52 protein-coding genes and 1 pseudogene (1 of these 53 running past the window's edge) are annotated in these 55,878 nt (G+C 65.9%); 23 read left to right on the top strand and 30 right to left on the bottom strand.

The features are described from left to right. The first annotated feature begins 160 nt into the window (after positions 1–160). On the top strand, positions 161–2,263 hold the full coding sequence (locus tag ACQG3P_RS05975; RefSeq protein WP_426804492.1) for a glycosyl hydrolase family 18 protein: 2,103 nt from the start codon (positions 161–163) through the stop codon (positions 2,261–2,263). Between the two features lie 266 nt (positions 2,264–2,529). Continuing rightward, positions 2,530–3,849: a hypothetical protein gene (locus ACQG3P_RS05970; protein WP_426804491.1), complete on the top strand. Its 1,320-nt coding sequence runs from the start codon at positions 2,530–2,532 to the stop codon at positions 3,847–3,849. Positions 3,850–3,890: 41 nt separating this feature from the next. Here the strand turns inward: ACQG3P_RS05970 and ACQG3P_RS05965 are convergent, their stop codons facing one another. Beyond that, the gene (locus tag ACQG3P_RS05965) at positions 3,891–4,667 is read right to left on the bottom strand and encodes a DsbC family protein (RefSeq protein WP_336443547.1); all 777 of its coding nucleotides are present in this window, start codon (positions 4,665–4,667) and stop codon (positions 3,891–3,893) included. Positions 4,668–4,834: 167 nt separating this feature from the next. Between ACQG3P_RS05965 and ACQG3P_RS05960 the strand changes: the two genes are divergently transcribed. Beyond that, on the top strand, positions 4,835–5,635 hold the full coding sequence (locus tag ACQG3P_RS05960) for a hypothetical protein (protein WP_426804490.1): 801 nt from the start codon (positions 4,835–4,837) through the stop codon (positions 5,633–5,635). A gap of 21 nt (positions 5,636–5,656) precedes the next feature. On the opposite strand, the gene xerD is transcribed toward ACQG3P_RS05960, so the two are convergent. Continuing rightward, a complete protein-coding gene (xerD, locus tag ACQG3P_RS05955; RefSeq protein WP_217538813.1) occupies positions 5,657–6,631 on the bottom strand; it encodes a site-specific tyrosine recombinase XerD in 975 nt (324 codons plus the stop codon). Between the two features lie 70 nt (positions 6,632–6,701). On the opposite strand from xerD, the gene ACQG3P_RS05950 reads away from it, so the two are divergent. Next, positions 6,702–7,175, top strand: coding sequence for an RDD family protein (locus ACQG3P_RS05950; RefSeq protein WP_426804489.1), 474 nt, complete (start codon positions 6,702–6,704; stop codon positions 7,173–7,175). 78 nt (positions 7,176–7,253) lie between these two features. Here the strand turns inward: ACQG3P_RS05950 and lptG are convergent, their stop codons facing one another. Together lptG and lptF are read right to left on the bottom strand one after the other, a co-directional pair. Continuing rightward, complete coding sequence (gene lptG, locus ACQG3P_RS05945; protein WP_217538816.1) at positions 7,254–8,360, bottom strand: LPS export ABC transporter permease LptG; 1,107 nt, start codon at positions 8,358–8,360, stop codon at positions 7,254–7,256. Beyond that, positions 8,357–9,436 carry an LPS export ABC transporter permease LptF gene (gene lptF, locus ACQG3P_RS05940; RefSeq protein WP_093536157.1) on the bottom strand — a complete coding sequence of 360 codons (1,080 nt, stop codon included), beginning with the start codon at positions 9,434–9,436 and terminating at the stop codon, positions 8,357–8,359. The genes lptG and lptF overlap by 4 nt, the downstream gene beginning before the upstream one ends. Positions 9,437–9,540: 104 nt before the next feature. Here lptF and ACQG3P_RS05935 point away from each other — a divergent pair, with 104 nt between their 5' ends. The 3 genes from ACQG3P_RS05935 (at position 9,541) to ACQG3P_RS05925 (ending at position 14,342) form a co-directional block, all read left to right on the top strand. Then, positions 9,541–11,031 (top strand): leucyl aminopeptidase, encoded by a 1,491-nt coding sequence (locus tag ACQG3P_RS05935; RefSeq protein ID WP_426804488.1) that lies wholly within the window; start codon positions 9,541–9,543, stop codon positions 11,029–11,031. Continuing rightward, positions 11,018–11,443 carry a DNA polymerase III subunit chi gene (locus ACQG3P_RS05930; RefSeq protein WP_184124672.1) on the top strand — a complete coding sequence of 142 codons (426 nt, stop codon included), beginning with the start codon at positions 11,018–11,020 and terminating at the stop codon, positions 11,441–11,443. Before ACQG3P_RS05935 ends, ACQG3P_RS05930 begins: the two co-directional genes overlap by 14 nt. Positions 11,444–11,516: 73 nt before the next feature. Then, positions 11,517–14,342, top strand: a complete 2,826-nt coding sequence (locus ACQG3P_RS05925) for a valine--tRNA ligase (RefSeq protein WP_426804487.1) — start codon at positions 11,517–11,519, stop codon at positions 14,340–14,342. A 69-nt stretch (positions 14,343–14,411) separates the two neighbouring features. Here the strand turns inward: ACQG3P_RS05925 and rimI are convergent, their stop codons facing one another. From rimI to pssA, 3 genes are read right to left on the bottom strand one after another with little or no spacing between them, the layout of a single operon-like run. Then, positions 14,412–14,909, bottom strand: a complete 498-nt coding sequence (gene rimI / locus ACQG3P_RS05920; protein WP_093536218.1) for a ribosomal protein S18-alanine N-acetyltransferase — start codon at positions 14,907–14,909, stop codon at positions 14,412–14,414. After that, positions 14,906–15,340 carry a DNA polymerase III subunit psi gene (locus ACQG3P_RS05915; protein WP_217538828.1) on the bottom strand — a complete coding sequence of 145 codons (435 nt, stop codon included), beginning with the start codon at positions 15,338–15,340 and terminating at the stop codon, positions 14,906–14,908. Before ACQG3P_RS05915 ends, rimI begins: the two co-directional genes overlap by 4 nt. Before the next feature lie 56 nt (positions 15,341–15,396). Further along, positions 15,397–16,176, bottom strand: a complete 780-nt coding sequence (pssA, locus tag ACQG3P_RS05910) for a CDP-diacylglycerol--serine O-phosphatidyltransferase (protein ID WP_068849124.1) — start codon at positions 16,174–16,176, stop codon at positions 15,397–15,399. A gap of 102 nt (positions 16,177–16,278) precedes the next feature. Between pssA and ACQG3P_RS05905 the strand changes: the two genes are divergently transcribed. The 3 genes and pseudogenes from ACQG3P_RS05905 to ACQG3P_RS05895 form a co-directional block, all read left to right on the top strand. Then, complete coding sequence (locus ACQG3P_RS05905) at positions 16,279–16,659, top strand: DUF4124 domain-containing protein (RefSeq protein WP_426804486.1); 381 nt, start codon at positions 16,279–16,281, stop codon at positions 16,657–16,659. A 121-nt stretch (positions 16,660–16,780) separates the two neighbouring features. Continuing rightward, complete coding sequence (locus ACQG3P_RS05900; protein WP_426804485.1) at positions 16,781–18,472, top strand: proline--tRNA ligase; 1,692 nt, start codon at positions 16,781–16,783, stop codon at positions 18,470–18,472. 154 nt (positions 18,473–18,626) lie between these two features. Next, a pseudogene (locus ACQG3P_RS05895) lies at positions 18,627–18,998 on the top strand (H-NS family nucleoid-associated regulatory protein); the annotation flags it as partial. 100 nt (positions 18,999–19,098) lie between these two features. Here ACQG3P_RS05895 and ACQG3P_RS05890 read toward each other — a convergent pair. Further along, positions 19,099–20,358, bottom strand: a complete 1,260-nt coding sequence (locus ACQG3P_RS05890) for a threonine/serine ThrE exporter family protein (RefSeq protein ID WP_426804484.1) — start codon at positions 20,356–20,358, stop codon at positions 19,099–19,101. Between the two features lie 81 nt (positions 20,359–20,439). On the opposite strand from ACQG3P_RS05890, the gene ACQG3P_RS05885 reads away from it, so the two are divergent. From ACQG3P_RS05885 to ACQG3P_RS05870, 4 genes are read left to right on the top strand one after another with little or no spacing between them, the layout of a single operon-like run. Then, positions 20,440–21,552, top strand: a complete 1,113-nt coding sequence (locus tag ACQG3P_RS05885; RefSeq protein WP_068849114.1) for an ABC transporter permease — start codon at positions 20,440–20,442, stop codon at positions 21,550–21,552. Beyond that, entirely contained in the window at positions 21,552–22,382 is an 831-nt protein-coding gene (locus ACQG3P_RS05880) for an ABC transporter ATP-binding protein (RefSeq protein WP_426804483.1), read from the top strand. Before ACQG3P_RS05885 ends, ACQG3P_RS05880 begins: the two co-directional genes overlap by 1 nt. Positions 22,383–22,385: 3 nt before the next feature. Further along, positions 22,386–23,312: an MlaD family protein gene (locus tag ACQG3P_RS05875; protein ID WP_426804482.1), complete on the top strand. Its 927-nt coding sequence runs from the start codon at positions 22,386–22,388 to the stop codon at positions 23,310–23,312. Beyond that, the gene (locus ACQG3P_RS05870; protein ID WP_426804481.1) at positions 23,309–23,986 is read left to right on the top strand and encodes an ABC-type transport auxiliary lipoprotein family protein; all 678 of its coding nucleotides are present in this window, start codon (positions 23,309–23,311) and stop codon (positions 23,984–23,986) included. Before ACQG3P_RS05875 ends, ACQG3P_RS05870 begins: the two co-directional genes overlap by 4 nt. On the opposite strand, the gene ACQG3P_RS05865 is transcribed toward ACQG3P_RS05870, so the two are convergent. Beyond that, positions 23,964–24,554 carry an alpha-ketoglutarate-dependent dioxygenase AlkB family protein gene (locus ACQG3P_RS05865; protein ID WP_426804480.1) on the bottom strand — a complete coding sequence of 197 codons (591 nt, stop codon included), beginning with the start codon at positions 24,552–24,554 and terminating at the stop codon, positions 23,964–23,966. The genes ACQG3P_RS05870 and ACQG3P_RS05865 overlap by 23 nt on opposite strands. Before the next feature lie 222 nt (positions 24,555–24,776). Here ACQG3P_RS05865 and ACQG3P_RS05860 point away from each other — a divergent pair, with 222 nt between their 5' ends. Next, on the top strand, positions 24,777–25,742 hold the full coding sequence (locus ACQG3P_RS05860) for a UDP-glucuronic acid decarboxylase family protein (RefSeq protein ID WP_426804479.1): 966 nt from the start codon (positions 24,777–24,779) through the stop codon (positions 25,740–25,742). 237 nt (positions 25,743–25,979) lie between these two features. Here the strand turns inward: ACQG3P_RS05860 and ACQG3P_RS05855 are convergent, their stop codons facing one another. Genes ACQG3P_RS05855 through ACQG3P_RS05835 form a run of 5 tightly spaced genes read right to left on the bottom strand, consistent with a single transcriptional unit; the run spans position 25,980 to position 29,509 of the window. Further along, a complete protein-coding gene (locus ACQG3P_RS05855; protein ID WP_426804478.1) occupies positions 25,980–26,576 on the bottom strand; it encodes a hypothetical protein in 597 nt (198 codons plus the stop codon). Further along, on the bottom strand, positions 26,573–26,965 hold the full coding sequence (locus ACQG3P_RS05850; RefSeq protein WP_217538826.1) for a GtrA family protein: 393 nt from the start codon (positions 26,963–26,965) through the stop codon (positions 26,573–26,575). Before ACQG3P_RS05850 ends, ACQG3P_RS05855 begins: the two co-directional genes overlap by 4 nt. After that, complete coding sequence (locus tag ACQG3P_RS05845) at positions 26,949–27,911, bottom strand: glycosyltransferase (RefSeq protein WP_426804477.1); 963 nt, start codon at positions 27,909–27,911, stop codon at positions 26,949–26,951. The genes ACQG3P_RS05850 and ACQG3P_RS05845 overlap by 17 nt, the downstream gene beginning before the upstream one ends. After that, positions 27,904–29,118: a hypothetical protein gene (locus ACQG3P_RS05840; protein ID WP_426804476.1), complete on the bottom strand. Its 1,215-nt coding sequence runs from the start codon at positions 29,116–29,118 to the stop codon at positions 27,904–27,906. The genes ACQG3P_RS05845 and ACQG3P_RS05840 overlap by 8 nt, the downstream gene beginning before the upstream one ends. Beyond that, a complete protein-coding gene (locus ACQG3P_RS05835; protein WP_426804475.1) occupies positions 29,096–29,509 on the bottom strand; it encodes a hypothetical protein in 414 nt (137 codons plus the stop codon). The genes ACQG3P_RS05840 and ACQG3P_RS05835 overlap by 23 nt, the downstream gene beginning before the upstream one ends. Before the next feature lie 664 nt (positions 29,510–30,173). Here ACQG3P_RS05835 and ACQG3P_RS05830 point away from each other — a divergent pair. Both ACQG3P_RS05830 and ACQG3P_RS05825 read left to right on the top strand, forming a co-directional pair. Next, positions 30,174–30,482: a SymE family type I addiction module toxin gene (locus ACQG3P_RS05830; RefSeq protein WP_426804474.1), complete on the top strand. Its 309-nt coding sequence runs from the start codon at positions 30,174–30,176 to the stop codon at positions 30,480–30,482. A 131-nt stretch (positions 30,483–30,613) separates the two neighbouring features. Beyond that, positions 30,614–32,599, top strand: coding sequence for a glycoside hydrolase family 99-like domain-containing protein (locus tag ACQG3P_RS05825; protein ID WP_426804473.1), 1,986 nt, complete (start codon positions 30,614–30,616; stop codon positions 32,597–32,599). 38 nt (positions 32,600–32,637) lie between these two features. On the opposite strand, the gene ACQG3P_RS05820 is transcribed toward ACQG3P_RS05825, so the two are convergent. Together ACQG3P_RS05820 and ACQG3P_RS05815 are read right to left on the bottom strand one after the other, a co-directional pair. Continuing rightward, positions 32,638–33,264 carry a CoA transferase subunit B gene (locus ACQG3P_RS05820; RefSeq protein ID WP_426804472.1) on the bottom strand — a complete coding sequence of 209 codons (627 nt, stop codon included), beginning with the start codon at positions 33,262–33,264 and terminating at the stop codon, positions 32,638–32,640. Between the two features lies 1 nt (position 33,265). Beyond that, positions 33,266–34,000, bottom strand: a complete 735-nt coding sequence (locus ACQG3P_RS05815; RefSeq protein ID WP_184124638.1) for a CoA transferase subunit A — start codon at positions 33,998–34,000, stop codon at positions 33,266–33,268. 124 nt (positions 34,001–34,124) lie between these two features. Here ACQG3P_RS05815 and ACQG3P_RS05810 point away from each other — a divergent pair, with 124 nt between their 5' ends. Together ACQG3P_RS05810 and ACQG3P_RS05805 are read left to right on the top strand one after the other, a co-directional pair. Beyond that, positions 34,125–35,474: a phosphomannomutase gene (locus tag ACQG3P_RS05810; RefSeq protein ID WP_426804471.1), complete on the top strand. Its 1,350-nt coding sequence runs from the start codon at positions 34,125–34,127 to the stop codon at positions 35,472–35,474. A gap of 11 nt (positions 35,475–35,485) precedes the next feature. Then, the gene (locus tag ACQG3P_RS05805; RefSeq protein WP_426804470.1) at positions 35,486–36,889 is read left to right on the top strand and encodes a mannose-1-phosphate guanylyltransferase/mannose-6-phosphate isomerase; all 1,404 of its coding nucleotides are present in this window, start codon (positions 35,486–35,488) and stop codon (positions 36,887–36,889) included. A gap of 83 nt (positions 36,890–36,972) precedes the next feature. Here the strand turns inward: ACQG3P_RS05805 and rfbD are convergent, their stop codons facing one another. The 4 genes from rfbD to rfbB are packed head-to-tail and all read right to left on the bottom strand — an operon-like array spanning position 36,973 to position 40,384. Beyond that, a complete protein-coding gene (gene rfbD / locus ACQG3P_RS05800) occupies positions 36,973–37,875 on the bottom strand; it encodes a dTDP-4-dehydrorhamnose reductase (protein WP_426804469.1) in 903 nt (300 codons plus the stop codon). Beyond that, positions 37,872–38,429, bottom strand: coding sequence for a dTDP-4-dehydrorhamnose 3,5-epimerase (gene rfbC / locus ACQG3P_RS05795; RefSeq protein ID WP_426804468.1), 558 nt, complete (start codon positions 38,427–38,429; stop codon positions 37,872–37,874). The genes rfbD and rfbC overlap by 4 nt, the downstream gene beginning before the upstream one ends. Next, complete coding sequence (gene rfbA, locus ACQG3P_RS05790) at positions 38,426–39,313, bottom strand: glucose-1-phosphate thymidylyltransferase RfbA (protein WP_426804467.1); 888 nt, start codon at positions 39,311–39,313, stop codon at positions 38,426–38,428. The genes rfbC and rfbA overlap by 4 nt, the downstream gene beginning before the upstream one ends. Positions 39,314–39,328: 15 nt before the next feature. Further along, positions 39,329–40,384, bottom strand: a complete 1,056-nt coding sequence (rfbB, locus tag ACQG3P_RS05785) for a dTDP-glucose 4,6-dehydratase (protein WP_426804466.1) — start codon at positions 40,382–40,384, stop codon at positions 39,329–39,331. 287 nt (positions 40,385–40,671) lie between these two features. Between rfbB and ACQG3P_RS05780 the strand changes: the two genes are divergently transcribed. After that, positions 40,672–41,418 carry an electron transfer flavoprotein subunit beta/FixA family protein gene (locus tag ACQG3P_RS05780; RefSeq protein ID WP_184124615.1) on the top strand — a complete coding sequence of 249 codons (747 nt, stop codon included), beginning with the start codon at positions 40,672–40,674 and terminating at the stop codon, positions 41,416–41,418. Beyond that, positions 41,418–42,356: an electron transfer flavoprotein subunit alpha/FixB family protein gene (locus ACQG3P_RS05775; protein WP_426804465.1), complete on the top strand. Its 939-nt coding sequence runs from the start codon at positions 41,418–41,420 to the stop codon at positions 42,354–42,356. Before ACQG3P_RS05780 ends, ACQG3P_RS05775 begins: the two co-directional genes overlap by 1 nt. A gap of 66 nt (positions 42,357–42,422) precedes the next feature. On the opposite strand, the gene ACQG3P_RS05770 is transcribed toward ACQG3P_RS05775, so the two are convergent. The 3 genes from ACQG3P_RS05770 to ACQG3P_RS05760 are packed head-to-tail and all read right to left on the bottom strand — an operon-like array spanning position 42,423 to position 46,929. After that, complete coding sequence (locus ACQG3P_RS05770; RefSeq protein ID WP_426804464.1) at positions 42,423–43,934, bottom strand: glucosyltransferase domain-containing protein; 1,512 nt, start codon at positions 43,932–43,934, stop codon at positions 42,423–42,425. Between the two features lie 43 nt (positions 43,935–43,977). After that, positions 43,978–45,501, bottom strand: a complete 1,524-nt coding sequence (locus ACQG3P_RS05765; protein ID WP_426804463.1) for a glucosyltransferase domain-containing protein — start codon at positions 45,499–45,501, stop codon at positions 43,978–43,980. Between the two features lie 36 nt (positions 45,502–45,537). Beyond that, entirely contained in the window at positions 45,538–46,929 is a 1,392-nt protein-coding gene (locus ACQG3P_RS05760) for a hypothetical protein (protein ID WP_426804462.1), read from the bottom strand. A gap of 153 nt (positions 46,930–47,082) precedes the next feature. On the opposite strand from ACQG3P_RS05760, the gene ACQG3P_RS05755 reads away from it, so the two are divergent. Both ACQG3P_RS05755 and ACQG3P_RS05750 read left to right on the top strand, forming a co-directional pair. Then, positions 47,083–48,057, top strand: coding sequence for a glycosyltransferase family 2 protein (locus tag ACQG3P_RS05755; protein ID WP_426804461.1), 975 nt, complete (start codon positions 47,083–47,085; stop codon positions 48,055–48,057). Next, positions 48,054–48,458: a GtrA family protein gene (locus ACQG3P_RS05750; RefSeq protein ID WP_426804460.1), complete on the top strand. Its 405-nt coding sequence runs from the start codon at positions 48,054–48,056 to the stop codon at positions 48,456–48,458. Before ACQG3P_RS05755 ends, ACQG3P_RS05750 begins: the two co-directional genes overlap by 4 nt. 19 nt (positions 48,459–48,477) lie before the next feature. Here ACQG3P_RS05750 and galE read toward each other — a convergent pair whose 3' ends face one another. From galE to ACQG3P_RS05715, 7 genes are all read right to left on the bottom strand, one after another. Next, entirely contained in the window at positions 48,478–49,512 is a 1,035-nt protein-coding gene (gene galE / locus ACQG3P_RS05745) for a UDP-glucose 4-epimerase GalE (RefSeq protein WP_426804459.1), read from the bottom strand. 19 nt (positions 49,513–49,531) lie between these two features. Continuing rightward, entirely contained in the window at positions 49,532–50,980 is a 1,449-nt protein-coding gene (locus tag ACQG3P_RS05740; RefSeq protein WP_426804458.1) for a glycosyltransferase, read from the bottom strand. Then, on the bottom strand, positions 50,973–51,728 hold the full coding sequence (locus tag ACQG3P_RS05735; protein WP_426804457.1) for a glycosyltransferase family A protein: 756 nt from the start codon (positions 51,726–51,728) through the stop codon (positions 50,973–50,975). The genes ACQG3P_RS05740 and ACQG3P_RS05735 overlap by 8 nt, the downstream gene beginning before the upstream one ends. Positions 51,729–51,948: 220 nt before the next feature. Continuing rightward, on the bottom strand, positions 51,949–52,659 hold the full coding sequence (locus ACQG3P_RS05730) for a hypothetical protein (RefSeq protein WP_426804456.1): 711 nt from the start codon (positions 52,657–52,659) through the stop codon (positions 51,949–51,951). Continuing rightward, positions 52,656–54,101 carry a glycosyltransferase gene (locus ACQG3P_RS05725; RefSeq protein WP_426804455.1) on the bottom strand — a complete coding sequence of 482 codons (1,446 nt, stop codon included), beginning with the start codon at positions 54,099–54,101 and terminating at the stop codon, positions 52,656–52,658. Before ACQG3P_RS05725 ends, ACQG3P_RS05730 begins: the two co-directional genes overlap by 4 nt. Further along, positions 54,098–54,829, bottom strand: a complete 732-nt coding sequence (locus ACQG3P_RS05720) for a glycosyltransferase (protein WP_426804454.1) — start codon at positions 54,827–54,829, stop codon at positions 54,098–54,100. The genes ACQG3P_RS05725 and ACQG3P_RS05720 overlap by 4 nt, the downstream gene beginning before the upstream one ends. A 5-nt stretch (positions 54,830–54,834) precedes the next feature. Next, a protein-coding gene (locus tag ACQG3P_RS05715; RefSeq protein WP_426804453.1) for a hypothetical protein crosses the window boundary here: on the bottom strand, positions 54,835–55,878 show its 3' end. The gene runs 1,281 nt beyond the window's last position; 1,044 of the gene's 2,325 nt are visible here — the last part of the coding sequence; its start codon lies beyond the right edge, outside the window; the stop codon is at positions 54,835–54,837.

Below are 55,878 nucleotides of genomic sequence, written 5' to 3'. Positions count from 1 at the left end.
AACAAACCATGACAACGTTGCCACCACCTGCCCCGCCTGGTGCCCGGCAGGCCCGCGTCCGCCCCCTCTGCTGTTGCCGGCCTCTCTCACCGGCCCCGGACCTGCTGCAACGCTGGCGACACCCTGCCGCCCAGCGCCCACCACCTGATCGGAGTACGACATGGCTGACCCGATTGCGCGCAGTACGGTGACATCGTTATCTCCCCGCCGCCCCGCCCGGCCCCGCCACTGGCTGCTGGCCCTCGCCTTGGGTTCGGCGGCCCTGAGCCCCGGCCTCGCCCTGGCCGCCAGTTGTACCGGCGTGCCGGAGTGGAACGGCAACGCGATCTACCTGGCCGGCAGCACCCTGCAGAAGGGCGGCGTGCTGTACCGGGCCAACCAGGACATCTGGAACGCCCCGCCCGACCACCCGGCCGGCGCGCCGTACTACACCAACCTGGGCGCCTGCGACAGCGGCGGCAGCAACCAGGCCCCCAGCGTCAGCCTGACCTCGCCGGCCAACGGCGCCAGCTTCAGCGCCGGCAGCACCATCACCGTCAGCGCCAACGCCAGTGACGCCGACGGCAGCGTGAGCAAGGTCGAATTCTTCCGTGGCGGCACCTCGCTCGGCATCGACACCAGCGCGCCCTACAGCGTGAGCTGGACCAACGCGGCGGCCGGCACCCATACCTTCAAGGCCGTGGCAACCGACAACAACAACGCCGTGACCTCGTCGGCCACGGTCAGCGTGACCGTCAACGCCGCCAGCAACGACACCACCCCGCCCAGCGTGCCGGGCGGCCTGTCGTCGCCGTCCAAGACCGCCACCACCGTCAACCTGGCCTGGAGCGCGGCCACAGACAACAGTGGCGGCAGCGGCGTGGCCGGCTATGACGTGTACCGCAACGGCACCCTGGTCGGCTCGCCCAACGCCACCCAGTACACCGATGGCGGCCTCACCGCCAGCACCGCCTACACCTACGCCGTGCGGGCCCGAGACAACACCGGCAACGCCTCGGCCCGCAGTGCCACCATCAGCGTGACCACCAGTGCAGGGGGCGGCAGTGGCGGCAACAAGCGCGTCATCGGCTACTTCACCCAGTGGGGCATCTACGGGCGCAACTACCGGGTCAAGAACATCGACACCAGCGGTTCGGCCAGCAAGCTGACCCACATCAACTACGCCTTCGGCAACGTGCGCAACAACCGCTGCGAAGTGGGCGTCACCCAGGCCTCCGACCCGAACACCGGGGTGGGCGGCGATGCGTTCGCCGATTACACCAAGGCATTCCAGGCCGGTGAGAGCGTCAGCGGCAGCGCCGATACCTGGGACCAGCCGCTGCGCGGCAACTGGAACCAGCTCAAGCAGCTCAAGGCCAAGCACCCGAACGTGAAGGTGCTGATCTCGCTCGGTGGCTGGACCTGGTCGCGCGGCTTCTCCAGCGCGGCGCAGCCGGCCAACCGCCAGGCGTTCGTGGCCTCGTGCATCGACGCCTACATCAAGGGCAACCTGCCGGTGACCGACGGTGCCGGTGGCGTGGGCGCGGCGGCAGGCGTGTTCGACGGCATCGACATCGACTGGGAATACCCGGTGGCGTGCGGCATCGCCTGCGGGACACCGGCCGACAATGCCAACTTCACCGCGCTGATGGCCGAATTCCGCCGCCAGCTCGATGCGGTGCGCCCGGGCCTGCTGCTCACGGTGGCGGTCGGTGCGGGCATCGACAAGATCCGCGTGACTGATCCGGCGGCGTATCACCCGTACCTGGATTTCATCAACGTGATGACGTACGACTTCCACGGCGCGTTCGATCCGAAGACCGGGCACCATTCGGCGCTGTTCGATTCGCCGGCCGATCCGTCCACCGGTGATGTGAAGCTGTACAACAGCAACGATGCGATGGAAGCCTTCCTCGCCCGCGGGGTGCCGGCCAGCAAGCTCAACCTGGGCATCGGCTTCTACGGCCGCGGCTGGACCAACGTGCCCAACGTCAACAACGGGCTGTACCAGACCGGCTCGGCCGCACCGGGTACCTACGAGGCGGGCATCGAAGACTGGAAGGTATTGAAGAACCTCAACCATCCGGTCTTCACCGATGCCACCGCGCGGGCCACCTGGAGCTACAACGGCACCACGTTCTGGAGCTTCGACACCCCGGCGATGGTGACCGAGAAGATGGGCTACGTGAAAACCCAAGGACTGGGCGGTGCGTTCTTCTGGGAGTTCAGCGGCGATGATACCCAAGGCACGCTGGTGAACACGATCAGCAATGGGTTGAAGTAAGGGGGATCGTGCCCGGGGCCCTCCCACCCCGGGCACGATGTTTCACTGTGATGGCGCGAACGTCTCCAAATGAGCGGTTTCTGCAAGCTGCAATTTTTTGCAGCAACCAGAATGGTGCACTTTCCGCATGCCGCCATCCAGGGCAGGCCACTTCCGACTGAAATCGACGTGCGTGGGACCTCACGCACGCGCTTGAGCATTTTCTGAAAGCAGTAGAGGGCCGCCTTTCAATAATGGCGGTCCTTTCTTTATGGTGCCTTGCATCCATGCGGACCCCTACCACCCTGCTGCGCATTGGCGCTGCCCTCGGCATCCAGAACGCGAAAAACACCCTCGACACACGGCGTGGACTCAAGACACCGATCCTCACCAAGATCTCCAACAGCAACAAGGAGTGGAAGGAAACGTGTCAGCAGCGCGGCTTCCGCACTGTTGCTTCAATGCCCCCGCAATTGATGTCTGTCCGGGTAACACCGTTGCGTACCACCACGGATTATCGACCCGGCGCGGGGATGGCGCAGATCGAGAAGCTGCTGTGTATCCCCCCTCCGGAAACGGACGTGCTCGGCGGCGATGAAGCACCACCCGCCGTCGTCACGCAGCGGAGCACACCGCCGCAGGCGTCGCTGCAGAAAAGCGCGCTCCCGGACAACCGTAGCTGGTTGCACCCTGGAAGCAGCGACGGATCGGCCCAGACCGCCACGTGGCAGAAGCCGACGCCCGCTAACGTGGACGCCACGCTGAAGTCAGTCGAGAAACGAATGGCTCCTGACGTACCGCGGTTACCGGTCCGGGCCAGCGAGCTGCATCCCAACGCGTTGATGAACCAGCATGATTTCCTCGATCCGCGTCAGGACAGGTTGGCCATCGATCTTTACGGCGAAGAGGGCGCGGCCGACTACGGCCTGGCAGCGTTCGATATTGCGTACACAGCGATCAACAGCGGCTTGTTTGAACGTCCGGAAGATCTGCCGATTGCGCCTGCATCGGTGGACGCCGCGCATCCGTCGGATCCGCTGGGGACTGGCTGGCACACTGACAGTTATTCCAATGCCGCGGACATCGCACCGATCGGACAGCGATATCCGGACGCGACAGGTCGATTTGCAGACGAAGACCGCGAGATCAAAGCTTTCGACGCAATGTTGAACAGCTACAGCGAAGAGAAGGCCACGGCTGACGGCGACATATCGCCGCCACCGCCTCCCCCCATGCCGGCGCCTGAAACGAGCAGCACCACCGTGTCGCCCTTGTCGCCGTCATCGCCGCTTAGCCACGCCAAGGCGCTGTTCATCGCCCCGACGAAGGAAGACGTGATGGCGGAACTACGTCAAGCACTTTCGCAACGCCAGGCGCGCCAGGCGAGCGTGGAAAGCACCGTCTCTAGCGCCGCCAGCCCTTCCCCTTCTAGCGCCACCAGCCCTTCCCCGTTGCGGGTCGCTGCAGGCTTGGTCAAGGGCTTCGAGCTGATGACGGACACGCACAAGGAATCGCTGTCCGGCTACAGCTCCGATTCCGGTCTCGGCAGCCATCTGCTTGATGCGGGCGCGGACTCCGACCACGGCTGGAGCGATTCCGAAGCATGACGATGCGGTCCGCCCCGGGGTGATCCCGGGGCGGCGTGGGCTCAGTTGGCCTGGCGCTCCAGCGCCTTGAGCAGCTGTGCCGGCGGCACGTAGCCGCCCAGCTGGGTCCCGTCGGCGGCGAACACCGCCGGGGTGCCGCTGACGCCCACCTGCTGGCCCAGGTTGTACTGCATGGCCACCGGGCTGGTGCAGTTCTTCGGCGTGACCGGCTGGCCCTGCTTGGCGCTGGTCAGCGCCTTGCGGCGGTCGCTCGCGCACCAGACCGAGATCATGTCGGTGAAGTCCTTGCTGCCCGGGCCCATGCGTGGGAACGCCACGTACTCCACGGTGATACCCATGCGGTTCAGCTCGGGAAGATCCTGGTGCAGCTTGCGGCAGTACCCGCACTCGATGTCGGTGAACACGGTGAGCGTGTGCTTGGGATTGGCCGCAGCGAACACGATGCGGTCACCGCGCGGCACCTTGTCCAGCAGCTGCTTGCGGTAGGCCAGCAGGCCGGCGCTGCTGGCCGGGGCGCGGTTCTGGATGTCGTACGGCTGGGACTGCATCAGGTAGCGGCCGTCGTCGGACACGTACAGCACCTGCCCGCCCACCAGCACCTCGCGGAAGCCCGGGAACGGGGCCGCGCCGATGTAGTCGGGCTTGAACTTCGGGTCCAGACCGGCCAGCGCGCTGCGCACGGTCTGGTCGGCGTTGGCATTGGCCGGCGCGGCGCTGCTGGCCGGCTGGGCGCCCGGCTTGGCGGCCGGCGGCGCCGGCTGGGCGCAGGCGGTCAGGCTGAGCGCACCGCACAGCGCCACGGTAAGGACTCGAAGCATCTGCAGTTCCACGGTAAAAGGTGCCCGATTCTCGCACAGCCGCTCCCGCGGCGACGTCACGGCGGGCGCCTTCGGCCCGCCTGCGGGTGCGGCGAGGGAATCGTGAAAGCGCTCGCCCATCAGTGCGTGCACGCTCGCTGCCCCTTCGTCCGCCCTGCTCCTTTCCCGTGCATTCCCTTTCATCGATCACGCTTTCGTTCAAGGCCCATGTCCTGCGCCGCACCTCCGCCCGCGTGGCGCTGGCGGCCGGCTCCCACGACGGCGGGCGATTCCATCGCGCCATGAACAGCATCCAGAACAGCGAAGACCGGCTGTCCGGGCGATTCTGGAGCGGCGCGCTCAGCGCGCCGAAGCTGGTGGACCGCGCCGCCCAGCTGGCCCGGCTGCGCGAGCAGCTCATCCCCTCCCACCACGTCGCCGACCGGGTCGAGCGGCTGGAGCAGGTGCTGAACCGGTGTGGCGACCGTCGGCCGCGCTGGGTGTCCAATACCGCCCCCCGCGCGCAGGCCATGCAGGCGCTGGTCGCGCCCGATGCGGTGCTCGGTCGCGCGCGCGCTGCACTGGCCGCGCTGTTCTGGCAGGGTGAGCTGACCACGCTCGCCGACTTCCAGGCCGCCTATCAGCGTGCCAACCCACCGGACAGCAATGACCCGGACCGTGCGGCAGAGCTGCACCGGGCCGCCATGGAACAGTTGTACGCGCAGGCGCCGGCGGTGGAACACGGCGGTCAGAAGGCGCTGCTGTTTTCTTTCGGGGCCCTCGTGGCACCCCAGCACCGTCCTTCGGTTGTGTCGCTGTCGCCCAGCCGCGCTTCACGCAACGACGCGGTGAACCGGTGGCGGAACACCGCGATGCTGGCCGATGCGTCGGCGGGTTCGGACAGCGACGAGGTGTCCGACGACGGCAGCTGCAGCACCGCCTCCACCGCCTGGGTGGCGATCGGCGAGCCCCGGGAAAGCTACGCCTGAACGGCACAGCGCCGTGCGCCACTACCCTCTGGGATGGTGGCGCGCGTGCAGCTTCTGCAGGTGCTCGCGTGCCACCAGCGTGTAGATCTGGGTGGTGGACAGCGAGCTGTGGCCGAGCAGCATCTGCAGCGCGCGCAGGTCGGCGCCGCGGTTGAGCAGGTGGGTGGCGAAGCTGTGGCGTAGCCCGTGCGGGCTGATCCGCACCGGGTCGATCCCCGCAAGCGCGGCGTACTTCTTTACCAGGGACCAGAACTGCTGGCGGCTCAGCGGCTGCAGCGACGGTTCCAGGAACAACGGCACCTCGCCGTCGCGCGCGGGCACGGTGCGCGTGCCGACCAGCTGCGGCCGCGCTTCGCGCAGGTAGCGCTCCAGCCAGTGCTGGGATTCCTCGCCCAGCGGCACCAGCCGTTCCTTGCTGCCCTTGCCGGTCACCCGCAGCACGCCCTGGCGCAGGTTCACCGCGTTGGCCGGCAGCTCCACCAGCTCGCTTACGCGCAGGCCGGCGGCGTACATCAGCTCGAGCATGGCGCGGTCGCGCAGGCCCAGTGGCTGTTCCACCTCGGGTGCGGCGAGCAGCGCGTCGATCTGGCTCTCGGCCAGCGCCTTGGGCAGCAATCGTGGCAACCGGGGCGGATCAAGCAGGGCGCTGGGGTCTTCGCTGCGCTGCCCGCGCCGCACTGCATCGGCGAAGAACGCGCGCAGCGCCGACAGCAGCCGCGCGTTGCTGCGCGGCGACCAGCCGTGGCGCGCGCGCCAGGCCAGGTAGTCGAACAGGCCGGCGCGGTCGATCCCGGCCAGCCCGTTGCCGGCGCCGTCGCGCCAGCGCGCCAGCCCTTCGAGGTCGCGCCGGTAGCTGTCCAGGCTGGCCCGGGCCAGGCCCTGCTCGGCCCAGACCGCGTCGAGGAAACGCTGGATGTGCGCGTTGTCGTCAGCGCGCAGTTCGGGCAGGTGCTGCACCAGCTGGCGGCGCGCGGCGGGGGTGGCGGTGTCGGACATGCCCACAGGATACGGAGACGGGACCGCGCCGGCCATCCACAGCGGACGCCGGCGCGGGTATGCTCGGCGCATGAGCGCACCTACCGCTGTGGCCACGGATACCGCCCGCCCTGCATCGCTGCTGGTGTGGCGGCTGCTGTCGCTGCTGTACGACTTCTTCCCGGCGCTGGCGCTGTGGATGCTGGTCGGCGCGCTGTTCACCGCCGGCTACGCGGCCGGCCACGCCGCGCGCGACAACATCGCGCCGTTCAGTGCGCTGCAGTGGCTGCTGTGGGGGTGTTGCTGGGTCGTGACCGGCGTATATGCGGTCGAAAGCTGGCGGCGCGGTGGCCAGACGTTGGGCATGCGGCCGTGGCGGTTGCAGGTCGTGGGCGCCGATGGCACCTCGCCCACGCGGCGCCAGCTGTGGCTGCGGTATGCGGTGGGCACGCTGTCGGTGCTGCTGGGGGGCCTGGGGCTGTGGTGGGCATTGATCGACCGCCAGCGCCTGACGTGGCATGACCGGGCGAGTGGTACACGACTGGTGCGATTGCCAACGCGGTAGGTACCGACCGTTGGTCGGTACGGATAATGCCGCAACGACCAACGGTCGTTGCCTACCTTCGGGCTGACCCGGCCCGGGTCAGCCGGATTTTCGGCGGAACAGCATGCCCGATACCACCAGCATCACGATCGGCGGCAGTGCGTAGGCGATGCGGTAATCGAACTTCAGCGCGCCGGCCATGCGCCCGAAGAACAGCTGCAGCAGCCAGAAGCCCAGCGCGAACAGGATGCCCAGGAACAGGCGCTTGCCCATGCCGCCGCTGCGCAGCGAACCGAACGCGAAGGGGACGGCGGCCAGGCACAGCGCCAGCACGTTGAGCGGGTAGAACCAGCGGCTCCAGTAGATGTCCTCGTAATCGCGCGCGTCCAGCCCGTTGCGCTTGCGGTACTCGATGCTGGTGCGCAGGTCGCGCGCGGCCAGGTTGCGCGGTTTGGAGAAACCGGCGGCCAGCGCGCCCGCATCCAGCTTGGAATCCCACTTTTCGCTGTCCACGGTGGTACGGGTGGCCGAACGCTCGCCGAAGGTATCGCGGCGCACCTTGTTCAAGGTCCAGCCGTCGGCCGTGTGCTCGACCGTGCCGGCATGGGTCACCGACGCAATGTTTCCGTCCGGTGCGATCTGGTAAAGGCGCACGTCGCTGAGCACCAGCCGCGTGCCGCCACCGGGCAGCAGCTGCTCCTCGCCACTGGTCGCGGTAAGGAAGGTATCGCCTTCACGTACCCAGATGCCCGCGTACCGCGACGCAGAAAGGTTCTGCCCCGACTTCGCACTGGCCCGGATGGTGTCGGAACGGTTCTGCGCCCACGGTGCCAGCGTCTCGCCGTTCACCACCATCACCGCCGTCATCAGCGACAACGCGATCGCCACCGAGGCACTGAGCCGCTTGCGCGACAGCCCCAGCGCGCGCAGCGCGGTGAGCTCGGACGTGGCGGCCATCTGGCCCAGCCCCATCAGCGCACCGATCACCGCTGCGGTCGGGAAGAACGTGTAGGCCCGGCGCGGCACGGTGTACAGCACCGAGGCCGCCGCATGGCCGAGCGTATAGCCGCCCTTGCCCACGTCCTTGAACTCGCCGGAGAACGCCATCACCACGTCCAGGCCGACCAGCACGGCCCAGGTCAACAGCACCGTGCCGAACACCGCCCGGCCCAGGTAGAAATCAAACCGCATCGGGTGGAGCTTCATGCGGTCCTCCGCGGGCGCGAGAGCTTGCCGTCGCGCAGGTACATCCAGATGGCCAGCGCCAGCAACGGCAGGCTCAACCACCACAACCCCACTGTCGCCGGCACCTTGCCGTCCGCGATCCAACGGGTACCAATGAACATCAGGTTCATGCCGACCATGTAGGCAAGGAAGGCGAACATCATCCTGCCGTAGCGCTGCTGGCGCGGCGAACTGCGCGCCAGCGGCAGGGTCATCAACGCAAACGCCAGGGCGATCAGCGGAGGGGTGATGCGCGAGTGCAGCTGCGCCTGGGCTTCCGGCCGGGGGTCGCCGAACAACCGGCCGGTCGGCAGCAGCTCGGGGTCGTTTTCGTCGCGGGTGATGGCGCCATCGGGCAGCGCAACGTCGTTGCGGACGAAGGTCATCAGCCGGTAATCCAGCGCGCCGTTGGCCGGGCCCTCGATCTGGTGGCCGTCATTGAGCTGCAGGTAGCGCTGGCGGTCGCCCTCGAAGAACATCTTGCCGGTCGCGGCCGACATCACCTCGATACGGTCGCCGCGGCTGCGCTGGACGAAGATCCGCCCCAGCCCGCTGCCGTCGGCCGAGACCGAGGACAGGTAGACCACCCCCCCATTGGACAGCATGGTGAACTTGCCCGACTCCAGCCCGGCCATGACCAGGCTCTTGTTGGCGTCTTCAACCATCTGCTCACTGGTCCGGTCGGCCCACGGGCCCAGCCACAGCGAGCACAGGGCGATCAGCCCGACCACCGGCAGCACCAGCATCAGCACCGGCCGCAGCAGCCGCTTGGGCCCCACGCCAATGGCGGTCAGCACCGCCATTTCCGAATCCCGGTACAGCCGCGCGGTGGCCAGCAGCAGGCCCAGCATCAGCGCCAGCGGCAGGATCAACGGCATGTAGACGATGAACTGCAGGCCCAGCTGGGAGAACAGCAGGCGGGCAGGCAGGCGGCCGTCGGCGATGTTGCCGAGGATGTCCACCAGCACGCCGCCCACGCTCACTACCAGCAATACGATCAGGGTGGCCAGAAAACTCTGGACGAAATCACGCAGGAGATAGCGATCGAGCTTCGACATGGGGCGGTGGTTTAAACTCTCGGATTCGTTCGCGTGGCTGCCCAGTCTACTGACGGGACGTAAACAGTTCGCGATTGTACGTTTTTGCCAACGGAATCTGATCAATGGCCCTGGAATTCACCCTGAACCACGCTGCCCCGGCCTCGGCCGAGGTCGACTGCGTCATCGTTGGCGCCTATGCCGACCAGACCCTGAGCCCGGCGGCACAGGCCCTGGACGCCGCGTCGGGCGGCCGTCTGACCGCCCTGGTCGCCCGCGGCGATGTCAGCGGCAAGACCGGCGCCACCACCCTGCTGCATGACGTGCCCGGCGTGAAGGCCCCGCGCGTGCTGGTGGTCGGGCTGGGCGAGCCGGCCAAGTTCGGCGTGCCGCAGTACCTCAAGGCGGTGGGCGATGCCAGCCGCGCGCTGAAGACCGGGGTCATCCGCCATGCGCTGTTCACCCTGGCCGAGATCGAGGTCAAGGGCCGCGATGCCGCCTGGAACATCCGCCAGGCCGTGATCAGCGCCGACCACGCCGCTTATCGGTACACCGCCACCCTGGGCACCAAGAAGGCCGAGGCCCCGGGCCTGGCCACGTTGGCCATCGCCGGCACCGACAGCCAGGCGCTGACCCAGGGCCAGGCCATCGCCGCCGGCGTGCAGCATGCCCGCGAGCTGGGCAACCTGCCGCCGAACCTGTGCACCCCGGCCTACCTGGCCGAATCCTCGGTGGCCTTCGCCCAGGCCCATGCCGGTGCCGAAGCGGAGATCCTGGACGAGACCCAGATGGAAGCGCTCGGCATGGGTTCGCTGCTGGCCGTGGCCCGTGGCTCGGCCAACCGCCCGCGCCTGGTGGTGCTGAAGTGGAACAACGGCGGCGACGCCAAGCCGTACGTGCTGGTCGGCAAGGGCATCACCTTCGATACCGGCGGCGTGAACCTGAAGACCCAGGGCGGCATCGAAGAGATGAAGTACGACATGTGCGGTGGCGCCAATGTCATCGGCACCTTCGTCGCGGCGGTCACCGCCAAGCTGCCGCTGAACCTGGTGGTGGTGGTCCCGGCGGTGGAGAACGCCATCGACGGCAACGCTTACCGCCCGTCCGACGTGATCACCTCGATGTCGGGCAAGACCATTGAAGTGGGCAACACCGATGCCGAAGGCCGCCTGATCCTGTGCGACGCGTTGACTTACGCACAGCGCTTCGAGCCGGCCGCGCTGGTCGACGTGGCCACCCTGACCGGCGCCTGCCTGGTCGCCCTGGGCCACCAGACCGCCGGCCTGATGACCAAGCATGACGACCTGGCCAACGAACTGCTGGCCGCCGGCGAGCAGGTGTTCGACCGCGCCTGGCGCCTGCCGCTGTGGGACGAATACCAGCCGATGCTGGATTCGAGCTTCGCCGACGTCTACAACATCGGCGGCCGCTGGGCCGGCGCGATCACCGCCGGCTGCTTCCTGTCGCGCTTCACCGAAGGCCAGCGCTGGGCGCACCTGGACATCGCCGGCGTGGCCAGCGACGAAGGCAAGCGCGGCATGGCCACCGGCCGCCCGGTCGGCCTGCTGACCCAGTGGCTGCTCGACCAGGTCGGCCGCGCCCATGTCGCGGGCTGATTTCTACCTGATCGCCAAGCCGCGGTTCCTGACCGAACCGCTGCGCCTGGTCTGCGAACTGGCCCGCAAGGCCAACGACGCCGGGCTGTCCACCCTGGTGCTGGCGCGCGACCAGGCCCAGGCCGAGGAACTGGACGAGCTGTTGTGGTCATTCGATGACGATGCCTACATCCCGCACCAGATCGCCGGCGAAGACGCGGACGAGGAAGAAGCGCTGGTGCTGATCGCCGCGCCGGGTACCGATGCCGCCTCGCGCCCGCTGGTGATCAACCTGCGCGACGACCCCTACCTGGGCGCCTGCGACCGGGTGCTGGAAGTGGTGCCGGCCGACCCCGAAGCCCGCGAGCCGCTGCGCGAGCGCTGGCGCCAGTACAAGGCGCTGGATTTCGACCTGAACAAGTACGACATGTAAGCCCGGCCCGGCACCCTTGATCGGTGCCGCCGGTGCCCTGATCCTTTACCGATTGCCTCCTGGTTGCCCCCGCATGACCCAACTTGCCTCCAGCTACGACCCCAAGACCTTCGAAACGGAGCTGTACGACTCCTGGGAGAAGGCCGGGCACTTCAAGCCGTCCGGCAAGGGCGAGCCGTACACCATCCTGCTGCCGCCGCCGAACGTGACCGGCACGCTGCACATGGGCCATGCCTTCCAGCAGACCCTGATGGATGCGCTGGTGCGCTACCACCGCATGCGCGGCTACGACACGTTGTGGCAGGTGGGTACCGACCACGCCGGCATCGCCACCGAAATGGTGGTGTCGCGCAACCTGGCGCTGGCCGGCAACGGCGAGAGCCGCGATTCGCTGGGCCGCGACGGGTTCATCGAAAAGGTATGGGAATGGAAGGCGCAGTCGGGCGACATCATCGAACGCCAGATGCGCCGCATGGGCACCTCGGCGGACTGGTCGCGCAGCACCTTCACCATGGACCCGCAGCCGTCCGAAGCGGTGGTCGAGGCGTTCCTGCGCTGGCATGAGCAGGGCCTGATCTACCGTGGCCAGCGCCTGGTCAACTGGGACCCGGTGCTGAAGACCGCCATTTCCGACCTGGAAGTGGAAAGCGTGGAGGAAGACGGCTTCCTGTGGTCGATCGCCTACGCGCTGGAAGACGGCGCCAGCTACGAGCATGTCGAGCGCGACGCCGACGGCAACGAGACCCTGCGCGAAACCCGCCCGTATCTCGTTGTCGCCACCACCCGCCCGGAAACCCTGCTGGGCGATACGGCGGTGATGGTGCACCCGGAAGACGAGCGCTACGCGCACCTGATCGGCCGCAGCGTCACCCTGCCGCTGACCGGGCGCAGCGTGCCGGTGATCGCCGATGACTATGTCGACCGCGCGTTCGGTACCGGCGTGGTCAAGGTCACCCCGGCGCACGACTTCAACGACTACCAGGTCGGCCTGCGCCACAACCTGCCGATGATCAACCTGTTCACCCCGGTGGCGGCGATCAACGACAACGCCCCGGAAAAGTACCGCGGGCTGGACCGCTACGAAGCGCGCAAGGTGATCCTGGCCGAACTGGAAGAACAGGGCATCCTGGTCGAGACCAAGGCGCACAAGCTGCAGGTGCCGCGCGGCGACCGCACCCAGCAGGTGATCGAGCCCTACCTGACCGACCAGTGGTTCGTGAAGATGGACGCGCTGGCCCAGCGCGGCCTGGAACTGGTCGAAAACGGGTCCATCCAGTTCGTCCCGGCCAACTGGATCAACACGTACCGCCACTGGATGGAAAACATCCAGGACTGGTGCATCAGCCGCCAGCTGTGGTGGGGCCACCGCATTCCGGCGTGGTTCGACGCGGCCGGCACCTGCTACGTGGGCCGCGATGAAGCAGACGCGCGCGCGCGCGCCGGGCTGGGGGCCGATGTGGTGCTCACCCAGGACAGCGACGTGCTGGAAACCTGGTTCTCCTCGCAGCTGTGGCCGTTCTCCACCTTGGGCTGGCCGAACGAACAGGCGATGGCCGAGCGCGGTTTCGAGCGCTACCTGCCGTCGTCGGTGCTGATCACCGGGTTCGACATCATCTTCTTCTGGGTGGCCCGCATGATCATGGCCACCGACAGCTTCACCGGCAAGATCCCGTTCAAGGACGTCTACATCACCGGCCTGATCCGCGATGCGCAGGGCCAGAAGATGTCCAAGTCCAAGGGCAACGTGCTCGACCCGCTGGACATCATCGACGGCATCTCCATCGACGACCTGGTCGCCAAGCGCACCACCGGGCTGATGAAGCCCAAGGACGCGCCGAAGATCGAGAAGCAGACCCGCAAGGATTTCCCGGACGGCATCATCGCCCACGGTGCCGATGCGCTGCGCTTCACCATCGCCGCGCTGGCCACCCACGGCCGCGACATCAAGTTCGACATGAGCCGCGCCGAGGGCTACAAGAACTTCTGCAACAAGCTGTGGAACGCCAGCCGCTTCACCCTGATGAACACCGAAGGCGCGCAGTTCAACGGCGTGCCGCAGCCACGCACCGACGCCGAGCGCTGGATCCTGGCGCGGTTGGCGGCGGTGTCGGCCGAGGCGCAGGCGCACTACGCCAACTACCGCTTCGACCTGCTCGCGCAGGCGCTGTACGAGTTCGCCTGGAACGAATTCTGCGACTGGTTCCTGGAGCTGACCAAGCCGGCGCTCAACGGCGACAACGCCGAGGACGCGGCCAGCACCCGCCACACCCTGCTGTACGTGCTGGAAGCGCTGCTGCGCCTGCTGCACCCGCTCACCCCCTTCGTGACCGAGCAGCTGTGGCGCCAGGTGGCGCCGCGCCTGGGTCTGGACGGCGACACCATCTCGCTGCGCGCCTATCCCACCGCAGAGGAGTTCGCCGGCGATTACGCGCGTGCCGAGGCCGACGTGGAGTGGTTGAAGTCGATGGTCAGCGCGCTGCGCCGCGTGCGCAGCGAACTGAACGTGCCGCCGGCCAAGCAGGTGGGCCTGCTGCTGCAGGGTGGCAACGAGGACGACCGCAACCGCGTCGCGCGCTTCACCTCGTCGCTGTCGTTCCTGCTGAAGCTGGAGCGCATTGAGTGGTTGGCCGGCGATGCGGACACCCCGCCGGCCGCGACCGCCATCGTAGGCGAGCTGAAGCTGCTGGTGCCGTTGGAAGGCCTGGTCGACCTGGGCGCCGAACGCGCCCGGTTGGACAAGGAAATCGCGCGGGTGGAGGCGGAAAAGGAAAAGAGCGCCACCAAGCTGTCCAGATTCACCGACAAGGTGCCGGCGGCGGTGATCGAGCAGGAGCGCGTGCGTCTGGTCGACTGGACCGCGCAGCTGGAAGGCCTGGTCGCGCAGCGCGCGAAGCTGTAACGGGTTGGAGCGTGGCGACCAACGGTCGCCACCTACCGGGGTTCGCAGCCACGCAGGGCGTGGCTGCCCCTACAACGGCGGCATCGTCTGGATGTCGTCGTCGACCAGTTCGATCGCCATCACCAACGCGTCCTCCCGGCCATCGCGCGCGGGGTAATAGCGTGGGCGCCGGCCGATCTCGTTGAAGCCTTCGCTGTGGTACAGCGCCACCGCCGGGGTGTTGGACGGGCGCACTTCCAGGAACACCCGGTGCGCGCCATGCTCGCGCGCGAGCTTCACCAGCGCGCGGAACAGCCGCCGGCCCAGGCCACGGGTCTGGCAGGCCGGATCGATGCAGACATTGAGCACGTGCGCTTCGTCGGCGGCGATGCTCAGCACCCCATACCCCACCAGCACTCCGTCGTCGTCCAGCGCCAAGGCCGGATAACCGGCGCGCAGGCAATCGACGAAGATGCCGCGCGTCCACGGGAACGGATACCCGCGCAGCTCGATTTCCATCACCGCATCCAGGTCGACCTCGCGCAGCGCGCGCAGCGTCATCGGCCGCGGCGAGCTGACCGCGCTCACCCGCGGCCTCGCTTGCGCAGTGCCCTCAGCTGCGGCCACAGCGCGCGCTTGGCGGCGGCGTTGCCGCGCAGTTCGTCCAGGTTCCAGCCGGCCATCAGCGCCTGGGTGTCCGGATCATTGGGGTTGCAGCCCGAAGCGCGCAGCAGCGCGATCTGCAGCGGCGGCGGCATGCGGACGGCGGGACGGCGGGCACCGGCGCGCACGGGCGCGGCAGGCGCTTCGGCAGCGGGCGCGGTGCGGCGCCGGGGGGCGGGAGCATCGTCGCTGGGCGCGTTGCCGCGCGCTGGCGGGGGTGCGTCTTCCATGCGCGACGGTGCGTCGCGCCGTGGGGCGGGCGGGAGTGCCTGGTCGGCGGCGGGTGCCGCGGCGAGTTCGATCTGCGCGTCCGGCGCCGGTTCAACATTGCCGTCCACGAACACCGTGTAGCCCATCGCCTGCAGCCAGGACTGCTGCGCCGGGGTCCACAGTGACGGGTCGGCCGGGCTGCTCACGCGCCGGGCTCGGCCGTCTTGCGGGTGCGCTGCCACAGCCAGCTGACCGGCCCGGACAGGGCGTAGATCACGCCCACCGCGAACAGCACGCGCGGCAGGTCGATGACCATGATCGCAATGGCGATCGGCACCAGCGCCAGTGCCAGGAACGGCACGCGATCGGCACGCGGGCCTTTCTCGCCGCTGCCCTTGAAGCTCCAGAAGCGGATCCGGCTCACCATCAGCAGCGCTGCCACCAGGGTCACGGCCAGCGCCACGTAGCGCAGCTCATTGCCATCCCAGCCCAGCTGGCCATCGGCGAAGGCCCACACGAACGACATCATCAGTCCGGCCGCGGCCGGGCTGGCCAGGCCGATGAACCAGCGCTTGTCGACCACGCTGACCTGCGTATTGAAGCGGGCCAGGCGCAGCGCCGCGCATGCGGCATACAGGAACGCCACCGCCCAGCCGACCCGGCCCAGGACGGGGTCGTCGAATTTCAGCCACGACAGCGACCAGTGGTACATCACCAGCGCCGGGGCCATGCCGAAGCTGACCAGGTCGGCCAGCGAGTCGTACTGCACGCCGAACTCGCTGCTGGTCCCGGTCAGGCGCGCCACCCGGCCATCCAGGCCGTCCATCACCGCCGCCACGAACACGGCGATGGCGGCATTGACGAAATCGCCGTTGGCCGCCGCGATGATCGCGTAGAACCCGGCGAACAGGCCGGCGGTAGTGAACAGGTTGGGCAGCAAATAGATGCTGCGCGAGCGCGGCGGGGGTTTCATCTGATCCATGCCCGCCAGTTTAGTGGCTGCGGCCCGGTTTGGGGGGAGGCTTGCCAGCACGGGGCGGGAATGCTGCAATCGCGCCTCTGTCCCCCGCTGCCCGGAGTTGCCATGCGTGTCCTGCCCCTCGTGTGCTGCCTGCTGCTGCTTGCCAGCGCTTCGGCCAGCGCCGGAACCGTCTACAAATGGAAGGACGCCAACGGCGTGACCCAGTATTCGGAGAAGCCGCCCACCGGCCAGAAGGCCGAAGAGCGCAAGATCCAGACGCGCGACCCGGCCGGCCGCACCGCGGCAGCCGAGCCCGCCGCCGCCGAATCGGCCGACTGCACCACCGCCCGCACCAACCTGTCCCTGCTCAACGGCAAGGGCGCGGTACTGCAGGACACCAATGGCGACGGCAAGCCGGATACCCCGCTGGATGACGGCCAGCGCGAAGCGCAGAAGACCTTGGCCGAAGCCGGCATCAAGGCGTACTGCAAGCCTGCGGCCTGACCGGCCTCCCCCCGACCAACGGTCGGGGGCTACCGGAGGGGCGGTGGAATTGCGGCGGATTGGGCACGTCGCCGGCCGGGCTGGCAGAATATTGCCTCCCAGCCGTTCAGCGAAGCCGACGATGCGCCTCTCCCAGTTCCACCTGCACACCACCAAGGAAACCCCCGGCGACGCCGAGCTGACCAGCCACCGGCTGATGCTGCGCGCGGGCATGATCCGCAAGCTCGCCTCGGGGCTGTATATCTGGTCGCCGCTGGGCCTGCGCGTGCTGCGCAAGGTCGAGCGCATCGTGCGCGAGGAAATGGAGCGCGCCGGTGCCATTGAATTCCAGGTGCCGACCATTCAGCCCAAGGACCTGTGGGAGGCCACCGGGCGCTGGGAAAAGTTCGGCCCGCAGCTGCTCAAGATCAAGGATCGCAAGGAGCAGGTGTTCTGCTACAGCCCCACCGCTGAAGAGGCCGCCGCCGATTTCGCGCGCCAGGAACTGAACAGCTACAAGCAGCTGCCGGTGAACTTCTTCCAGATCCAGACCAAGTTCCGCGACGAGATCCGCCCGCGCTTTGGCGTGATGCGCGCGCGCGAGTTCCTGATGAAGGATGCCTATTCCTTCCACCTGGACGATGCCTGCCTGGTGCGCGAGTACGAGAACATGAAGGCGGCGTACGCCCGCGTGTTCACCCGCCTGGGGCTGGACTTCCGCATGGTGCAGGCCGATTCCGGCGCGATCGGCGGCGACGCCTCGCAGGAATTCCACGTCATCGCCGACTCCGGCGAAGACGCGCTGGTGTTCTCCACCGGCTCCGATTACGCGGCCAACATGGAAGCCGCCGTCGCCGCTGCCCCGGGCCCGCGCCCGGCCGCCAGCGAAGCGCTGCGCAAGGTCGACACCCCCACCCAGAAAACCTGCGAAGCGGTCGCCGCCCTGCTCGGCCTGGGCCTGGAGCGTACCGTCAAGTCGATCGCGATCATGACCGAAGCCGGCTTCGTGCTGGCGCTGGTGCGCGGCGACCACGACGTCAACGAGATCAAGCTGGGCAAGGTCCAGGGCCTGCAGGGCTACCGCATGGCCGGTGAGGCGGAAATCGCCACGCACCTCGGCAGCGAACCGGGCTTCCTGGGCCCGCTCAATCCGGCCAAGCCGATCCGCATCGTGGCCGATCGCGACGTCGCCGCGATGGCCGATTTCGTCATCGGCGCCAACGAAGCCGGTTTCCATATTGCCGGCGTCAACTGGGGCCGTGACCTACCCGAGCCGGAAGTGGCCGACATCCGCAATGCGAAGGAAGGCGACCGTGCCGCCGATGGTGGCGAACTGCGCGTGGCACGCGGTATCGAAGTGGGGCACGTATTCCAGCTCGGCCGCCAGTATGCGCAGGCGTTGAATGCCACCGTGCTGGACGAAAACGGCAAGGCCGCGGTGATGGCGATGGGCTGTTACGGCATCGGTATCTCGCGCATCGTTGCCGCGGCGATCGAACAGAACCATGACGATGCCGGCATTATCTGGCCCGACGCGATGGCGCCGTGGCAGGTGGTGGTGTGCGTGATCAACCCCAAGCAGGACGACGCCGTGGCCAGTGCCGCTGCCGAACTGCTGGCCGAGCTGCAGGCCGCCGGCATGGATGCCGCACTGGACGACCGCGGGCTGCGCCCGGGGTCGATGTTCGCCGACATGGAACTGATCGGCGTGCCGCACCGGGTGGTGGTGTCCGAACGCGGCCTGGCCGCCGGTACGTTCGAGTACCGCGCGCGCAGTGCCAGCGAAGCGGAGAGCCTGGACCGCGACGCGCTGATGGCCAGGCTGACGAAGTGATGACAGTGCCGGGTGGGATATCCCGGCATTTTATTGTCCCGTTTCCATTGATTATTTCTGCGCGCTGTGCATCTTCGAAATGAGAATGTATGCTGTTGCCGCGCCAAGGACTGGCTCAACCCCGTCCTTCTATTTTTAGATTCCGGAGCAGTTGATGAGTATTGACCTGAGTGGTTTGTCCGCCAAAGAGCTGGGCGCCCTGATCAAGAACGCCAAGAAGCAGCAGACGATCGTCGCCAAGCGCCCGGCCATCACCAAGGTCCGCGCACAGCTGACCAAGTTGGCCAAGGCAAACGGATACACCCTGGAAGAAGTGGCGGGCGTTACCGCTCCCACCCGCGGCCGCGCCAGCAAGGCCGCCGGCGCAGCACCGGCCAAGGCCGTGCGCAAGCTGGGCAAGGTTGCCCCGAAGTACCGCAACCCGGCCAACCCGAAGGAAACCTGGACCGGACGTGGCAAGCAGCCGCGCTGGCTGGCCGCGCACACCACCAAGGGCAAGAAGCTGGAAGATTTCCTGATCAAGAAGTAAGCGATGCGCCGATGGCGCGCGCATTGAAACGCCGGCCGGGATGGCTGGCGTTTTTTTTTGGGGTTACGTGCGCAGGCCTTCGGAAACTCTCAGAAACTCACAGATTCTTTCGCGCCGGCACCAGCAGGTTGCCGAACAATAATCCCGCCACGAGTGCCATTACCACGTTGAGCACGGTCATCAGTACGGTCTGGCCGGCACTCATGTCCTGCTGCTGCACCAACGTGAGCACGCCGCGCAGGCTGGTGCTGCCGGGCACCAGCATGATGATGCCGGGCAGGCGGATGATTGCGCCCGGTCGCTGCACCAGGCGGCCGAACAGGTTGCCTGCGGCGGTCATCACCATCGCCGACATGAAGATGCCGGCCGGCAGGCCCCACGCTTGGCCGGCAAACTTGGAGATCGCATAGCCGGCCACCGAGGCCGCGATCACCCACGGGTAATCGCGGCGGTGGGCCTTGAACAGCATCGCGAACGCGAACGCCGCGATCAGCAGCGCGCTCCATTCCACCCAGTCGGCTTGGGGGCGCGATGCGCGCACCACCGGGTCCAGCCCGATGATGCCCGACAGCGTCACCGCGATCACCGCACCGACGGTGAGCTTGAGGATGGTGGTGATGGCACCGGCAAACCGCGCGGTGCCCGATACCCAGTGCTGGCTGGCCAGTTCGTTGACCGCGTTGGTGAGCGACATGCCGGGCAACATCACCACCAGCGACGCGATGATGACGGTATTGAGGTTGAGCGCGCCCACGAACGAGGCCACCAGTGCCGCCACCGTACCGGCCAGCAGTGCCGCCAATGCCTCGCTGGCTTCGCGGCTGGCCGGGCGGCGGTCGGTGACCAGCGTCATCAGCCCGATCAGCAACCCGATCACCCCGGCGGTGGCGATATCCAGCCACGGCAGTTTCCACAGCCCGGCCACCCCGGCCGCGCCCAGGCTGTAGGACAGGATCATGCGGATCTTGCCGCGCCGGCCCGGGTCCTTGTCCAGCTGCCGCAGTGCGGTATGGCCCTGGGCGATGCTCATGGTGCCGTTGGCCACCGCTTCGGTGATCTGGTCGGCGATGCTGAGCTTGTGCAGGTCGTTTTCGCCCGGTGCCAGCCGGATGACGCGCGTGATGTCCGATGAACCGATGGCCTTGGTCGGGTCGCTGAAGCTCAGGATCAGCCCGGTCGGGTTCGACCACGGCTCGCAGTCCAGGTCCAGCCGCTGCGACAGCGCAACCACCGCCGCCTCCAGCCGCTGGGCCGTGGTGCCGTAGCTGTGCAGCCGTCCGGCGATCTCGGATACGAAGGCCACCCGCTGTGCGTAGGTGGCCGGAGGGGTGGCAATGGCGGGTGCGTCGGAAGACATGCGGCGTAGTATTACCCGATGTCGGGGCGCGCACACACTTGGCATCCACGCAGACAGGTTATGCTGCGTGGAGGACGCCCCATGACGCCAGACCAGACCCCCAAACTTGAACAGGATCCACAGGACCCCGGTCTCATCCGGTTGTCCGGGCAGTGGACCTTGCGCACCGCGCTGGACGCGGCCGAAGTGCTGCGCGCGGCACCGGAAAAAGTCACCGGCATCGATGCGAGCGGCATCACCCAGCTGGATTCGGCTGGCGTGCTGCAGGTACTGCGGGTGGCCCATCGCGCCGACCTGGCCGAGGATGCACTGACCTTCCGCGAGGACCACCGCGCGCTGGTGTGCACCATCGAAGAAGTGGCCGACGACCGCCCCAAGGCCAAGCGCGACTTCGGCGTGCTGGCCGCGCTGGAGCGGCTGGGCCGCAGCGTGCATGCCACCGGCCACAACATCGTGGCGCTGGCCAGCTTCCTGGGCGAGAACCTGGTCAAGGGCGGCCGCCTGCTGCGCGAGCCGCGCCGTTTCCGACTGACCGCCACCGTGCACCACATGGAGCAGGTGGGGCTGGATGCGGTGCCGCTGGTGGCGCTGCTGTCTTACCTGGTGGGTGCGGTGATCGCGTTCCTGGGCTCGACCATCCTGCGTGACTTCGGCGCCGAGATCTACGTGGTGGAGCTGGTCAGCATCGCCTTCCTGCGCGAATTCGCGGTGCTGCTCACCGCGATCGTGCTGGCCGGCCGCACCGCCAGCGCGTTCACCGCGCAGATCGGCTCGATGAAGGCGCGCGAGGAAATCGACGCCATCCAGACCCTGGGCCTGGACCCGGTCGACCTGCTGGTGCTGCCGCGCCTGATCGCGCTGCTGATCACCCTGCCGCTGCTGACCTTCGTGGCGATGATCGCCGGCCTGGCCGGTGGCGTCACCGTGGGCGCGTTCGACCTGGATATTCCGCCGCAGATGTACCTGGCGCGCCTGCACGACACCATCGAAGTGCGGCACATGCTGGTGGGCCTGTCCAAAGCGCCGGTGTTCGCCGCCGTGATCGGCCTGATCGGCTGCCTGGAAGGGCTCAAAGTGGAAGGCACCGCGCAGTCGGTGGGTGAGCGCACCACCTCCAGCGTGGTGCAGACCATCTCGCTGGTGATCATCATCGACGCGTTCGCCGCGTTGTGGTTCATGCACATGGATTGGTGATGACGACCACAGCCGCCCCTGAAGAAGACACCCGCGTGGACCTGGCCGATGAAGACGGCCTGGCGATCCGCGTGCGTGGGCTGACCAACCGCTTCGGCAGCCAGACCGTGCATGACGGGCTGGACCTGGACGTGCGCCGCGGCGAGATCCTGGGCGTGGTGGGCGGCTCGGGTACCGGCAAGTCGGTGCTGATGCGCAGCATCCTGGGCCTGCGCCATCCCGATGCCGGCGAGATCGAGGTGCTGGGCGTGGATGCGCGCTCGGACAACCGCGCCGACCGCCTGCACATCGAACGCAACACCGGCGTGCTGTTCCAGGATGGCGCGCTGTTCTCGTCCATGACCGTGGGCGAGAACGTGCAGGTGCCGCTGAAGGAACACCACGGCGAACTGCCCGAGCGCTGGCACTACGAACTGGCGCTGCTGAAGGTGAAGCTGGCCGGCCTGCCGGCCGACGCGATCAACAAGCTGCCCTCGCAGCTCTCCGGTGGCATGCGCAAGCGCGCCGGCCTGGCCCGCGCGCTGGCGCTGGACCCGCCGCTGCTGTTCCTGGACGAGCCCACCGCCGGGCTGGATCCGATCGGCGCGGCCGCCTTCGACCGCCTGATCAAGACCCTGCAGGAAGCACTGGGCCTGACCGTGCTGCTGATCACGCACGACCTGGACACCCTGTATGCGATCTGCGACCGGGTGGCGGTGCTGGCCGACCACAAGGTGATCGCCAACGCACCGTTGCATGAGATCGAACAACTGGAGCATCCGTGGATCCAGGAATATTTCCACGGACCGCGTGCGCGTGCTGCACGCGCCGCCAAGCAGAAGAGCGAGTAAGCCATGGAAACCAAAGCCAATTACGTACTGATCGGCGCGTTCACCCTGATCGTGGGGCTGGCATTGCTGGCCTTCGGCCTCTGGGCGGCCAAGTACTCCTCCGACCGCACCTGGACCGAGTACCGGGTGGTGTTCCGCGAAGCCGTCACCGGCCTGTCGGTGGGCAGCCCGGTGCAGTACAACGGCATCGCGGTCGGCTCGATCACCGAACTGAACCTGGTGCCGGATGACCCGCGCCAAGTGGTCGCTCGGATCCGTCTCAACTCCAACACGCCGGTCAAGACCGACACCCGCGCCAAGCTGGCCATCACCAGCCTGACCGGGCCTTCGATCATCCAGCTCAGCGGCGGCACGCCGCAGGCGCAGGCGCTGACCGCGGTGAACAAGGACCCGGCGCCGATCATCCCGACCACGCCATCGGCGCTGCAGAACATCACCGACGTGGCCAACCGCATCGTCGAGCGCATGGACCAGGTGCTGAGCGACCGCAACGTGGCCAGCATCAACGCCACCCTGGCCAACCTGGAAACCATCAGCGGCGGCCTGGCCGACCGCGACCAGGGTACCCAGGCGCTGCTGCTCAGCGCGCGCGATGCCGCGCGCAGCCTGGATGTGACGCTCAAGACCACCAACGGCACCATCGAGCGCCTGGACAAGAACCTGGTGCAGCAGCTGCCGCCGATCCTGGACAAACTGGAGACCACCCTGACCAAGCTCGATTCGGCGGCCGGCAGTGCCGATTCGATCCTGGGCGAGAACCGCGCGGCCATCAACAGCTTCGCCAACGATGGCCTGGCCCAGCTCGGGCCGACGTTGACCGAGCTGCGCGGGCTGATCCGCGACCTGCGCCGGGTCAGCGACAAACTGGACAACAACCCGGCCCGCTACCTGCTGGGCCGCGACGCGCCGAAGGAGTTCGAACCCAAATGAGCCGCTTCCCTCTCCTGCCCGCCTCCCTGCCCCGCCTGCTGTTGCCGGCGGCACTGATGATCGCGCTGGGCGCCTGCTCGTCGTTGCTGGGCGGCGGCGAACGCAGCCAGGTCACCATCTACTCACCCGTGGTGAAGATCCAGCCCGATCCGTCCTGGCCGAAGGTCGACTGGGCGCTGGTGCTGGTCAAGCCGACCGCCGCGCGCGTGGTCGACAGCCCGCGCATCAACGTGCGGCCGAACCCGGGCGAGCTGGAGGTCTACAAGGGCGTGAGCTGGGCGCAGCCGGCCACCGACATGGTCGACGACGCGCTGGTGCGCGCGTTCGAGGATTCCGGCCGCATCACCGGCGTGGCGCGTGCCACCACCGGCATCCGCGCCGACTACAAGCTGGCGCTGGATGTACGCCGTTTCGAATCCGATTACCGCGGCCAGCCGACCCCGACCGCTTTCATCGAGATCAACGCCAAGTTGATCCACGTGATCGACCAGCGCGTGGTCGCCGACCGCACGTTCCGCCAGGAGCAGCCGGTAGGCAGCACGGCCACCGGCGATGTCGCCCGGGCGCTCGAGAAGGGCCTCCAGGCGGTCACCACCGAACTGGTCGGGTGGACCCTCACCACCGGCCAGGCCGACAGCCACACGGCCGCAGTCATCCCGACGCGGTTGCGTTGATCCAACGGAACGTGAGGTTGATGCGTTCGGCCAAGGGCCGGGCGCTTTTTGGCAGGGCGTGCTGGTAGAAGGTCTGCGTGCGCCCGCCCATCACCAGCAGGTCGCCATGACCCAGGGTGACCTCCGCCTTTCGCGCATGGTCATCGCGTCGGCGCAGCAGGAACCGGCGGGCGGCGCCGAGGCTGAGCGAGGCGATCACCGGCGTGGGTCCCAGTTCGGGTTCGTTGTCACTGTGCCAGCCCATGCCGTCGTCGTTGTCGCGGTAGCAGTTGAGCAGCACGCTGTTGAACGGCTGGCCGCAGAACTGGCCCAAGGCGTCGCGGAGCGGGACCAAGGCGGGATGCCAGGCGTGCGGCACGAAGTCGGTGCCCGAATAGCGGTAACGGGCCGCCGGGTCACCCATCCAGCAGCTCAGCCGTGGTGAATCCACCTGCCTGCCGAACATTTTGATCCTGTGCACGTCCCACGGCACCTCGCCGCGCAGCTGGCGCTGCAGGGCGTCCGCCTCGGCGGCGGCCAACCAGTGGCGGTGCCAGTGCACCGAAGCATCGGGAAGATGGAGGTCCATGCGGGAACGCTAGCATGCAACTGCGTGACAACGGGCTGCAGGACCGCCTGGGCCGGCCAACGGTCGGCGCTACCCGGTGTGTGCGCCCGGCCGGTACGCGTCACCGGGTATCTGCGCTGGGCGGGTACGCGTCACCTCCACGTGGAGTCCTCTACAATCTGCGGCCTGAGGCGCGTTTTTCCCGTCGCGCCACCACCCGCCGCATTGTCACAAGGTTCCTGCATGAGAAGTCACGACAGCAGCAAGCGCGTCCTGGTCACCGGTGGCGCCGGATTCCTCGGCTCGCACCTGATCGAACGCCTGCTGGAGCAGGGCCATGAGGTGGTGTGCGCGGACAACCTGTTCACCGGCACCAAGCGCAACATCGCGCACCTGTTGGGCAACCCGCACTTCGAGTTCCTGCGCCACGATGTGACCTTCCCGTTGTACATCGAGGTGGACGAGATCTGGAACCTGGCCTGCCCCGCGTCGCCGGTGCATTACAGCCACGACCCGGTGCAGACCACCAAGACCTCGGTGCATGGCGCGATCAACCTGCTGGGGCTGGCCAAGCGGCTGGACTGCCGGATCTTCCAGGCCTCCACCAGCGAGGTATACGGCGATCCCAGCGTGCACCCGCAGCGCGAGGAATACTGGGGCAACGTCAACCCGATCGGCCCGCGCTCGTGCTACGACGAGGGCAAGCGCTGCGCCGAGACGCTGTTCTTCGATTACCACCGCCAGCATGGCCTGGACATCAAGGTGGCGCGCATCTTCAACACCTATGGCCCGCGCATGCACCCCAATGATGGGCGCGTGGTGTCCAACTTCATCGTGCAGGCGTTGCGCGGCGAAAACATCACCATTTACGGCGAGGGGCAGCAGACGCGCTCGTTCTGCTACGTGGATGACCTGATAGAGGGTTTCATGCGCTTGATGGCCACGGACAAGGATTTCACCGGGCCGTGCAACCTGGGCAATCCGGCAGAGATGACCATCCGCGAGCTGGCGGAGGCGGTTATCGCGCTGACCAATTCCGGGTCAAAGCTGGTGTTCAAGCCGCTGCCGCAGGACGACCCGATGCAGCGCCAGCCGGATATCACGCTGGCCAAGAGCCGGCTTGGTGGGTGGGAGCCGCAGGTGAAGCTGGAAGAAGGGTTGCGCCGGACGATTGCCTATTTTGAGACCCTGCTGAGCGAATCCCGGTAACGCCGACTTTTGGATGGCTGCGTTGGCGCGGTAGAGCCGTCTGTTAGACGGCTGCCTTTAGCCTGGTAGAGCCGTCTGTTAGACGGCTGCCTTCTGCGCGGAGAGCAGCGGACTAACAGTCCGCTCTACCCGTCCTCGACACCCGTGTTCGATACCGTTTTCGATACCCGTCCGCGATACCGGTCAGCTCTGCCCCCCGTCCGCTCTACAACAGCGTTGATTCTTCAGCCGTAGGCGTTACCGACACTGGTAGGTGACGTCCTGGCGGCTGTGGCGGAACGGGTCGGTCAGGTCGTCGGAGTATTTACCCAGCAGCAGCCGCTGCTTTGGCAGGAAGTGCTGGCGGTAGAAGCGGCTCATGCCGGCCACGCGCCGGCCCTTGTCGGTCAGCAACACGCAGCCGTTCCCGATGTGGATCGTGCCCGAGCTTTCCTGTTCAGTCAGCCGCACGTCCACCAGCCGGTGTTCCACCATGTATTCCTTGGTGAACACGTCCTGGAAGGCATCCTGGCGGATGCCGCCGCCGCGCTGGTCCAGCTTTTCCAGGATGTAGAAGGACAGCGAGCGGTCGATCACGGTCGGCACGGAGATCGCGAAGGAATAGCCGCCCAGCAGCCACACCGCGACCAGCAGTACTTTCTCGGTCACGGTGAAACGCCGCAGCGCGGGCAGCAGCAGCAAGAGGCCGGTCAGCACCGCCGCCAGCAGCGCATCCCCAATGGCCGCATAGAACACCACGTCCACGCTGAAGAAGCGCACGTGCAGGAAATGGATGCCCAGCAGCAGCACCACGTAGACGATGGTCAGCAGCAGTGCGTTGCGCAGGGTTTTCATGGCTTGAATACCAGAAGGCGGTTGCCCAGGAACGAAAGGATGAACTGGAGGATGCTGATCAGCACGAAGCCCACGCGGTAATCGAACTTCAGCAGGTCCGACCACAGCGCCATCAGCCCGCCGTTGAGCAATGCAATGGCGGCATACAGCAGCACGAACCGCCACAGCTGGCCGCTGGCGCGGGCCTGGGTGGCGGCGAACACGAAGTAGCGGTTGCCCAGAAAGGACGACACGATGGCCACCGCCGCCGCCAGCAGGTTGGCCACGCCTTTGGAAGGCACGTGCACCACCTCCACCAGCAGGCTCAGCACCGCGAAGTGCACGCCGGTCGCCACCAACCCGTTGATGACGTAACGCAGCAGCTGGCGAAACTCAGCGTGGCGCGACATCGGCGGTTACTTCGGTGACACCGGCCAGGTATTCGCGGTACGCGCCCGGTTTCTGGATGGTGCCGCGCACGATGCCACTGAGCATCAGCGTCATCAGCGTGAGCGTACCGGTCTGCAGGAACACCAGGAACAGCACGCCCAGCGCCATCGAGAACCAGCCCGGCGTGGCGTAACCGGCCAGCTTGAGCAGGGTGGCTACCACGGCCAGCACGATCGACGCCGAAGACACCAGCACGCACATCAGGCCCACGCGGACCAGCACGTCTTCGGCGAACACCATCAGCGCGCGGAACCCATGCAGGGTCAGGCCCACGAAGTTCATCTTGCTCTGCCCGGCGTAGCGCGGCCCACGGTCGATCGGGCACACCGCCAGGCGCAGCTTGCTGGCGATCAGCCCCGCGGCCACATGGGTCCAGACCTCGTGCATCGCGTTGAGCCGGTGCAGCGCACCGACCTTGATCGCCATGAAGTTGCCGAAGCTGATGGTGCGCCCGGTCAGCAGCTGGAAGATGAATTTGTAGACCACGTAGAACGCGCGGAAACGCAGGGTTTCCACCCGGCTCCTGCGCCGCGCCACGGCTACGTCCACATTTTCGTCGCGCAACGCCTCGAGCAGGGTGGAGATGGTCTCGGGCAGGTCTTCGCCGTCGGAATCCATCACGACCACCCGCTGGGCGTCCGGCAGGTTCTCTTCGACATAGCCCAGCCCGATCGCGATCGCCTTCTGGTGGCCGACATTGCGGCGCAGCCTCAGCACCACCCCGCTGACCCCGGAGCTGGACAGCTGGAAGGGCTGCACCGGTTCGCGGATCGAGCCGTCGTCCACCGCCACCACGAAAACGCGGTCGCCGTACAGGCGCGCCAGTTCGGTGAACAACCGGGTGGAGGCTACGTGGTCTTCGTAGACCGGCGTCACCACCACGAACGACGAGTTGGGCTCAAGCATTGGGTTCTCCTGCATTCCGGCGCGGGCCCGTCTGTCTCCACTGGTCCAGCAGCACCAGCACCGCGTACATCAACAGCAACTGTACCGGCAGCGCCACGCGCTTGGCACTGGTGGCCAGGTGCCATGCCAGATCGTGCGGAGTGCTCAGGTACACCGCGAACAGCACGGCAAAATAGGCCGCGGCAACGGCCAGCCCGGCCCGGGCCGCAGACACGCGCCAGGTGCGCGCCCACAGTACCAGCAGCAGCACCAGCGGCACCCACACGGCACTACGCAGCAGGGCCTTCAGGATCAGAACGCTGGGTGCCAGCTCGGGCAGGCGCGCCAGCAGCTGCCCCTTCAGGTCGCTTTGGGCCAGGTCGTTGCCGAGGTCGGCGCCGGCCACGGCCAGCTTCCACGCCAGCAGCGGCAGCATCGACACGGCGAACGCGGCCAGCAGGCCCCACGGCATGCGGCGGTCGCGCAGCACGACCGTACCCACCGCGACCACGCCGACCAGGATGGCCAGCACCGCGCCTTCGTTCTTGATGAGGGTCAGCACCGCCGACAGCGCCGCATAGGCGGCGAGGTTGAACCAGGCCCCCTCGGCCGCGTCCCTGCGCGGCTGGATCGCTACGGCAAGCGCCGCAACCGCGTAGACCGCCAGGAACGCATCCATGTAGCCGTCGACCAGGTAGCGCCCCCCCACCTCCAGCACCGCCACCGCCAACAGGCCGGCGGCCCACCACGTGCGCAGGCTGCGCGCGATCAACAACAGCGGCGGCAGCAGCAGCAGCGTCGCGGCCGCCTTGGGGAAGATCTCGTTCCAGTGCCCCACCACCCTGGCGGCCGTGGCCGACCACAGCGGCATCAGCGAGGGGTAATCGTTGTGGCTGAAGATGGCATAGCCGTCCAGCTGTGCGTACAGCGAATTCTCCAGATAGATCCGCTTGGCATGCAGCATCCAGATCGAGCGCGGGTCCCACTCGTCGGTGGGGCTGCCCAGCGCCAGCACCAGCAGCACCGCGACGATACCCAGCATCCAGGCGGCGCGGCCGTCGCGCAGGGCCAGCAGTGACCACAGCGCACAGACGAGCACCGCGATGAAGGCCAGCTGCGCCGGCAGCCCGACCCAGCCAAAGGCGGCGAAGGCATAGCAGAGCAGCACGCCGGCCAGCATGCCCAGCGCGGCGCGGGCGCCCCCGTCAGTGGCAGTCAACGAGAACAATGCGCTCACTCCTTGCGATTTCGGTGCAGTTGGGCTGCTGGGGGCCGGGAGTCCGCCAGAGCATCAGGCCCTTGTCAGCCCAGTGGATGCGGCGCGGGTACAGCCCGTCCCACAGGCGTTCGCGGACCAGCGGGTCTTCCCAGAGGCCCGGCGCCAGGGCAATCGGCCCGCCGCTCTGCTCATGGCGGAGCAGCTCGCGGGCTTCCACCACCTCGGGCGGTACCGATTCGCTCCAGCCGGCGTCGGCCACGAAGGCCTGGCGCAGCAGCGATCCGTTGAAATCGACATCCTTCGCGATGCCGCGCAGGCCCACCAGCAGCGCCGAGCCGATCAGCAGACCGACCAGCCAGCGTTGCAGCACGGAGGGGTTACCCTTCCCGGGTTTGATCACGGCAGCATTCCAGGTTCAGCCAAGCCGGAAAGTCTAGCATTCGGCCTACGCGGGTGATCGTTACATGGACGCGCATCCGGGAACGGCCTTCCCCGCCGGTATTCATGCCATTGCCGGACGCGGACAATTCAACGGCGGTCGATAGGGATGCGACCCTACCAGCGCCTTTGCCGCGCTCAGCGGTCGGGTTGGTTTCCAAACAACCGCCCGTATCCGGTCAACGCCTGGTAACGCTAGACCCCTGAGCGGCACCGCGCCGGCCGCGCGCCAAATGGCGCAACCAATGCCATAAACGCCATCAAATATTGCACCGGGGAACACCGCGAAACTCGGATATCCGCGGCAATGTTAACCACGTCCCATATTGCAGAAACGTTGCTACGCAAGGCATTCCAACGCCGCATGACCGGATCGCGTCATCACTATTGATGCCGTCATCGAACCGGCGCAAATCAACAGAGACAATCAACTTCCGCTACCGTCTCCACGTCTGCATGGTGACTACCGGAGTCTGAAAACTCCGTAACGAACAGCTGGTCCTCCGCGTCGGGAGGGTGACTAATACAACACCCGCATGGGGAATACGTCGCACCGTTCGTTACACGGTTTTCAGCCTCCCGACTCCCTCGCCATTCCGGCGAGGGAGACACTCCGGAGAGCCACCATGCATTCCAATGACAACGATGCGTCCATCCGCTCCACCCCTCGCCCCCACCTCGGCTGGCATAAGCCCAAGCGGATTCTGGTGGGTTCGCTGATCTACAACGACGAAAGTCCGCAGCCCGGCGACCCGATCATCCCCTGCATCAAACTGCGCGGCATGTGGATGTCCGAGGCCGGCATCGCACCTGGAACCCGTTTGACGGTGGAGATGTATGACGGCGCCATCCTGCTGCGTGCGGCGGAGCCGGCGGTGTTGGTACAACTTCGGCCGGTCAGGCGCAGTCACCAGCGGGCGCATTCCGGTCGGTGACGGCCTCAGCGACGTTTGGCGCCGCCCTGCATTGCCGCTGCACCGGCGAACGCCCAGAATGACGGCCATTGCCGTTGTGCTGGAGCCCGCATGCCCGTTGCCGCGTTCACCCTGACCAGAGTCTGCCGTTCATGACCGCCCTGAAGGCCAGGCTGCGCGCTGCGGTCTATCTGGTGCTGCGTACCGGCTTCCGGGCGCTGCCCCTGTCAGAAGGGCAGCGCGACCGCCTGCGCGGCCGCTTCCTGGACCGGCATTCGGACTGGGTGCCGCCGCCGGCGCGCGGGCGGCTTGATGTGGCGGGCGGCGACGGCGCCCGCCGCCCGCTGGTCCGCGCTGATGAACCCGCCATCGGCCACGTGCCGTACCGGGCCGAGGCCTTGCCTGCAACTCTGCCTGCGACCCTGGTGGCGTTCTATCTGCCGCAGTTCCACCCCATCGAACAGAACGATGCGTGGTGGGGCAAGGGCTTCACCGAATGGCGCAATGTCACCCGCGCCCTGCCCCAGTTCGAGGGCCACGTGCAGCCGCGTTTGCCGGCCGATCTGGGCTTCTACGACCTGCGCAACCCGCAGATCATGCGCGAGCAAGCCAGCCTGGCGCAGGAATATGGCATCGGCGCGTTCTGCTTCTACTACTACTGGTTCAGCGGCACAACGCTGCTGGAGACGCCGCTGCGCCAGTGGCTGGCCGACGACAGCATCGAAATGCCGTTCTGCCTTTGCTGGGCCAACGAGAACTGGGCCCGGCGCTGGGACGGACGCGGCGATGACATTCTCATTGGCCAGCAACACAGTGCAGAGGACGATATCGCCTTCATTGCGCACGTGGCCGATTACCTGCGCGACCGCCGTGCGTTGAAGGTGGATGGCAAACCGATGCTGCTGGTGTACCGCCCGCACCTGCTGCCCGACGCACGTGCCACCGCACAGCGCTGGCGCCAGTGGTGCCGGGACCATGACATCGGCGAGATCCACCTGGCCTACGTGCAGGGCTTCGAGCGCCCGGACCCACGCGATATCGATTTCGATGCGGCCGTTGAATTCCCGCCGAACATGAGCAACCCGCGCTCGCTGACCGCTGACCAGTACCTGATCAACCCGGATTTCCACGGTGACGTGCGCGACTGGCGCGAGCTGGCCAGCGAAATCGCCGCGCGCCCGCTGCCCGACTACCCGCTGTACCCCGGGGTCAATCCCGGCTGGGACAACGAGGCGCGCCGTTCCGGGCGCGGCCGCGTGTACCTGCATGCATCACCGCGCGGCTACCGCGACTGGCTGTCGACCACGATCCACCAACGCCTTGCACCGGTGCCCAAGGACCAGCGCCTGGTATTCATCAACGCGTGGAACGAGTGGGCCGAAGGCGCGGTGCTGGAGCCGGACATTCGGCTGGGCCATGCGTACCTGGATGCCACCCGGCAGGCACTGCGTACTCCAACGATGAGACCCGCTACCAGCCGCCCCTGTGTTCTGATCCACGCGCGCGAGGTCGGTGCGCTGACGCAGCGACTGAACGCCATTGGCGGCACGGGCCTGGAATGGCGGATCATCATCACCACTACCGAGGGCTTGCGCCCCACCATTGAACAGGCGGTGCAGCAGACCTCGCTGGTAGCCGAAATCGAGATCGTTGGCGATCAGGGCAGCGATGTGCTGTCCTTCCTGCAGGTCGCCGAGCGGCTGTATGTGGAAGGCGAACAGGTACTGCTCAATGTGTCTGCAGGCGCCCCCCACGCCCCGCATCAGTTGAACGCCGATCTGGCGGTAGCCGATTGCGCCAGCGTTGCCTTCCGGGCGTTCGTAAACGAGCCGGACCTCGGCATGATCACCATTGGACCACGGGGAGCGGTGCCGGCCTCTGTGAGCGACCGCGACCTGGGTGCACTGCGCGCCAGGCTGGGGCTGGGGCCTGCCACCGAAGAGCATGAGAACGGGGAAGCCACCGGTCCGTTCTGGGTGCGGCTTTCGGCACTGAGACCACTCCTGGATGCGCACCTGCCGCGCTCGCTTTTCGATGATGGTGCCGGCACACAGGCCAAGGCAATCATCGCCCTGCTCCCGTCCGTTGTGCGCCATGCCGGCGCACGCGTGAAGGAGGAACCCGGCTTGACCGGGTGACGGCAACCTGCCGGCGCAAGCCGGCAGGTTGCGGCGCCTCAGCCGAAGCTGACGCCGGTCTTTTCCTTCAGCTCCTCGCTGCTCACGCCCGGCGCGGCTTCGACCAGCTTCAAGCCAGCGTCGGTAACGTCGAACACGGCCAGGTCGGTGATGATCCGGTCCACCACGCCCACGCCGGTCAGCGGCAGGGTGCACTCGGGCAGGATCTTGTGCTCGCCGTTCTTGGCGGTGTGCTCCATCAGCACCACCACGCGCTGCACACCGGCCACCAGGTCCATGGCGCCACCCATGCCCTTGACCATCTTGCCGGGCACCATCCAGTTGGCCAGGTCGCCCTTGTCGGTGACCTGCATCGCGCCAAGGATTGCCAGGTTCACGTGGCCGCCGCGGATCATCGCGAAGCTGTCGTGGCTGCCGAAATAGCTGGCACCCGCACGCGCGGTGACCGTCTGCTTGCCGGCGTTGATCAGGTCCGCATCCACCTCGGCTTCGGTCGGGAACGGGCCGATGCCGAGCAGGCCGTTTTCGGACTGCAGCCACACGTCCACGCCGTCTGGAATGTGGTTGGCGACCAGGGTCGGCAGGCCGATGCCCAGGTTCACGTACGCACCGTCGGTGAGCTCGCGGGCGGCGCGCTGCGCCATTTCATCGCGGGTCCATGCCATCTCAGTTGCCCTCCGCACGCACGGTGCGCTGTTCGATCCGCTTCTCGGGAGTGGGGTTGTGCACGATGCGGTGCACGTAGATGCCGGGCAGGTGCACCTGGTCCGGGTCGATGCTGCCCACCGGCACCACTTCTTCCACTTCCACCACGCACAGCCTGCCGGCCATTGCGCAGGCAGGGTTGAAGTTGCGCGCGGTCTTGCGGAACACCAGGTTGCCGGCCTCGTCGGCCTTCCACGCCTTGACCAGCGCCACGTCGGCGCGCAGCGCGGTTTCCATCACGTAGTGCTTACCGTCGAACTCGCGGGTTTCCTTGCCGTCGGCCACGACGGTGCCGAAGCCGGTGGCGGTGAAGAAGGCGGGAATGCCCGCACCGCCGGCCCGCAGGCGCTCGGCCAGGGTGCCTTGCGGGTTGAACTCCAGCTCCAGCTCACCGGCCAGGTACTGGCGTTCGAATTCCTTGTTCTCGCCCACGTAGGACGAAATCATCTTCTTGATCTGGCGCGTTTCCAGCAGCTGGCCCAGGCCGAACCCGTCCACGCCGGCGTTGTTGGAGATTACCGTCAGGCCCTTCACCCCGGTGTCGCGCAGTGCGGCGATCAGCGCTTCGGGAATGCCGCACAGGCCGAAGCCGCCGACGGCCAGGGTCTGGCCATCGGCCACCGCGCCCTGCAGCGCCTCGGCGGCGCTGGCGTAGCGCTTGCCGCGCCGGCCGCCGTTGTCTGGGGACTTGCTCATCTACGCCCTCACCTCGTTGATGTAAGGGCCCATTGTAGCCATTGCCGGTAGCGTCCCCGGCTGAAAACGCTTCCCATACATCGCAGCGGCTAAACTCGCCTACTGACTACAGAAAGGACCCCCGATGACCCTCCCCGCATTCAAGGCGTATGACATCCGCGGCCGCGTGCCGGACGAGCTGAACGAAGATATGGCGCGGAAGATCGGCGTGGCGCTGGCGGCCCAGCTGGAGCCAGGCACGGTGGTGGTGGGCCACGATGTGCGCCTTACCAGCCCCGCCCTGCAGGACGCCCTGGCCGCCGGCCTGCGCGGCGCCGGGCGCGAGGTGCTGGACATCGGCCTGTGCGGCACCGAGGAGGTGTACTTCCAGGTCGACCACCTGAATGCCGCCGGCGGGGTCATGGTCACCGCCAGCCACAACCCGATGGACTACAACGGCATGAAGCTGGTCAAGCAGCAGGCCCGGCCGATCAGTTCCGACACCGGACTGTTCGCAATCTCCGACGCGGTCGAGGCGGACACCACCACTGCCGTGGAGCCCAAGGCGGGTATCCAGTCGCATACGGGCAAGAGCGCCTACATCGAGCACCTGCTCAGCTACGTTGACCGCGCCGCGCTCAAGCCGCTGAAGCTGGTGGTCAACGCTGGCAATGGCGGCGCCGGCACCATCGTGGACCTGCTGGCACCGCACCTCCCCTTCGAGTTCGTGCGCATCGCCCACGAGCCGGATGGCAGCTTCCCGAACGGCATTCCCAATCCGCTGCTGATCGAGAACCGGGAGATGACCGCGCAGGCCGTGCTCGAACACGGTGCGGACTTCGGCATCGCCTGGGATGGCGATTTCGACCGCTGCTTCTTCTTCGACCACACCGGCCGCTTCATCGAAGGCTATTACCTGGTCGGCCTGCTGGCCAAGGCCATCCTCGCCCGTCAGCCCGGCGGCAAGGTGGTCCACGACCCGCGCCTGCTGTGGAACACCGTGGAGATGGTGGAAGACGCCGGCGGCCAGGCCGTGCTGTGCAAGAGCGGCCATGCCTTCATCAAGGAAAAGATGCGGGCCGAAGACGCCGTTTACGGCGGCGAGATGAGCGCGCACCATTATTTCCGCGAGTTCGCCTACGCCGACTCCGGCATGATTCCGTGGCTGCTGATCGCCGCGCTGGTGTCTGAAACCGGGCTCTCGCTGGCCGACCTGGTCGAAGAGCGCATGCAGAAATTCCCGTGCAGCGGCGAGATCAACTTCAAGGTCAGCGATGCCAAGCTGGCGGTGGCGCGGGTGATGGAACACTTTGCTTCCTACGCCCCTACGCTGGATCACACCGACGGTATCAGCGCGGATTTCGGCCAGTGGCGCTTCAACCTGCGCAGCTCCAATACCGAGCCGCTGCTGCGCCTGAACGTAGAATCACGAGGCGATGCGGCACTGCTGCAGCAGCGCACCGATGAGATCTCCCAGCTGCTCAAGGCATCCTGAGGCACCGCCTGATGAACGACATCCTTCCGGTCATCCTGTCTGGCGGTTCCGGCACGCGGCTATGGCCGCTGTCGCGCGAGGCCTACCCGAAGCAGTTCCTGGCCCTGGCCGGTGAGCAGACCATGCTGCAGGCCACCTGGCAGCGGGTGGAGCCGATTGCCGGGCGGGCACCGCTGGTGGTGGCCAACGAGGAGCACCGGTTTGTTGCCGCCGAACAGCTGCAGCAGCTGGGCGTGGTACCGCAGGCCATCCTGCTGGAGCCGGTCGGCCGCAACACCGCGCCGGCCATCGCCGTGGCGGCACTGGAAGCCACGCTGGAGGACGGCGACCCGGTCCTGCTGGTGCTTCCGTCGGACCATGTGATCGCCGATGAAGCGGCTTTCCGCGCGGCGGTGCTGAGCGCCCTGCCTGCCGCGAAGGAGGGCAAGCTGGTTACGTTCGGCATCGTGCCCACCGGTCCGGAGACCGGCTACGGCTACATCAAGGCCTCCTCGGGCGGTGAAGTGCGCGCGGTCGACCGCTTCGTCGAGAAGCCGGACGCGGAGACGGCCCAGCAGTATGTCCAATCCGGCGAATACTTCTGGAACAGCGGCATGTTCCTGTTCAAGGCGTCGCGCTACCTGGCCGAACTGGAACTGTTCCAGCCGGAGATGCTGGCAGCCAGCCGCAATGCCTGGCAGCTGGCTCGACGCGATGCGGACTTCACCCGACTGGACAAGGAGGCCTTCGCCGTGGTGCCGGCCGACTCCATCGACTACGCGGTGATGGAGAAGACCGCCGACGCCGTCGTGGTGCCGCTGGATGCCGGCTGGAACGATGTGGGCTCGTGGACGGCGCTGCGTGACGTATCTGCGCAGGATGCCGATGGCAACGCCCACCACGGTGATGTCATCGCCATCGACTGCCGCAACACCTACGCCTACGGCGAGCGCCTCATCGCGCTGGTGGGGCTGGATGACGTGATCGTGGTGGAGACCGACGATGCGGTGATGGTCGGGCGCAGCGACCGCATGCAGGAGATCAAGCAGGTGGTGGCGCGACTCAAGGCCGACGCACGGCCCGAAGCCACCTGGCACCGCAAGGTATACCGCCCGTGGGGCGCCTACGATTCGATTGATAACGGCGAGCGTTTCCAGGTCAAGCGGATCACGGTCAAGCCCGGCGGTACGCTGAGCCTGCAGATGCACCACCACCGCGCCGAACACTGGGTAGTGGTAAGCGGCACCGCCGAGGTTACCCGTGGTGATGAGGTGATCCTGCTGGGCGAAAACCAGAGCACCTACATTCCGCTGGGCGTAACCCATCGGCTGCGCAACCCGGGCAAGCTGCCGCTGGAGCTGATCGAGGTGCAGTCCGGCAGCTATCTGGGCGAGGACGACATCGTGCGGTTCGAGGATACGTACGGCCGCAGCTGAGCCGCTGGTGCATGCATATAAAAACCCGGCAACGCCGGGTTTTTCCTTGGGGGTGGAGCCACGCCGTAAGTGGCTGTGCCTGCTCAAATCTCAGCAATCACACGCTTCAACCCATCCTGCCAGCTGGGCAGCACAAGATCGAAATCCGACTGGATTCTGGATACGTCCAGATGCGAATAGGCCGGCCGCTTGGCCGGGGTCGGATACTCGTCGGTGGTAATGGCCTCCACCATCGGCGCACGCTTCAGTTTTCCCGCAGCAACTGCCTCGGCAAGAATGGCTTCAGCAAAGCCATGCCAACTGGTTTCGCCCTCGGCCGTGAGGTGCCAGGTCCCCGACAGCGCACCCGGGTGCTGCAGCACCTGCGCGGTCACGTCGGCAATCAGCGCGGCCGGCGTGGGCGTTCCCACCTGATCGGCCACCACGCGAAGCACATCGCGCTCGGCACCAACGCGCAGCATGGTGCGCAGGAAGTTGGCGCTGTGCGAGGCGTACACCCACGCAGTGCGGAAGATCATATGGCGGCCGCCGCCCGCTCGCACTGCGTCCTCACCGGCCAGCTTGCTTTGGCCATACACGCCCAGCGGTGCAGTGGCATCGTCTTCTCGATACGGGTGCGAGCCTTGACCGTCGAACACGTAATCCGTCGAGTAGTGGACCAGAGGCACGCCGGCCGCTGCACACCAACGCGCGATCGCGCCAGGCGCTTCAGCGTTGACGCGCCATGCGACTGCGGTTTCGTCTTCTGCGCGGTCTACAGCCGTATACGCTGCCGCATTCACGACGAAGTCCGGACGAACAAGGTCCAGCACATTGGCCAACGTGTCGGGTTGCTCGAAGTCGGCGGTCTCGCAGGCCGTACCATCGACAAGGCGACCACTGCGCGTGGTCGCCACTACGTTCCCCAGTGGAGCAAGCGCCCGGACCAGCTCCCGACCGAGCTGACCATTGCCGCCGAAAACAAGCAGGGTGGTGGCTCGACTCAAGGCGCGTAAACCGGCAGACGGTCTTCGGCAATCTCCCCGAGGAACGGAGCCGTCTCATCCTTGGCCGACAGCGTTGGCGCGCTGATTGGCCAGTCCACCGCGATGTCGGCATCGTTCCAACGGATGCCGGCGTCCGCCTCTTTCACATACACATCAGTGCACAGATAGTTGAACAGGGCGCGCTCGGACAGAACCGCGAAGCCATGCGCGAAGCCTTCCGGTATCCAGAACTGCTTTCTGTTCTCGGCACTGAGCACCACCGAAGCCCAGCGCCCAAAGGTCGGTGAGCCGCGGCGGACATCCACAGCCACGTCATACACCTCTCCTTCCAGCACGCTGACCAGCTTGCCCTGGGGACGCGGCCACTGGTAATGCAGCCCACGCAACACACCCTTGGCAGAACTCGACACGTTGCTCTGCACGAACTGGGTCGGCAATCCGTGTTCGCCAAAGCGTTCGGCGTTCCAGGTTTCATAGAAGAAACCACGGGAATCGCCGAACACCGTCGGTTCGATCACCAGGCACCCAGGCAGTGCGGTGGGAATCAGCTTCAAGGAACGATTCCGCGCTGCGCCAAGGTGTGCAGGTACTGGCCGTAACCATTCTTGATCAGCGGTGCAGCCAATGCCTCAAGTTGCTCTGCATTGATCCAGCCTCGGCCGAACGCGATTTCCTCTGGGCAGCACACCTGCAGGCCCTGACGGGTCTGAATGGTTTCGATGAAGTTGGACGCCTCGAGAAGAGACTGGTGCGTGCCAGTATCCAGCCACGCATAACCGCGCCCCAATGCTTCCAGGTGCAGGTTGCCTTCACGCAGGTAGCGCTGATTGAGATCCGTGATCTCCAACTCGCCGCGCGGCGACGGCGTCAACTCGGCGGCGTAATCGCTGGCGTTCCCGTCGTAGAAGTACAGACCGGTGACAGCGTAGTTCGACCGCGGCTTGGCAGGCTTTTCGACCAGATCGATGACCTTGCCGGCCTTGTCGAACTCAGCCACACCGTAGCGTTCCGGGTCGTTCACCCAGTAGCCGAATACGGTTGCGCCGGTGTCGCGCTCATCTGCGTTGCGCAGCACTTCGCGCAGGCCATGGCCGTGGAAGATGTTGTCGCCCAGCACCAGGCAGCTCGGCTTGCCGCCCACGAAGTCCTTGCCGATGAGATAGGCCTGGGCCAGCCCATCGGGGCTGGGCTGCACGGCGTACTCAATGTTCATGCCCCACTGCGAGCCATCGCCCAGCAGTGTCTGGAACAACGCCTGCTCATGGGGGGTGTTGATAATCAGCACATCGCGGATGCCAGCCAGCATCAGCACGCTGAGCGGGTAATAGATCATCGGCTTGTCGTACACCGGCAGCAGCTGCTTGCTGACACCCTTGGTGATCGGGTACAGGCGCGTGCCCGAACCGCCGGCGAGGATGATGCCTTTACGCTGGGTCATGTGTGGTTTCCTGATTCAGGCGGCGGTGCCGATTCGCTGCAGACGGTAGCTGCCGTCAAGCACGCCGTTGACCCATTCCTGGTTGTCCAGGTACCAGTCGACGGTGAAGGCGATGCCCTGGTCAAAGGTGTACTTCGGTTCCCAGCCCAGGTGGTCTTTGAGCTTGGATGCATCGATCGCATAACGGCGGTCGTGCCCCGGGCGGTCGGCCACGTAGGTGATCTGACTGCCGCGCGGCTGGCCGTCCTCGCGGGGGCGGCGTGCATCGAGCAGCGCGCAGATCGCGTGCACTACTTCGATGTTTTCCTTCTCGGAGTTGCCGCCCACGTTGTAGGTCTCGCCGACCTGGCCCTTGGCCAGCACGGTACGGATCGCTTCGCAGTGGTCGGACACGAACAGCCAGTCACGGACCTGCTTGCCATCGCCGTAGACCGGCAGCGGTTCGCCGGCCAGCGCCTTGGCAATCACCAGCGGAATGAGCTTTTCCGGGAAGTGGTACGGGCCATAGTTGTTGGAGCAGTTGGTGGTCAGCACCGGCAGCCCGTAGGTGTGGTGGAACGCCCGCACCAGATGGTCCGATGCCGCCTTGGACGCCGAATAAGGCGAATTGGGGGCATACGGAGTGGTTTCGCTGAACTTGCCGGTCTCGCCGAGGGTGCCGTAGACCTCGTCGGTGGAGACATGCAGGAAGCGGAACGCCGCGCCCTTGTCGGCCGGAAGCGCCTTCCAATAGTCACGCACGGCCTCCAGCAGGCCCAGGGTGCCCACGACGTTGGTCTGGATGAAGGCGCCGGGGCCGTCGATCGAGCGGTCCACATGGCTTTCGGCGGCGAAGTTCAGCACCGCGTCGGGCTGGTATTCGGCCAGCAGGCGGGTGACCAGCTCGCGGTCGCCGATGTCGCCGTGCACGAACACGTGATCCGGATTGCCCTCCAGCGGGGCCAGCGTCTTCAGGTTACCGGCGTAGGTCAGCGCATCGAGATTGATGACGCGCACGCCCTTGGCGACGGCTTCCAGCACAAAGTTACCGCCAATGAATCCGGCACCGCCGGTGACAAGCCATGTGGGCACTACCTTTCTCCTGTTCGAGGTTCGTCCTGCGGGGGCCTGGCAGCTCCCCGATTCAGCGCGACAGCATACATCGGGTCGGTCTTCACGACCTCGTTTGGCAGATGAATGAGTCCAGTAGAAGCACCCTCGAGTGCCGCAACGCAACATATCCATACGCATTCGCATGGTGGCGCGCGGACAGTTAGAATCCCTGTCCCACCCCCCGAACCGGCAGCTTGCGTAGGGCCGGACGTTCCCAGCTATTGCGAGCCGGCCAGCGGCCGGCACTACCAAGGATCCCGCACCAGATGAAAATCCTCGTCGCGTACAAGCGCGTGGTGGACTACAACGTCCGCATTCAGGTCAAGCCGGACGGTTCCGGCGTGGTCACCGACGGCGTCAAGCTGTCCCCCAACCCCTTTGACGAAATCGCACTGGAAGAAGCCCTGCGCCTGCGCGACAAGGGCATCGCCACCGAGGTCGTGGTCGCCACCATCGCCCCGGCCGATGCCCAGGCGCACCTGCGCAACGGCCTGGCCATGGGGGCCAACCGCGCCATCCACGTGGTCACCGACCAGGCCATCCAGCCGCTGACCGCCGCGCGCACCCTGCTCAAGCTGGTCGAGAAGGAACAGCCGGACCTGGTCATCCTGGGCAAGCAGGCCATCGACGACGACGCCAACCAGACCGGCCAGATGCTGGCCACGCTGTGGGGCCGCCCGCAGGCGACCTTTGCCAGCAAGCTGGAGATCGCCGATGGCAAGGCCACGGTGACCCGCGAGGTCGACGCCGGCCTGGAAACGCTGGAAGTGGACCTGCCGGCCGTGATCACCACCGACCTGCGCCTGAACGAACCGCGCTTCATCAAACTGCCGGACATCATGAAGGCCAAGGCCAAGCCGCTGGAAACCCTGCAGCTGGCCGACCTCGGCGTTGAAGCAGCCGACACCTTCAAGACCACCCAGTATGCCGCGCCGTCCAAGCGCAGCAAGGGCGTGATGGTGAAGGACGCGGCCGAACTGGTTGCCGCACTCAAGCAGAAGGGGTTGCTGTAATGACCAAGATCCTCGTTGTTGCCGAACACCATGACGGCAAGCTCAATGCCGCCACTGCCAAGACCGTGAGCGCGGCCGCCGCCATCAGCGGCGCCAGCATCGACGTGCTGGTGCTGGCTGCCGACCCGGCGGCCGTGGCCGCCCAGGCCGCAGAACTGGCCGGCGTGACCAAGGTCCTGACCGTTGCCAATGCGGCTAACGCCCAGGCCCTGGCCCAGGTGCTGGCGCCGCAGATCGCGCAGCTGGCCAAGGGCTATACCCACGTCTTCGGCCCCTCGACCACCTTCGGCAAGGACCTGATGCCGTGCGTGGCCGCCCTGCTGGGCGTGAACCAGGTTTCGGACCTGATGACGGTTGAAGGCAGCCACAGCTTCAAGCGCCCGATCTACGCGGGCAACGCCATCATCACCGTGGAGGTCCCGGCCGACCAGATCGTGGTCGCCACCGTGCGTGCTGCCTCCTGGCCGGAAGCGGCCAAGGGCGGCAGCGCCCCGGTCGAAGCCGCCAGCGTGGACGCCGCCCTGCCCTCGCACACCCGCTTCATCGGCCTGGCCGCCGGTGCAACTGACCGCCCGGACCTGCAGAGCGCCAAGCGCGTGGTCTCCGGTGGCCGTGGCGTGGGTTCGGAGGAGAACTTCAAGGTGATCTTCCAGCTGGCCGACAAGCTGGGTGCCGCCGTGGGGGCCTCGCGCGCCGCCGTGGACGCCGGCTATGTGCCCAGCGACCTGCAGGTGGGCCAGACCGGGAAGATCATCTCGCCGGAGCTGTACGTGGCGGTGGGCATCAGCGGTGCCATCCAGCACCTGACCGGGATCAAGGACGCGGGCACCATCGTGGCGATCAACAAAGATCCCGATTCGCCGATCTTTGAGATTGCCGATATCGGCCTGGTCGGGGATCTGTTCACCCTGCTGCCGGAGCTGGAAGCGGCGCTCTGATTCGCGCAGCCAAGACCGAATGATCAAGGGCCAGACGGGGAAACCCGCCTGGCCCTTTTTTTGTCCTTACAGGCAGACCACCGCGTCGCCGGACGGTGTGATCGCCGTGTAGCCCTTTGAGGGCCAGAACGGAATCGAGTCACAGACCTTGATGTGTTCCGGTGTCGGCTCGACCGTAGTCAACGGATGGCCGGTCGTCATCCGCAGGATGCCCTGCTGTGAACCGGTGAGCGCGAAGGCCGTCATGTTGAGGTCCATGAAGGCGGTGGGAAGCGGCGCAGGGTGTGCCCAGCGCATGTTGCGGTTCACGATCGCGATCTTGGTCTGATCGTTGAACTCCGGATGCTCATTGAGCGAATGATAGATCTCGGCAGCCAACAGCTTGTCATAGCCGTTGACCAACATCTGGTCGCTGTGGATGCGGTGACCGATCGCGGCAGCGCCCAACAGCGACACTCCGACAGGTACCCCGATGGCCCATTGCTCCCAGCGGCCCCGGAAGAGGTAGAACAACCAGTAGACCCCCATGGACCAGACCACCACGATTCCGCCCAGTACACGTGGCACTGGCCACCACGCCTGGCCCACCGCGATAACACCGATGCCAGCCAGGGGAATCAATGCGGTCAGCGGCAGGCAGACCAGCGCTTGCCGCGGCCGTTTCACCACGACCCATACAACGAAAGCGGCCCAGCCCAGCACGGCAGCCGCCCACATCAGAGCCGACGCAACAGGTGCATCTTCCACGATGTAAGGCCGTGTCCAGAGGAAATCTGAAAGCTGGGTCAATTCGGCAAACCGGGAAGCGATCATGTCAAGGGCCAGCAGCTGGCTGCGACTGTCCTTGTGCAGACCAAAGGACGCGATCACGATCTTGTACAGCACCATGTACACCGCCAGCCCGACCACGGTCATGAGTACCGGGGCGAGAAACTCCCGATAGCGCTGCCACTCCCGCAGGGCGGCACCACGTTCGCGCACCAGCAACTGGATGGCGCCGAACAGCAGCATCAGGGCAATGTAGTTCAGCAACAACTGATACATCGACAATGCGAGGACCAGCAGGATCGTACTCAACCACCAGCGATCTGGACGACGTGCGGCCAGGAACGTGGCGCCAATACCCATGGCCGTCGCCAGCTGCGCGGTGAAGGACGCCTCGGAGAACGACAGGATTTCGGCCGAATACGGGTGCAGTGTCACCATCAGACTGGTCAGCACCAGACCCGTGCGTGATACCAGGCCAATACGGTCGAATGCAGTGAACACCAGCGGAACGGTTGCAGCGAAGCACGCAAGCCCGACGCCCTGCAGCAGGGTACCGAACGTGAGGGCATTGAAGCCGATCGCCTCACCCGCCTTGAAGACCGTGTACTGGCCAAAGCGGCCTTGGCCAAAGAGCTGCGACATGGTGGGGAAACCACGCACGTAGAAGTACGAGTCGATGGACAGCCCGTGCTGGACCACGAACGGAAGTCGCGCAAACAGCGTGACCAAGGTAACGATGATGCAGACCTGCAAGAGTCGGACTGCGGGATCCGACGTTCTGAAGGTCGTCAAAGAATGGAAGGTATTCATCTATGTCCTGAACCAAATCTCTATCTAAAAAGCCAACAACTGCTCAGAGGCACACCAGCACGTCGCCCGAGGACCGGGCAACCGCGAACCCGGTGTCCGGCCAGGCGGGCAGCGCTTCACACTGCCTAGTATCGGCAGAATCCGGCAAAACTACATGCAGCGTTCGGCCATTGGACAGCTGCAGCAGCCCCTTGATGGCGCGCTTGTCCGCGAAGGCCGTCAGGTTGAGGTCCATCCATGCACTCGCCAGCGGCAGTGGGTGCGACCAGCTCAGGCGGCGGTTGACCACGACTACCGGCGTCTGGTCATTGTAGGTGTCCAGCCGGATCAGCTCATCGTAGACCCGCTGGGCAAGCAGGCGATCGAAGGCGTTCAATTGAAGCTGGTCGCTGTGAACCCGGTGCCCGACGGCGGTGAACCCCACCAGCAGCATCGCAGCCGCCGCCAGCACCAGCAATCTCCCGAGGCGACCATTGACGAACCAGGCAAACCAATAGACGCCCATCGCCCACACCGCTACGATGCCACCCAATACCCGCGGGGCGGGCCACCAGACCGCAGCCACGCTCACCACGCCAAGCGCGGCGACCGGGACCAATGCCACGACTACCAGCGGCAGCACGACACCCGCGCTGGGGCGTGCCAGCAGCCGGACCAGCAGGAAGGCCCAGCCAGCGATGGCCATGCCCCAGAGCAGCGCCTTGGCCGCGGTGCCGTATGTCACCAGCAGGCTTCGATCCCACAGAAAACCGCCCAGCGCCGCAATGTCGTGAAGGCGTGCACCAACGTTCCCGATGGGCAGCAGACCGGCCCTGCTCACCTCGGTGGCACCCGTCAGGGCCACGAGAGCCTTGTGCAGGATCAGGTACGCCAGCACCGAGCCAACCAGCACCAGGCAGGAACGCAGGAGCGGGCGGTACTCCTCCCGGACCGCACCCCGAAAGCGGCCAACCCGCAGGTATATCTGCAGAAACCCGAACAAGATCATCAACGCCGCGTAGTTGATCAACACCTGGTACATGGACAAGGCAACGATCAGCATCACGCTGGCGAGCCACCACCAACGCGCGCGCCGCGCCACGATGAAGATGGACGCAATGCCCATGGCCGTCGCCAGCAGCGCTGTGAACGAGGCTTCCGAGAATGTGAGGATCTCCGCCGCATACGGATGCAGGGTCACCACCAGCCCGGCCAGGCAGATTGGAATCAGGCGATTCTGCTCGGGGCTTGCGAAGCCCGCAAACAACAACGGAGCGGTAAACGCGAAGACTGCCAGACCCACGCCTTGCAGGAGCGTTGCGAACGCCAACGGGTCGATGGCGAGCGCTCCGAACAGTTTGAACACTAGGAACTGGCCAAAGCGTCCCTGGCCTGCCAGCTGTTCAAACGTCGGCCAGCCGTCAAGATAGGCGTATGAATCGGTCGACATGCCGGGCGCAAGCACGAACGGCATGCGCGCCAGCAGGGTCAGCACCGTTACAACCGTGCACGCCACGAACAACCGACGAATGCCGGGGGTGGGAAGGAGTCGCGCCAGCAGCCCAGCCACGCGCGCAGCAATGTTCATGATCCAGACCTCTTCATACGATTCATCCAGCGGGGTTCAATAGGCACCGCCATTTCGGGGTGAGAGCACCCACACCAGGTGACGGTCGACTATCAGCCACTGCGGCACCTCCCGGCGCTGGTCGATGTCGCTTTGAATACGGGCACATAGCGCCTCGTCGCACGCTTTGGTGTAGAGCGACATATCCTTGTACAGGTAGTTCCTGAGCGCCCGATTGCTATGCAGCCAGCCCAACGTCGGGTTGGCGTGGACATCGCCAAAAATGATCACATCGTCGAATCTTCCAGCAGAGACCGCCTGCGCCCGGGCGATTTCCAGTCCCGTCCGCTCCATCGCCGGATAGACCTGGCGCGTACCCGAATACGCAGACTGCCAGCTCAGCAGGCCAGTGTAGGCAAGCGGCAAGGTGAGCAGCAGGCCCAGTACGATGGTTTTGCGCTCGTAGATCAGCAGGATGACCGGAATGCAGACCAGCAGCCAGAGCCAGACAGAGGAACGCAACGGCAACGACACGCCGGAAATGATCGAAAGCGACGCATCGATCCCCAGCAACAGGCAGCCAAACAGCAGCATTGCAAGGCACTGCCTGACCTGCAGCTTGTACCCGATGCACAGGGCAAACGCCACCGCTCCGGCGGTCAACGCTGGCCACAGTCCACGGGCTGCTGCAAACCAGCCCAGGTAGCGATCGATATTCCCCTCCAGGGTCCCGCCATGCAGGAGCGGAGTGGCTTGCCGCCATGTGGCAGGCTCAATGGAGAACGTGCCATGGAAGTGGTAGTTCAATGAGAAGACCAACAGCACCGCCAGCGCAAAGCTGGCGACATACACCATCGCCCCGAGGATTACGCTGCGCGGCCCGCCAGAGCAGCGCACGCCGTACATCAGAAGGAACAATGGCCCGAACGACGGATAGAACAGAAAACCTGCAATCACCGCGACGGCCATGACCAGGCAGCGCTGTGCATCGGACTGCACCCGCAGCAATGCCGCGCACCCCGCGAGCGTGACCAGGACCCCGGTCAACTGGGTGACGGGCCACTGCATGGTTTCGGCGGTCATGGGCGACAGGAAAATCAACAACGCACCCACTACGCCCGCCGACGGGGACACGACCCGTGCGATCAGCACGCACATCGTCGAGAAGGCAACCAGGTACAGCCCGAATGCGCCTTTGATGCTGAGATGGTGGCTGAACTTCGCCCACACAAAGTTGCCCCAGCGGCCTTCGGAGCCTGCCTTGCTCAGGGGTGTCTCGAACCCCTGATCGAAGCCGGAAAGGAGCCAGTCGAATTCATCATGGGCGACGAAGGGCGCCGTGAGCTGCCCCAAGCTGTACATGCCCAGCAGGATGAGGATGGCATACAGGAGATAACTACGGTCCAGACGATCAAGCGCATACCCGCAATAACGCGCAAGTTGATTCAATTCACACCTCGTGTGTCCGTGAGCGCCGACTTGACTTGGCCAGGGCCGGCCTCCCTCAGAGGCGCTGGGTGCGTCGCCCCCCCGCCGTGCACTGCCCCGGGTTCACACCTATACTACCTGACTGAGCGAAGCATCCTCCAGAATGGGCAGGCCATGGCGAACAACATAGGTACCGATGACTCGGTTGGCCTGATCGACCTTTCAATCGTTGTACCGGCCTACCGCAGCGAGAAGACCCTGGCCGCGCTGGTCGCGGCGATCGATGCCGCGATCGGCGGTCGCTACACGCTGGAGTTGATCCTCGTGAACGACCGGAGCCCCGATGGCTCCTGGAAGGTTGCCAGCGAGCTCGCGCGCACCCATACCTGGGTACGCGCGTTGAATCTCCGCAAGAATGTCGGCCAGCATATGGCGATCTTCGCGGGCCTGCGGGAATGCCGCGGCCGGGTCATCGTCACCATGGACGACGACCTGCAGCATGCGCCGTCGGATATTCCCACGCTGGTGGAAGCCCTGGATGACGAGCACGATGTCTGCTACGGGACCTTCCTCGGGCGCAAGCACGCGGCCTGGAAAGTCCTTGGAAGCCGCTTCAACGACCGAGTTGCGACCTGGCTGCTGCAGAAGCCCAAGGGCCTGTACCTGTCTCCGTTCAAAGCGATGCGCCGCGGCGTGCGCAACGAAGTGGTCGCGTTCCGCGGGCCGGCGATCTATCTGGACGGCCTCATCCTCTCCGCCACGTCGCGGATCACCACGCGCACGGTGGGTCACCACGCCCGCGAGGATGGCAGTTCCGGCTACAGCCTGAAGAAGTCCATTTCGCTGTGGCTGAAGATGGCGACCAGCTTCTCGGTGGCACCGCTGCGCATGGCCTCGCTCACCGGAATGGCCATTTCGGCCGCGGGCTTCGTATTCGCGGCCGTCATCGTGGCGCATAAACTGCTGGACCCCAGCGTTGCCGTGGGCTGGTCTTCACTGATCGTGGCCATCCTGATCATGGGCGGTGTGCAACTGCTGGCACTGGGTGCCATCGGTGAGTATGTGGGTCGCATCCTGCTGAACTTCACCACGCCCACCCAGTACTCGATTGCCGAGCGCGTCGAGGAGACCCCGGACCCCCTGCCGTGAGGCCGGATGAGGCCAAGCTGCTGTTCTGGAAGCTGGTCAGGTTCGGCGCGGTGGGCGGAACCAGCACGCTGCTGTTTGCCGCGCTGACCTGGCTGATGGTCGAGAAAAGCGGCATGCACCCGGTGCTTGCAACGGTGGCGGCCTATTTGCTGCTGCTGGCGCCAAACTTTCTGGCCCACAAGTACTTCACTTTCGCCTCGAACGGGGAAGTGGCGCGTGAGTCTGGCAAGTTCCTCGTGGTGCATGGCCTCAATATCGGTTTGTCAGCCGGCGGCATGGCGGTAATCTCGCACGCGCAGCTTGATTACCGCTGGGGCATTCTGTTCTCGGCCATCGCGGTGCCGGTCATCGTCTTCATCGTGATGAACTTCTGGGTATTCCGGGTTTCGCAGAAGCAATGAGCAGCGCTGGCCGCGGCGCTTAGGCCACGGCCGGATCCAACGCATCCCTGCCCGAGCAGGCCTGCTGCCACCGCCAGGCATCGGCGCAGATATCCAGAAGCGACTTTTCGGCGCGCCACCCCAGCACGTGGTTGGCCCGGGACGGGTCGGCCCAGCACTCACCAATGTCACCCACCCGCCGCCCCTGGCGCTGGTAGGGAATTGCATGGCCGACCACGGACGAGAAGGTTTCGATCAGTTCCAGCACCGAGTAGCCGCGCCCGGTGCCCAGATTGAGGGTCAACTCGCGCGCCTCATTGCGGACCAGCGCGTCCAGCGCGGCGACATGGGCCTTTGCCAGGTCGACCACGTGGATGTAATCGCGCACCCCGGTTCCGTCCGGCGTGGCGTAGTCGTCGCCAAAGACGCGGATGTAGTCGCGCTGGCCTGCAGCGGTCTGGGTGATGTAAGGCGCCAGGTTGTTGGGCACGCCCCGCGGCAGCTCGCCGATCAGCCCGCTGGGATGTGCACCCACCGGATTGAAGTAACGCAGGATGGCTGCACTGAGCGAGGCACCCGGCGCCGCTACGCAATCACGGATCAGCCACTCACCGATCAGTTTCGTGCGGCCGTAGGGATTGCCGGGGTTCACGGGCGCGCTTTCCGGCACCGGGCAGGCTTCAGGCTGCCCATACACCGTCGCCGACGAGCTGAACACAATGCGCGCGCACCCCACTTCCTGCATTGCCTCCAGCAGGGTTGCCGTCCCCCCCACGTTGACGTCGTAGTACCGGGCCGGCAGCTCGGCACTTTCAGATACCGACTTCAGCGCGGCAAAATGAATCACCGCATCGGGCTGGAATCGCTTGAGCGTGGCCAGGAGTGCGGCGTGGTCGCGGATATCCAGTTCGTCCAGCGCCAACGGCTGCCCGGTGATGCGCTCGATGCGCTCGACGATCCAGCGCTCGCTGTTGCAGAAGTTCTCGACCACCTGCACGTCATGCCCGGCAGCGACCAGTTCCACGACGGTGTGCGAGCCGACAAAGCCGGCGCCGCCAGTTACAAGAACCTTCATTTTGCAGCCTCTCTTGGCATCATGCGTAGCCGACCACCTGGTCGGTAGAAGTACTTTTCTTCGGCACCAGGTAACCGTCAAGTGCCTGCAGTGCCGCGGTGAAACCAGACCATTGGCGGTTGCGTGCAAGCGACTCGAGCTGGCGCTGAACGAGCTGATCGCGCAGCGCCGGCGCCGCCCGCAACTGCTCCAGCCGCTGTACGAAGGCATCGATGTCCTCCGGCTCACTGATCAGGTCAGCGGCAGCCAGGAAGTCCACGATGCCGCCGACGGCCGGGGCGCAGATCGGCAGCCGTGCGGCCGCGACGTCGAACAGGATGGTCGGGGTGCCTTCCCAGGCCGTGGTATGCAGATACGCGAAGTGGCGCTCACTGGCTACCGATTCCAGACGCTGGAATTCGCCATGCAGGGTCACATTGGGCAGCGACCGGAGCGCACCCAGGTCCTGCGCCGCGGCGCCGGACATTACTTGCGCGCCATAGACATCGAAGTGAACGCGCGGCATCCGCGCGGCGATGGCGGCCAGCAGATCGGGACGCTTCTGGCGATCGAGGCGACCGGCCCACAGCACGCGATCCGCCCCCACCCCACTCAGCGCGGCAGCCGAACGCCCCGGTAGCTGCCCGTCGTAGGGGAAGGGAACGACGGTGAACAGAGCGGCCGGAACGCCCAGCTCCCGGCTCCAGATCTGCGGGTAACGCGAGTTATCGCAGATCACCGCCGACAGGTAGGGGTAGCAATAACGCAGATAATCGCGCGCGTACCCCACCGGGTTCATCCGCTCATCGTAGTCGTCGCAGAAGATCGATGCGTACAGGCGTGAGTGCTGGGTAAGCGCCAGGCCATGGCGGACAACCGTTTCCCAGCCCACGCGCGAATTGACCAGATGCACCAGCGGCGACCGCAACTGGATGAGCAGCCGTGCCATCACCGCAACCTGTTGGTTGAAATCCAACGATGCAACCGCGTGGGCAAAGTCCACATGTGTTGCCTGCCTCGGGAGCCGCGAGGCCCAGGGCGATGACGAATGCTCCGTGGTCAGCACCAGGATCCGCGCGGACGGGTCATGTTCGGCGATGGCGTTTGCGTGATAGATGATGCCGCGATCCGCACCGCCCTGCTTCAGCCACGGAATGACCAGGACGTGGCTGTAGGGCTCCCCGCCGATGGCGTTTGCGAGTTCCGCGTACGCCTCGCCCGGCGCAACATGCATCGGGACCGAGTAGAACGCATATCGGTTGAAGTCGGTACCCGGAGGCAGCAGTTCCGGCTCCATCGCGGCCAACCGGGTCATCTCTTCCTGCAGCCAGAGCGGCATCGCCGGTGCGCCGCTCGGCAGCACGGATCCGGCATCGGCGCGAGGGGCATGGGCGCCGAACAGCAGGGAGAAGAAGCGCCGTGCCAGCTGCGCCAGGCGGCGCGTGTAGCGGTTGCGTACCCATCGATTGTGCGTCAGGCGATCAAGCACGGCTGCTTCCCCCGGTGCGGGCGCGACCCAGCGCAAACAACGACGTCCGCGGAATGACCGTCTTCAGTGCGTGGCTGGCCTCGTTGAGCGAGCCGTGCCACTTGCGCCGGTAGAAGTAGGCCGAGCCCCATGCCAGGCGATGGACCACGCCACGGGCGATGGTCTCGCTGTTCCAGTACCAGTCTTCGTAACCAAACCCGGTTTTACGCGGGTAGCAGGCCACGTAGGGAATGGTTTCATACAGCTCGCGGGTGGAGAATGCCGCACTGATCCACGGGTTGACCGTCAGCAAGGCACGCTCGTCGTAGTAGTCGCCGGCCTGATCGACCTGCCAGTTGTAGGCGCTGTACATGCCGAAGCTCAGGACCATCTCCGGATGCAGCACGAAGCGCCCATCCATGCGCGCTGCTTCCTTGAGGTGCATCAGGAAATAGCCCGTGGAGATCAGGTCATCGCCGTCCAGCGTGCAGATGTAGTCCGCACGGCTGGCAGCCACGCCGGCGTTGCGCGCCAGGGCCAGGTCACCCACCTGGGTTTCGACGATGGTTTCACTCCCATCCAGGTCGGGGTGACCCATGACGAACTGCCGGGTCTGCGGGTCGGCGCGGTCGAGAACAAGTACCAGCTGCACCTCGACGCCTTCGCGACGGGCTGTATCCCGCGACAATGCGTAAGACCTCAGCGCGGTGTGCGCGAGAATACCCTCACCGTGGAAGGTCACGATCGCACTCAACGCCGGCGCGCTCATCCTCCGCTCCTGCGGACCGACGGGATTACCACACGCCGCTTGCTCTTCGCATTCATTTTGCGCCACCGATTCCCATGATTACTGCCGAAGTCGAGGGTCATTCCTGCGACCAGCCGTTGATGATACTTGCGAGTGCAGAATCCGGGTGGATTCTGCGATGCCCAGCTGGCCAGATTCCTGAACAAGCTGCGCACCTGCCTTCCGGCCAGCCCCGACCAACTCAATCGTCGCCAGAACCTGGCCGGCCGCCGTAATACTTGCCGAGCAGCCTGCGCAGGTAACCCTCACCCAGCGGTACGCCACAGGACAGTGCGGCGCGCTGGCAGTCACGGGTGTCGATCGGGAATGCCACCCCCCGCTCAAGTACCGAATAATTGCCCTGCTGGCCCAGTACGTGCTCCATGCTGCGGACAATCTCCAGCATCTGGGTGGAGTGGGTATCGGCCAGCGACATCATTGCGGGATAGTCGCCAGGGTGGCGCAACACGTGGGTACCGAGGATCGCGACATCTTCAATGTCGATCAGGTTGCGCTCCGCCCGCGCCCACACGTCAAATGACTCACCCGACCTGATGCGTGCGTGAAGGAAGTTGGTCAGGGTATGCGGGTTTCCACCTGTACCGACCACCTGCGGAAGCCGGAACACCTGTCCCCGCGGATCGGCCAGGATGCGCGCTTCCATCCGCGCCTTGTGCTGCAGATAGGGCGTCTGCTGCTCCGCCGCGTTCCCGACCGCACAACTGCCGAAATATACGATCCGCTCGATGGCCGGATTGGAGATTACTTCGCCGAGCAGTTTCTCCTCGCGTGCGAATGCCGCTGGATCCGACTCGGCTGAATTGGAAACACCGGCAGCGACGATCGCCGTAGTTGCGTCGTGCTGCCAGCAGGTGGCGAAGGCCGTGGCGACCAATCCTCGTCCGATGATCACGTTGTGCTTCCTTGTTGACTGATGCGATGCAAGGCCTGGGCTTCAACAGGCAGGTAATGCGCAATTGTTTGCAGGGCGTGAATGAAATCTTCCCAGCTCCGTCCATTCGACAGCGCGTCGTATTGCTTCCGCCGGCGCAGGCGGCGCAGCTGCGGATCTTCGCGGAGGCGCTCCAGTCGATTCTGGAAGGCACCGACATCCCCGGGGTCATCGACGAGCCAGGAGTGCTCGATCAGATCAACGACGCCGCCGACTGCGGGCGCGACGATGGGGACGCCCGCTGCAGCAGCATCCAACAGGATGGTGGGCAGGCCTTCCCAGGCACTGGTGAACAGGTATGCCGCGTGGTCCGGCCGCAGGATGCTCTCGAAATGGCTGAAGGCCCCGTGCAGCGTGACATTCGGCAGCGACGTCAGCAGCGCCAGTGCAGGATCGGTCGACCCCAGGTCGGAAACCCCGTGTACATCGAATGGAACCGTTGGCATGGCCCGCGCGGTGGCCGCCAGCACATCCAGCCGCTTCTGGCGATCAAAACGGCCCGCCCACAGTACCCGCGGAACGCCCGGAATCTCATAGGGGTCGGTCTTTTCCCTGACAGGTCCGGCATGCGGGAACCGAAGTACCGAGAAGAGATCGAGCGGGACCCCCAGCTCGTGGGCCCAGCGAACGGGATAGACCGTGTTGTCGCAGAACACGCGCGTCAAATGCGGATGGCACTCGCGCAGGTAACTGCGGGCATATCCCACCGGCACCATGTCGGTGGAGTAGTCGTCGCAGTACAAGGAGGCGAACAGCTTCGACTCCTGCCGCAGGGCAAGGCCGAAGGTCTTGAACGATTGCCATGCGACCCTGGAGTTGATGGTGTGAATCACCTCCGGCTGCATCTGGACCAGCAAGCGCGTGAGCAGCTGCACCCTTCCTTCGAGCACCATGCTGCCGACAATCCGTCCAAACGATACAACCTTTATCCCTTCAGGCACTCGGTCGAGCCACGCCGACTCCACATCCTCCGTGAGCAGCAGCAGGATGTTCTCGACCGGCATGCTCTCGGACCACGCCTTGAGGTGGTGAAGCGCGCCGCGATCCGCTCCGCCCCGTACCAGCCACGGCAGCACCATGACATGGGAAAAGTAACGTGCGCCGACAGCGGCCTGCAGCTCACGATAGAGCTCACCTGGCTTGGTCAGAAAGGGCACACCGTAGTAGCCGTATGGGTGGGGTTCGCCGTGCTCTCCGACCAAGGCAGGTTCGATGCTGGCGAGTGCGACCATTTCCTCGCGCAGCCACGCGGGGACCTCCTGGCGTCCATGGGCCGTAAGCGTCGCAACACGTTGCAGCCGGCGCCCCACCCAGCCCAGAATACGACCAAGCTCTGCGCGGGGATTCCTGAAGAGCTGGCGAACGCTGACCCGACGCGCAAGACCCATCACCCTGCCGATCATGAGCGCCTCCACGTACCGAACAGGTCCGTTGGCGGAATGACCGCTTGGAGCGCGCTGGAGTTCTGGTTCATCGATCCGCTCTGCTTGACCCGATAGAAGTACGCTGTTCCGGGCACGACGAGGTGCTCGTACCCAGCGGCAGTGGTCTGGCAACCCCAGTGCCAATCTTCGAAGCCAAAGCCGGTCTGTCGAGGGAAGCAGGCTACGTAGGGCAATGTCTCGAACACGTCCTTACGTGCAAAAACCGCGCTGATCCATGGATTGACGGTCATCAGCATATCGGTGGTGAACGGCATCGAGCGCTGATCGACCTGGTGGCTGAAATGCTCGGTCGCACCAAAACTCACGACAATCTCGGCGTGCAGGACCAGGCGCCCCGGCGTAGTACGCGCGAACTCCACATGGCGCTGGAAATAGTCGCGGCTGATGAGGTCATCGCCATCGAGCGTGCATACGAAGATGCCCGATGCATGACCCACACCCAGGTTGCGCCCAAGCCCACAGTCACCCACCGATATATCGAGAATCAGCTCGGTGCCATCGAGGTCTGGATGATTGCGCACAATGTGGCTGGTCGCCGCATCGGCGTAGTCCAGCAGCAGGATCATCTGCACGCTGACGCCGCTTGCCTGCGCCCGATTGCGTGAGAGCAGGTAGCTCCGCAACGTGGCGTGCGCGAGGATGCCTTCATTGTGGAAGGTCACGATAGCCGTCAGGTCAATGGCCATCCCGTTCACTTCCGACCCAGCACGAAGGAAAGCGCGCGCAGCACGTTTCTCACCAGGCCCTTCAGCGGCAGGCGATTGAGTGCTGTCGCCAGCCTCGACATCTCATGCGCAATCGAATCGATCGGGACCGAACCCTGCCCCTGTCGATCCATGATCGCGCCGGTAGCCGCACTGAGATGCTGAGCTGCATCGATCAGATGTTCGTACGAAGCGAGCAGCTGCCGGTGGGCGCCGATCAATTGCCGATTGGCGTCCCCCAGGCGTTGATGATCGTGGGTCAGCTGTTCGTACTCGGCACGCGCACCGTCCAGCTGCTGCGCGAGAGCAGACCTTTCGGCAACCGCCTGCAGATGCGCCAGACGGAATGCGGCGCGCATCCCATGGGCGTCGACAGCAAGTGCCTGCGCGGTCGAATCGAGGTGTTGAATCACCCTTTCGCGACTGGAGAGCTCGGTATCGAGCTGTTGGATCGCCTGTTCACGACTGGCGAGCTCGGCGTTGAGCTGGTGGTACTGGCCGTCCAGCCAGTCCTTGGCGTTCTGCAGGTTGTCCTCCCATGCCTGTCGACGCTGCTGGTCGGTACGCGCCTCCTGCAGCTGCTGCCGCCATGACCTGTTTGCCCATTGCCAGGCCAGGCCCGGGCGCAGTGGCGTTTCACTGGTCAGGCGCAATGCCGAGGCAAGGCAACCCGCTTCATCCATGACCAGGGCGAATTCGGGCATGCCGAAGGTTTCCGGCCGGCCGGGATCGCCTACGACGGCTGTCCAGTCCGGCTGCGAGGCGAGTCGCCGGGCCTCATCCAGGCCTCGCGCCCAGGCCTGACGGGCGGCAGCGACATCGCCACGACCGAAATGGATCCAACCCAAACGCACGGCAGCGGCCGTCGTTTTCGTGCCAAGCAGGGGGCTGAAGTCGAGCACGTCGAAGGCAAGCACCCGTTCGTACAACACGGCGGCGCCTGGCAGGTCCCCGCTGGACTGGATCAGGGTCGCAGAAGCAAAGGCCAGCGAGACCTGCCATCGCAGCATGGTCGGATTGCGCGCGGGCCC

Source organism: Stenotrophomonas sp. SrG (genome assembly GCF_050031795.1).
Lineage (GTDB): Bacteria > Pseudomonadota > Gammaproteobacteria > Xanthomonadales > Xanthomonadaceae > Stenotrophomonas > Stenotrophomonas rhizophila_A.
This window is presented reverse-complemented; position numbering and strand designations above follow the sequence as displayed.

Excerpts from the sequence above, each read along its gene's own strand:
- rfbA (WP_426804467.1), bottom strand. The coding sequence starts at position 39,313 with ATGACCCAGCGTAAAGGCATCATCCTCGCCGGCGGTTCGGGCACGCGC.
- ACQG3P_RS05900 (WP_426804485.1), top strand. The coding sequence starts at position 16,781 with ATGCGCCTCTCCCAGTTCCACCTGCACACCACCAAGGAAACCCCCGGC.
- ACQG3P_RS05825 (WP_426804473.1), top strand. The coding sequence starts at position 30,614 with ATGACCGCCCTGAAGGCCAGGCTGCGCGCTGCGGTCTATCTGGTGCTG.
- ACQG3P_RS05870 (WP_426804481.1), top strand. The coding sequence starts at position 23,309 with ATGAGCCGCTTCCCTCTCCTGCCCGCCTCCCTGCCCCGCCTGCTGTTG.
- ACQG3P_RS05890 (WP_426804484.1), bottom strand. The coding sequence starts at position 20,358 with ATGTCTTCCGACGCACCCGCCATTGCCACCCCTCCGGCCACCTACGCA.
- ACQG3P_RS05850 (WP_217538826.1), bottom strand. The coding sequence starts at position 26,965 with ATGTCGCGCCACGCTGAGTTTCGCCAGCTGCTGCGTTACGTCATCAAC.
- ACQG3P_RS05755 (WP_426804461.1), top strand. The coding sequence starts at position 47,083 with ATGGCGAACAACATAGGTACCGATGACTCGGTTGGCCTGATCGACCTT.
- ACQG3P_RS05950 (WP_426804489.1), top strand. The coding sequence starts at position 6,702 with ATGAGCGCACCTACCGCTGTGGCCACGGATACCGCCCGCCCTGCATCG.
- ACQG3P_RS05735 (WP_426804457.1), bottom strand. The coding sequence starts at position 51,728 with ATGAGCGCGCCGGCGTTGAGTGCGATCGTGACCTTCCACGGTGAGGGT.
- ACQG3P_RS05845 (WP_426804477.1), bottom strand. The coding sequence starts at position 27,911 with ATGCTTGAGCCCAACTCGTCGTTCGTGGTGGTGACGCCGGTCTACGAA.
- ACQG3P_RS05815 (WP_184124638.1), bottom strand. The coding sequence starts at position 34,000 with ATGAGCAAGTCCCCAGACAACGGCGGCCGGCGCGGCAAGCGCTACGCC.
- ACQG3P_RS05805 (WP_426804470.1), top strand. The coding sequence starts at position 35,486 with ATGAACGACATCCTTCCGGTCATCCTGTCTGGCGGTTCCGGCACGCGG.
- ACQG3P_RS05725 (WP_426804455.1), bottom strand. The coding sequence starts at position 54,101 with ATGATCGGCAGGGTGATGGGTCTTGCGCGTCGGGTCAGCGTTCGCCAG.
- ACQG3P_RS05915 (WP_217538828.1), bottom strand. The coding sequence starts at position 15,340 with ATGGGCTACACGGTGTTCGTGGACGGCAATGTTGAACCGGCGCCGGAC.
- ACQG3P_RS05775 (WP_426804465.1), top strand. The coding sequence starts at position 41,418 with ATGACCAAGATCCTCGTTGTTGCCGAACACCATGACGGCAAGCTCAAT.
- ACQG3P_RS05875 (WP_426804482.1), top strand. The coding sequence starts at position 22,386 with ATGGAAACCAAAGCCAATTACGTACTGATCGGCGCGTTCACCCTGATC.
- ACQG3P_RS05885 (WP_068849114.1), top strand. The coding sequence starts at position 20,440 with ATGACGCCAGACCAGACCCCCAAACTTGAACAGGATCCACAGGACCCC.
- ACQG3P_RS05770 (WP_426804464.1), bottom strand. The coding sequence starts at position 43,934 with ATGAATACCTTCCATTCTTTGACGACCTTCAGAACGTCGGATCCCGCA.
- ACQG3P_RS05860 (WP_426804479.1), top strand. The coding sequence starts at position 24,777 with ATGAGAAGTCACGACAGCAGCAAGCGCGTCCTGGTCACCGGTGGCGCC.
- ACQG3P_RS05765 (WP_426804463.1), bottom strand. The coding sequence starts at position 45,501 with ATGAACATTGCTGCGCGCGTGGCTGGGCTGCTGGCGCGACTCCTTCCC.
- ACQG3P_RS05780 (WP_184124615.1), top strand. The coding sequence starts at position 40,672 with ATGAAAATCCTCGTCGCGTACAAGCGCGTGGTGGACTACAACGTCCGC.
- ACQG3P_RS05865 (WP_426804480.1), bottom strand. The coding sequence starts at position 24,554 with ATGGACCTCCATCTTCCCGATGCTTCGGTGCACTGGCACCGCCACTGG.
- ACQG3P_RS05830 (WP_426804474.1), top strand. The coding sequence starts at position 30,174 with ATGCATTCCAATGACAACGATGCGTCCATCCGCTCCACCCCTCGCCCC.
- ACQG3P_RS05810 (WP_426804471.1), top strand. The coding sequence starts at position 34,125 with ATGACCCTCCCCGCATTCAAGGCGTATGACATCCGCGGCCGCGTGCCG.
- ACQG3P_RS05905 (WP_426804486.1), top strand. The coding sequence starts at position 16,279 with ATGCGTGTCCTGCCCCTCGTGTGCTGCCTGCTGCTGCTTGCCAGCGCT.
- pssA (WP_068849124.1), bottom strand. The coding sequence starts at position 16,176 with ATGGATCAGATGAAACCCCCGCCGCGCTCGCGCAGCATCTATTTGCTG.
- ACQG3P_RS05925 (WP_426804487.1), top strand. The coding sequence starts at position 11,517 with ATGACCCAACTTGCCTCCAGCTACGACCCCAAGACCTTCGAAACGGAG.
- ACQG3P_RS05930 (WP_184124672.1), top strand. The coding sequence starts at position 11,018 with ATGTCGCGGGCTGATTTCTACCTGATCGCCAAGCCGCGGTTCCTGACC.
- lptG (WP_217538816.1), bottom strand. The coding sequence starts at position 8,360 with ATGAAGCTCCACCCGATGCGGTTTGATTTCTACCTGGGCCGGGCGGTG.
- ACQG3P_RS05975 (WP_426804492.1), top strand. The coding sequence starts at position 161 with ATGGCTGACCCGATTGCGCGCAGTACGGTGACATCGTTATCTCCCCGC.
- ACQG3P_RS05880 (WP_426804483.1), top strand. The coding sequence starts at position 21,552 with ATGACGACCACAGCCGCCCCTGAAGAAGACACCCGCGTGGACCTGGCC.
- lptF (WP_093536157.1), bottom strand. The coding sequence starts at position 9,436 with ATGTCGAAGCTCGATCGCTATCTCCTGCGTGATTTCGTCCAGAGTTTT.
- ACQG3P_RS05970 (WP_426804491.1), top strand. The coding sequence starts at position 2,530 with ATGCGGACCCCTACCACCCTGCTGCGCATTGGCGCTGCCCTCGGCATC.
- ACQG3P_RS05935 (WP_426804488.1), top strand. The coding sequence starts at position 9,541 with ATGGCCCTGGAATTCACCCTGAACCACGCTGCCCCGGCCTCGGCCGAG.
- ACQG3P_RS05820 (WP_426804472.1), bottom strand. The coding sequence starts at position 33,264 with ATGGCATGGACCCGCGATGAAATGGCGCAGCGCGCCGCCCGCGAGCTC.
- ACQG3P_RS05965 (WP_336443547.1), bottom strand. The coding sequence starts at position 4,667 with ATGCTTCGAGTCCTTACCGTGGCGCTGTGCGGTGCGCTCAGCCTGACC.
- xerD (WP_217538813.1), bottom strand. The coding sequence starts at position 6,631 with ATGTCCGACACCGCCACCCCCGCCGCGCGCCGCCAGCTGGTGCAGCAC.
- ACQG3P_RS05855 (WP_426804478.1), bottom strand. The coding sequence starts at position 26,576 with ATGAAAACCCTGCGCAACGCACTGCTGCTGACCATCGTCTACGTGGTG.
- galE (WP_426804459.1), bottom strand. The coding sequence starts at position 49,512 with ATGAAGGTTCTTGTAACTGGCGGCGCCGGCTTTGTCGGCTCGCACACC.
- ACQG3P_RS05720 (WP_426804454.1), bottom strand. The coding sequence starts at position 54,829 with ATGGCCATTGACCTGACGGCTATCGTGACCTTCCACAATGAAGGCATC.